Source organism: Alteribacillus iranensis, assembly GCF_900113025.1.
GTDB lineage: Bacteria > Bacillota > Bacilli > Bacillales > Marinococcaceae > Alteribacillus_A > Alteribacillus_A iranensis.
The window spans coordinates 349,223-406,893 of the sequence record NZ_FONT01000003.1 but is presented as its reverse complement, the minus strand read 5'-3'; the positions used below and the strand labels follow the sequence as shown (position 1 = coordinate 406,893).

General features: G+C 43.6%; 57 protein-coding genes and 1 tRNA gene. 27 read left to right on the top strand and 31 right to left on the bottom strand.

Annotation, left to right across the window (positions count from 1 at the left end; translation table 11 throughout):
* The first annotated feature begins 308 nt into the window (after positions 1 to 308).
* The gene (locus BM095_RS09720) at positions 309 to 1,940 is read left to right on the top strand and encodes a catalase (RefSeq protein WP_091661019.1); all 1,632 of its coding nucleotides are present in this window, start codon (positions 309 to 311) and stop codon (positions 1,938 to 1,940) included.
* Between the two features lie 155 nt (positions 1,941 to 2,095).
* Positions 2,096 to 2,539 carry a GNAT family N-acetyltransferase gene (locus tag BM095_RS09715; protein WP_091660892.1) on the top strand — a complete coding sequence of 148 codons (444 nt, stop codon included), beginning with the start codon at positions 2,096 to 2,098 and terminating at the stop codon, positions 2,537 to 2,539.
* 123 nt (positions 2,540 to 2,662) lie between these two features.
* Here the strand turns inward: BM095_RS09715 and BM095_RS09710 are convergent, their stop codons facing one another.
* Positions 2,663 to 2,995 carry a cupin domain-containing protein gene (locus tag BM095_RS09710; RefSeq protein WP_177194774.1) on the bottom strand — a complete coding sequence of 111 codons (333 nt, stop codon included), beginning with the start codon at positions 2,993 to 2,995 and terminating at the stop codon, positions 2,663 to 2,665.
* Positions 2,996 to 3,321: 326 nt separating this feature from the next.
* Between BM095_RS09710 and BM095_RS09705 the strand changes: the two genes are divergently transcribed.
* The 4 genes from BM095_RS09705 (at position 3,322) to BM095_RS09690 (ending at position 6,277) form a co-directional block, all read left to right on the top strand.
* Positions 3,322 to 3,750: a thiol-disulfide oxidoreductase DCC family protein gene (locus BM095_RS09705; protein ID WP_245757864.1), complete on the top strand. Its 429-nt coding sequence runs from the start codon at positions 3,322 to 3,324 to the stop codon at positions 3,748 to 3,750.
* 71 nt (positions 3,751 to 3,821) lie between these two features.
* Entirely contained in the window at positions 3,822 to 4,298 is a 477-nt protein-coding gene (locus BM095_RS09700; RefSeq protein WP_091660887.1) for a hypothetical protein, read from the top strand.
* A 294-nt stretch (positions 4,299 to 4,592) separates the two neighbouring features.
* Positions 4,593 to 5,045, top strand: a complete 453-nt coding sequence (locus BM095_RS09695; protein ID WP_177194773.1) for a hypothetical protein — start codon at positions 4,593 to 4,595, stop codon at positions 5,043 to 5,045.
* Between the two features lie 119 nt (positions 5,046 to 5,164).
* On the top strand, positions 5,165 to 6,277 hold the full coding sequence (locus BM095_RS09690; protein ID WP_245757863.1) for a CAP domain-containing protein: 1,113 nt from the start codon (positions 5,165 to 5,167) through the stop codon (positions 6,275 to 6,277).
* 67 nt (positions 6,278 to 6,344) lie between these two features.
* Here BM095_RS09690 and BM095_RS09685 read toward each other — a convergent pair whose 3' ends face one another.
* The gene (locus BM095_RS09685; RefSeq protein WP_091660882.1) at positions 6,345 to 7,331 is read right to left on the bottom strand and encodes an acrylyl-CoA reductase family protein; all 987 of its coding nucleotides are present in this window, start codon (positions 7,329 to 7,331) and stop codon (positions 6,345 to 6,347) included.
* Between the two features lie 165 nt (positions 7,332 to 7,496).
* Between BM095_RS09685 and BM095_RS09680 the strand changes: the two genes are divergently transcribed.
* The gene (locus BM095_RS09680; protein WP_091660879.1) at positions 7,497 to 8,975 is read left to right on the top strand and encodes an aldehyde dehydrogenase family protein; all 1,479 of its coding nucleotides are present in this window, start codon (positions 7,497 to 7,499) and stop codon (positions 8,973 to 8,975) included.
* 288 nt (positions 8,976 to 9,263) lie between these two features.
* Here BM095_RS09680 and BM095_RS16580 read toward each other — a convergent pair whose 3' ends face one another.
* Positions 9,264 to 9,428, bottom strand: a complete 165-nt coding sequence (locus BM095_RS16580; RefSeq protein WP_177194772.1) for a hypothetical protein — start codon at positions 9,426 to 9,428, stop codon at positions 9,264 to 9,266.
* A gap of 435 nt (positions 9,429 to 9,863) precedes the next feature.
* On the opposite strand from BM095_RS16580, the gene BM095_RS09675 reads away from it, so the two are divergent.
* Positions 9,864 to 10,370, top strand: coding sequence for an RNA polymerase sigma factor (locus BM095_RS09675; RefSeq protein WP_091660877.1), 507 nt, complete (start codon positions 9,864 to 9,866; stop codon positions 10,368 to 10,370).
* The gene (locus BM095_RS09670) at positions 10,355 to 11,266 is read left to right on the top strand and encodes a sigma factor regulator N-terminal domain-containing protein (RefSeq protein WP_091660874.1); all 912 of its coding nucleotides are present in this window, start codon (positions 10,355 to 10,357) and stop codon (positions 11,264 to 11,266) included. The genes BM095_RS09675 and BM095_RS09670 overlap by 16 nt, the downstream gene beginning before the upstream one ends.
* A 71-nt stretch (positions 11,267 to 11,337) precedes the next feature.
* Here BM095_RS09670 and BM095_RS09665 read toward each other — a convergent pair whose 3' ends face one another.
* Positions 11,338 to 11,796 carry a hypothetical protein gene (locus BM095_RS09665; protein ID WP_091660872.1) on the bottom strand — a complete coding sequence of 153 codons (459 nt, stop codon included), beginning with the start codon at positions 11,794 to 11,796 and terminating at the stop codon, positions 11,338 to 11,340.
* Positions 11,797 to 12,031: 235 nt separating this feature from the next.
* Here BM095_RS09665 and BM095_RS09660 point away from each other — a divergent pair, with 235 nt between their 5' ends.
* Positions 12,032 to 12,388, top strand: coding sequence for a hypothetical protein (locus BM095_RS09660; protein ID WP_091660869.1), 357 nt, complete (start codon positions 12,032 to 12,034; stop codon positions 12,386 to 12,388).
* Between the two features lie 36 nt (positions 12,389 to 12,424).
* A complete protein-coding gene (locus tag BM095_RS09655; protein ID WP_091660866.1) occupies positions 12,425 to 12,694 on the top strand; it encodes a DUF3021 domain-containing protein in 270 nt (89 codons plus the stop codon).
* A 49-nt stretch (positions 12,695 to 12,743) separates the two neighbouring features.
* Here the strand turns inward: BM095_RS09655 and BM095_RS09650 are convergent, their stop codons facing one another.
* Both BM095_RS09650 and BM095_RS09645 read right to left on the bottom strand, forming a co-directional pair.
* Positions 12,744 to 13,025, bottom strand: a complete 282-nt coding sequence (locus BM095_RS09650) for a hypothetical protein (protein WP_091660863.1) — start codon at positions 13,023 to 13,025, stop codon at positions 12,744 to 12,746.
* 700 nt (positions 13,026 to 13,725) lie between these two features.
* Positions 13,726 to 15,417 carry an RNA-binding domain-containing protein gene (locus BM095_RS09645; protein ID WP_091660860.1) on the bottom strand — a complete coding sequence of 564 codons (1,692 nt, stop codon included), beginning with the start codon at positions 15,415 to 15,417 and terminating at the stop codon, positions 13,726 to 13,728.
* A gap of 344 nt (positions 15,418 to 15,761) precedes the next feature.
* On the opposite strand from BM095_RS09645, the gene BM095_RS09640 reads away from it, so the two are divergent.
* A complete protein-coding gene (locus BM095_RS09640; protein ID WP_091660856.1) occupies positions 15,762 to 16,490 on the top strand; it encodes a M48 family metallopeptidase in 729 nt (242 codons plus the stop codon).
* A 19-nt stretch (positions 16,491 to 16,509) separates the two neighbouring features.
* On the opposite strand, the gene BM095_RS09635 is transcribed toward BM095_RS09640, so the two are convergent.
* From BM095_RS09635 to BM095_RS09570, 13 genes are all read right to left on the bottom strand, one after another.
* Positions 16,510 to 17,568, bottom strand: coding sequence for a DnaJ domain-containing protein (locus BM095_RS09635; protein ID WP_091660853.1), 1,059 nt, complete (start codon positions 17,566 to 17,568; stop codon positions 16,510 to 16,512).
* A gap of 30 nt (positions 17,569 to 17,598) precedes the next feature.
* Positions 17,599 to 18,279 (bottom strand): hypothetical protein, encoded by a 681-nt coding sequence (locus BM095_RS09630; protein ID WP_091660850.1) that lies wholly within the window; start codon positions 18,277 to 18,279, stop codon positions 17,599 to 17,601.
* A 240-nt stretch (positions 18,280 to 18,519) separates the two neighbouring features.
* Positions 18,520 to 19,125 carry a hypothetical protein gene (locus BM095_RS09625; RefSeq protein WP_091660847.1) on the bottom strand — a complete coding sequence of 202 codons (606 nt, stop codon included), beginning with the start codon at positions 19,123 to 19,125 and terminating at the stop codon, positions 18,520 to 18,522.
* A gap of 24 nt (positions 19,126 to 19,149) precedes the next feature.
* The gene (locus BM095_RS09620; RefSeq protein ID WP_091660845.1) at positions 19,150 to 22,086 is read right to left on the bottom strand and encodes a type I restriction endonuclease subunit R; all 2,937 of its coding nucleotides are present in this window, start codon (positions 22,084 to 22,086) and stop codon (positions 19,150 to 19,152) included.
* Entirely contained in the window at positions 22,083 to 23,375 is a 1,293-nt protein-coding gene (locus tag BM095_RS09615; protein WP_218151625.1) for a restriction endonuclease subunit S, read from the bottom strand. Before BM095_RS09615 ends, BM095_RS09620 begins: the two co-directional genes overlap by 4 nt.
* Positions 23,368 to 24,849, bottom strand: coding sequence for a type I restriction-modification system subunit M (locus tag BM095_RS09610; protein WP_091660839.1), 1,482 nt, complete (start codon positions 24,847 to 24,849; stop codon positions 23,368 to 23,370). The genes BM095_RS09615 and BM095_RS09610 overlap by 8 nt, the downstream gene beginning before the upstream one ends.
* 338 nt (positions 24,850 to 25,187) lie before the next feature.
* Positions 25,188 to 25,263, bottom strand: a tRNA-Val gene (locus BM095_RS09605).
* Between the two features lie 105 nt (positions 25,264 to 25,368).
* Positions 25,369 to 26,193, bottom strand: a complete 825-nt coding sequence (locus BM095_RS09600; RefSeq protein WP_091661009.1) for an STAS domain-containing protein — start codon at positions 26,191 to 26,193, stop codon at positions 25,369 to 25,371.
* A 254-nt stretch (positions 26,194 to 26,447) separates the two neighbouring features.
* Positions 26,448 to 27,467, bottom strand: a complete 1,020-nt coding sequence (locus BM095_RS09595; protein WP_091660837.1) for a DUF3231 family protein — start codon at positions 27,465 to 27,467, stop codon at positions 26,448 to 26,450.
* 135 nt (positions 27,468 to 27,602) lie between these two features.
* Positions 27,603 to 28,751 (bottom strand): D-alanyl-D-alanine carboxypeptidase family protein, encoded by a 1,149-nt coding sequence (locus tag BM095_RS09590; protein WP_091660834.1) that lies wholly within the window; start codon positions 28,749 to 28,751, stop codon positions 27,603 to 27,605.
* Positions 28,752 to 29,243: 492 nt separating this feature from the next.
* Positions 29,244 to 29,690: a universal stress protein gene (locus tag BM095_RS09585; RefSeq protein WP_322787605.1), complete on the bottom strand. Its 447-nt coding sequence runs from the start codon at positions 29,688 to 29,690 to the stop codon at positions 29,244 to 29,246.
* Positions 29,691 to 30,060: 370 nt separating this feature from the next.
* Complete coding sequence (locus tag BM095_RS09575) at positions 30,061 to 30,309, bottom strand: hypothetical protein (RefSeq protein WP_091660825.1); 249 nt, start codon at positions 30,307 to 30,309, stop codon at positions 30,061 to 30,063.
* Positions 30,310 to 30,375: 66 nt separating this feature from the next.
* Entirely contained in the window at positions 30,376 to 31,128 is a 753-nt protein-coding gene (locus BM095_RS09570) for a maleate cis-trans isomerase family protein (protein ID WP_091660823.1), read from the bottom strand.
* Positions 31,129 to 31,260: 132 nt separating this feature from the next.
* Here BM095_RS09570 and BM095_RS09565 point away from each other — a divergent pair, with 132 nt between their 5' ends.
* Complete coding sequence (locus tag BM095_RS09565; RefSeq protein WP_177194771.1) at positions 31,261 to 32,934, top strand: L-aspartate oxidase; 1,674 nt, start codon at positions 31,261 to 31,263, stop codon at positions 32,932 to 32,934.
* Positions 32,931 to 33,230 carry a 2Fe-2S iron-sulfur cluster-binding protein gene (locus BM095_RS09560; RefSeq protein ID WP_091660817.1) on the top strand — a complete coding sequence of 100 codons (300 nt, stop codon included), beginning with the start codon at positions 32,931 to 32,933 and terminating at the stop codon, positions 33,228 to 33,230. The genes BM095_RS09565 and BM095_RS09560 overlap by 4 nt, the downstream gene beginning before the upstream one ends.
* A gap of 128 nt (positions 33,231 to 33,358) precedes the next feature.
* Here the strand turns inward: BM095_RS09560 and BM095_RS09555 are convergent, their stop codons facing one another.
* Entirely contained in the window at positions 33,359 to 34,876 is a 1,518-nt protein-coding gene (locus BM095_RS09555) for an S-layer homology domain-containing protein (protein ID WP_091660814.1), read from the bottom strand.
* Between the two features lie 246 nt (positions 34,877 to 35,122).
* Here BM095_RS09555 and BM095_RS09550 point away from each other — a divergent pair, with 246 nt between their 5' ends.
* Positions 35,123 to 35,320, top strand: a complete 198-nt coding sequence (locus tag BM095_RS09550) for a hypothetical protein (RefSeq protein WP_091660812.1) — start codon at positions 35,123 to 35,125, stop codon at positions 35,318 to 35,320.
* Positions 35,321 to 35,982: 662 nt separating this feature from the next.
* Here BM095_RS09550 and tagH read toward each other — a convergent pair.
* From tagH to tagD, 4 genes are all read right to left on the bottom strand, one after another.
* Positions 35,983 to 36,798 carry a teichoic acids export ABC transporter ATP-binding subunit TagH gene (tagH, locus tag BM095_RS09540; RefSeq protein WP_091660806.1) on the bottom strand — a complete coding sequence of 272 codons (816 nt, stop codon included), beginning with the start codon at positions 36,796 to 36,798 and terminating at the stop codon, positions 35,983 to 35,985.
* Positions 36,799 to 37,068: 270 nt separating this feature from the next.
* A complete protein-coding gene (locus BM095_RS09535; protein ID WP_091660803.1) occupies positions 37,069 to 37,875 on the bottom strand; it encodes an ABC transporter permease in 807 nt (268 codons plus the stop codon).
* Positions 37,876 to 37,908: 33 nt separating this feature from the next.
* Positions 37,909 to 39,201: a CDP-glycerol glycerophosphotransferase family protein gene (locus BM095_RS09530; protein WP_091660801.1), complete on the bottom strand. Its 1,293-nt coding sequence runs from the start codon at positions 39,199 to 39,201 to the stop codon at positions 37,909 to 37,911.
* 135 nt (positions 39,202 to 39,336) lie between these two features.
* Positions 39,337 to 39,735 (bottom strand): glycerol-3-phosphate cytidylyltransferase, encoded by a 399-nt coding sequence (gene tagD / locus BM095_RS09525; protein ID WP_091660798.1) that lies wholly within the window; start codon positions 39,733 to 39,735, stop codon positions 39,337 to 39,339.
* 468 nt (positions 39,736 to 40,203) lie between these two features.
* On the opposite strand from tagD, the gene BM095_RS09520 reads away from it, so the two are divergent.
* The 9 genes from BM095_RS09520 to BM095_RS16575 all read left to right on the top strand — a co-directional run bounded on the left by BM095_RS09520 (position 40,204) and on the right by BM095_RS16575 (position 46,601).
* The gene (locus BM095_RS09520) at positions 40,204 to 40,893 is read left to right on the top strand and encodes a response regulator transcription factor (protein ID WP_091660796.1); all 690 of its coding nucleotides are present in this window, start codon (positions 40,204 to 40,206) and stop codon (positions 40,891 to 40,893) included.
* Positions 40,894 to 40,895: 2 nt separating this feature from the next.
* Positions 40,896 to 42,254 carry a HAMP domain-containing sensor histidine kinase gene (locus tag BM095_RS09515; protein ID WP_091660794.1) on the top strand — a complete coding sequence of 453 codons (1,359 nt, stop codon included), beginning with the start codon at positions 40,896 to 40,898 and terminating at the stop codon, positions 42,252 to 42,254.
* Between the two features lie 104 nt (positions 42,255 to 42,358).
* Positions 42,359 to 42,937 carry a PepSY domain-containing protein gene (locus tag BM095_RS09510; protein ID WP_091660791.1) on the top strand — a complete coding sequence of 193 codons (579 nt, stop codon included), beginning with the start codon at positions 42,359 to 42,361 and terminating at the stop codon, positions 42,935 to 42,937.
* A 152-nt stretch (positions 42,938 to 43,089) separates the two neighbouring features.
* Positions 43,090 to 43,491, top strand: a complete 402-nt coding sequence (locus BM095_RS09505; protein ID WP_245757862.1) for a hypothetical protein — start codon at positions 43,090 to 43,092, stop codon at positions 43,489 to 43,491.
* 81 nt (positions 43,492 to 43,572) lie between these two features.
* Positions 43,573 to 43,728 carry a DUF1540 domain-containing protein gene (locus BM095_RS09500; protein WP_091660788.1) on the top strand — a complete coding sequence of 52 codons (156 nt, stop codon included), beginning with the start codon at positions 43,573 to 43,575 and terminating at the stop codon, positions 43,726 to 43,728.
* Between the two features lie 1,038 nt (positions 43,729 to 44,766).
* Entirely contained in the window at positions 44,767 to 45,597 is an 831-nt protein-coding gene (locus BM095_RS09495) for a YihY/virulence factor BrkB family protein (RefSeq protein ID WP_091660785.1), read from the top strand.
* A gap of 90 nt (positions 45,598 to 45,687) precedes the next feature.
* Entirely contained in the window at positions 45,688 to 45,882 is a 195-nt protein-coding gene (locus BM095_RS09490; RefSeq protein ID WP_091660781.1) for a hypothetical protein, read from the top strand.
* Positions 45,883 to 46,161 carry an OsmC family protein gene (locus tag BM095_RS16905; protein WP_091660777.1) on the top strand — a complete coding sequence of 93 codons (279 nt, stop codon included), beginning with the start codon at positions 45,883 to 45,885 and terminating at the stop codon, positions 46,159 to 46,161.
* 287 nt (positions 46,162 to 46,448) lie between these two features.
* The gene (locus tag BM095_RS16575; protein ID WP_177194770.1) at positions 46,449 to 46,601 is read left to right on the top strand and encodes a hypothetical protein; all 153 of its coding nucleotides are present in this window, start codon (positions 46,449 to 46,451) and stop codon (positions 46,599 to 46,601) included.
* A gap of 162 nt (positions 46,602 to 46,763) precedes the next feature.
* Here BM095_RS16575 and BM095_RS09480 read toward each other — a convergent pair whose 3' ends face one another.
* From BM095_RS09480 to BM095_RS09465, 4 genes are all read right to left on the bottom strand, one after another.
* The gene (locus BM095_RS09480; RefSeq protein WP_091660772.1) at positions 46,764 to 46,964 is read right to left on the bottom strand and encodes a hypothetical protein; all 201 of its coding nucleotides are present in this window, start codon (positions 46,962 to 46,964) and stop codon (positions 46,764 to 46,766) included.
* Positions 46,965 to 47,227: 263 nt separating this feature from the next.
* Entirely contained in the window at positions 47,228 to 47,563 is a 336-nt protein-coding gene (locus BM095_RS09475; RefSeq protein ID WP_091660765.1) for a metal-sulfur cluster assembly factor, read from the bottom strand.
* A gap of 164 nt (positions 47,564 to 47,727) precedes the next feature.
* Positions 47,728 to 48,018 carry a hypothetical protein gene (locus tag BM095_RS09470; RefSeq protein ID WP_091660759.1) on the bottom strand — a complete coding sequence of 97 codons (291 nt, stop codon included), beginning with the start codon at positions 48,016 to 48,018 and terminating at the stop codon, positions 47,728 to 47,730.
* Between the two features lie 67 nt (positions 48,019 to 48,085).
* Positions 48,086 to 48,844 (bottom strand): TatD family hydrolase, encoded by a 759-nt coding sequence (locus BM095_RS09465; RefSeq protein WP_091660755.1) that lies wholly within the window; start codon positions 48,842 to 48,844, stop codon positions 48,086 to 48,088.
* Positions 48,845 to 49,084: 240 nt separating this feature from the next.
* On the opposite strand from BM095_RS09465, the gene BM095_RS09460 reads away from it, so the two are divergent.
* Positions 49,085 to 50,323 carry a DNA polymerase IV gene (locus BM095_RS09460; RefSeq protein WP_091660740.1) on the top strand — a complete coding sequence of 413 codons (1,239 nt, stop codon included), beginning with the start codon at positions 49,085 to 49,087 and terminating at the stop codon, positions 50,321 to 50,323.
* Positions 50,324 to 50,737: 414 nt separating this feature from the next.
* Here BM095_RS09460 and BM095_RS09455 read toward each other — a convergent pair whose 3' ends face one another.
* From BM095_RS09455 to BM095_RS09445, 3 genes are all read right to left on the bottom strand, one after another.
* A complete protein-coding gene (locus tag BM095_RS09455; protein WP_091661004.1) occupies positions 50,738 to 51,712 on the bottom strand; it encodes a 2-hydroxyacid dehydrogenase in 975 nt (324 codons plus the stop codon).
* 138 nt (positions 51,713 to 51,850) lie between these two features.
* Positions 51,851 to 52,927: a hypothetical protein gene (locus BM095_RS09450; RefSeq protein ID WP_091660736.1), complete on the bottom strand. Its 1,077-nt coding sequence runs from the start codon at positions 52,925 to 52,927 to the stop codon at positions 51,851 to 51,853.
* A 13-nt stretch (positions 52,928 to 52,940) separates the two neighbouring features.
* Complete coding sequence (locus BM095_RS09445; protein ID WP_091660729.1) at positions 52,941 to 53,822, bottom strand: hypothetical protein; 882 nt, start codon at positions 53,820 to 53,822, stop codon at positions 52,941 to 52,943.
* A gap of 453 nt (positions 53,823 to 54,275) precedes the next feature.
* Between BM095_RS09445 and BM095_RS09440 the strand changes: the two genes are divergently transcribed.
* Together BM095_RS09440 and fumC are read left to right on the top strand one after the other, a co-directional pair.
* A complete protein-coding gene (locus tag BM095_RS09440) occupies positions 54,276 to 55,922 on the top strand; it encodes a catalase (protein WP_091660726.1) in 1,647 nt (548 codons plus the stop codon).
* Positions 55,923 to 56,112: 190 nt separating this feature from the next.
* Positions 56,113 to 57,501: a class II fumarate hydratase gene (fumC, locus tag BM095_RS09435; RefSeq protein ID WP_091660724.1), complete on the top strand. Its 1,389-nt coding sequence runs from the start codon at positions 56,113 to 56,115 to the stop codon at positions 57,499 to 57,501.
* Positions 57,502 to 57,671 lie beyond the last annotated feature (170 nt).

Here is a 57,671-nt window from a genome sequence, read left to right as displayed (position 1 = left end):
AGCAATGATTGCCGCTAAGAACCGAACGGAAAAAATGCTTAGTCTGACCTCTTTGCGATCCTCACAATGAAAAAAATATTCAATTAGTAAAGGTAACGTGCCGTTACTTGTGTCTTGTTTTGGATGAAAAAGTGTGACGTGAGAATTCACCATTCCACAACGAGGCACTGAATAACATGATGTTGCAATTCAAGGACAGATTTTCCTGATAATTTCCTTTCTTCTTGCTCACAATAAAGGGTGCTTAGAATTTTACAGAAGTGGCAACCGCTTCTTGAGGAGGGAATGTCGTGTCAGACAAGGATAAGATGACAAGCAACAACCAAGATGGGGTCAAACGCGAAAAGCTGACGACACGTCAAGGCCGATTGGTAACGGACAACCAAAATATGCGGACCATTGGGAGACGCGGTCCTGGTACGATGGAGAACTATCATTTCCTTGAGAAAATGTCTCACTTCGACCGGGAAGAAGTGCCGGAACGTGTCGTCCATGCGCGCGGTGCTGGGGCTTATGGCTACTTTGAAACATACGGTAAAGTCGGTGACGAGCCTATTGAAAAGTACACACGGGCGAAAGTCTTCTCTGGGGCCGGAAAAAAGACACCGCTCATTGTTCGTTTCTCCACCGTAGCCGGAGCAAAAGACTCCCCTGAGACAGCGCGGGACCCTCGTGGTTTTGCGATCAAGATGTATACCGAAGACGGAAATTGGGACATGGTTGGCAATAACTTAAAAATATTTTTTATTCGGGATGCGATGAAATTTCCGGATATGATTCATGCGTTTAAACCCGATCCGGCGTCCAACGTGCCGAATCCTGAACGGATGTTTGATTTCGTGTCACGCTCTCCGGAAGCAACCCATATGATAACATTTTTGTTTTCTCCGTGGGGCATTCCGGCAACATACCGTCACATGCAAGGTTCTGGCGTGAATACGTACAAATGGGTAAATGAAGAAGGAAAAGCAGTTCTCGTTAAATACCATTGGGAGCCGAAGCAAGGTATCCGTAACTTAACCCAGGAAGAAGCGGACCAAATTCAAGCAACGAACGTCTCTCATGCGACGCAAGATTTATACGAAGCGATTGAACGCGAAGAATACCCAGAGTGGGAATTGTTTGTCCAGATCATGGAAGACGACTATCACCCGGAGCTTGACTTTGATCCACTCGATGATACGAAACTATGGCCGGAAGATAAATTTCCGTGGCGCCCGGTCGGTCGGATGGTGCTCGACCGGAACCCGGAAGATTACCATGCGGAAATTGAGCAAGCTGCGTTCGGAACCGGCGTCCTCGTCGATGGCATGGATTTTTCAGACGACAAAATGCTGATCGGCCGTACGTTTTCTTATTCGGACACGCAACGTTACCGGGTAGGTGCCAACTATCTTCAGTTACCGGTCAACGCTCCGAAAACGGAAGTACGGACTAATCAGCATCGCGGCCAAATGGACCACCGTCCTGTGAATGACTTTGGAGGCAACCCTCATATTAACTATGAACCCTCCATGCTTGGCGGCTTGGAAGAAACGAGCGAAGAAGAACGGAAGCCGCATCGCCCCGCCTATAATGCGGAAGCGTTAAGTGCCCCGATTGACCGTCCGAATAATTACGGACAAGCGGGAGAAACGTACCGCAGCTTTGAAGAGTGGGAGCGAGAGGAATTAATCAAAAACCTCTCGGAGGCCCTTGCGATATGTGATCAACGCATTCAAGATGCCATGATTGATCACTTCACGAAAGCAGATGAGGAATACGGACGCCGTGTCAAAGAAGGCATTCAAATGAAAATGAAAGAACTAGAAGAAATGAACAAAAATGACAGCCTTCCTGGGCAAGAATCGAAGTGGATTCAATTTACACAAGGGTCCCTTGATGATAAAGAAGCGACACAACAAGCAGTGGATAAAAGCCGCGAGTCGGATCCGTATTAATAGAAATAAGAAAGCCTGGATGCTGGTATCCAGGCTTTCCCATTTTATTCACCCTCTCTCCTTCACTTAATAAAAAGATACAAAGTAGTCAAATTTGACAGTTTATTCTTACTTCACTAAGTTGTATACTATTTTCATAGAGGGAGGGAATACAAATGGAAACATATCAGGCAACAATGGAAGATTTAGAAGGGGTTTCACAATTATTTAATGCCTATCGCGTGTTTTATAAACAAGCTTCAGATGAAGAAGTTGCCAAATCTTACATAAGGCAACGTTTGGAAAACAAAGATTCTGTTATATTTGTGGTGAAAGACAATGATACATATGTAGGGTTTACTCAACTTTATCCTACCTTCTCCTCCGTCGCTATGAAACGAACATGGTTATTAAATGATTTGTATGTAGCGAAAGAGGCTCGAAAACAAGGGGTAGCAGAACTGCTTTTGAACAAAGCGAAAGAGTACGCGATGGAAACGGGTGCCAAAAGCATTACCTTGAAAACCGCACAAGATAATGAACCTGCTCAACAACTATATGATAAACATAACTATGTACGGGATACACGATTTTATCATTATGAATTAAACGTCGAGTAAATCGTGTTCCGATTCACTATAAAAAACAAGGCACTTATCTTTTTTGTCAGATAAGCGCCTGCATTTTGGAAAACGACTGATTTATCTACGTCATTCCCGTATGTTAAAGTTTCACTGTGTGGATTACCCGTGGTCTACAACGACAACCGTTGCGTCGTCATCATACGGATTAAAGACACGGTGAGGAACATCGCCCGGAATAATGAATGCATCTCCCGTTTCCCATTCTGCAACCTCTTCGCCCATTTCTATTTTGATGCTGCCTTCTGTGACAAAAAAGGCGTGTCCCTCATAACAGACGTGATCTGCCTCATAACCAGTTGGGTATTTCACCACCCGTAAACGCTGCTTGTCTGTTTCAAGCCACCTCGAAAACGCACCCGTTGACGCTTTGTCCGCTGTGAATGTTTCGTCTTTTTTAGAAACTTTTACTTTTGATAAGTTCGTATTGCTCATGTCACTCACTCCCCACATTCCCATGTGTCATGTATTTGCGAACAGCAGTGCAAGTTGTTGCAGGATTCATCACCTTATAATTTTTCCATTATTCTAATACTTTTATTTTACCGCACAATAAAAAGGCAATCAACCTCGCTCATAAAATTATCCTATCTGCCCTATACTCGTCGTTTCCGGCCGTGAGAGGTCGTTGTGGAAGCTCTTCCTTTTACAATCTTACAATAATGTAAGATGATCGGCGGAAATGTTAGACGAATCGATAGAAACAGGTGTATTCTTCTTCTATGATAGAAGTACATTCATTCATGAGGAGGGAAATCATTGTGACTATAGATTCGAATCGCTCCGAGCAGCATGCTGTGATTCTCTTTGATGGGGTATGTAATGTCTGTCATTCCTCGGTCCAGTTCATCATTCGTCGTGATCGAGAGGCTTATTTTCGTTTCGCCTCGCTTCAATCAGAGACAGCCGCGTCCCTCCTTTCCTCCGTTGGTCTTTCTTCGTCAGACATGTCATCCATCGTTCTCCTCGAAGGGGATCGATACTTTACGGAATCGACAGCCGTTCTACGTATTTGTAAACGTCTCGATGGGTTATGGAGCATGTTATACGTCTTAAGACTGGTGCCATCCTTTATCCGCGATCCCTTGTACCGCTTGTTTGCGAAGAACCGCTACCGCTTCTTTGGTAAGAAGGATCAATGTATGGTTCCTACTCCAGATATAAAAGAACGCTTCCTGGATGACTCATAACGCATCCAATCGAGACGTCAACAATGCGCTATCTGGACATATTTCTATTTTTAAAAGGCAGGTGTCTATGTATGTTGAATGGCAATCGATGGAAACGCTCCCTTCAGCAGGCGGTTCCTACGACATTTCGTTTGTTTTTAGCTTTTACTTTTCTCGTCTATGGGGGAGCGAAATTAACATTCGGCCAGTTTGGCATTCCTTCTGAAGAAATAGCTGCCGCTAATGGCGAAGGTTTTACGCTCGCCTGGACTTTTTTTGGATATTCCCGTCTGTATGAAATTGTGATCGGTCTAGGAGAAGTTCTTGCAGCCATTCTCCTTCTCTTTCCACGTACCGCTACTTTAGGGGCGATTTGTTTTCTTCCAATTGCAACAAATGTCATGATTATTAATTACGTCTTTGATATTGGCGTCCAAGATTTGAGTACGCTGTTAACAGCCATGTGTCTCTATTTATTATGGATCGATCGGAAGAAATTGTATTTTATTTTTATGCCATCTGATCGCTTGGAACAAATCCGGCAAGCGGAAAGGGGATACACGACATGACTACTACAATGATAGGAATGTTACTTGTTCTATTCGCTGTCACGACGTTATTTTATTATGTCAAAGAAGGGAAAAATGAACGTAAGAGCCCATCGTCCTAATCCCTTCCTGAAGCAACTTTTTCTGTCCCCGCTTCTTTCCCTTTCTGTCTTTCCCCTCTCCTCCCTTTATCTTCAATGTTTTCCCGCCATGGCTCTTCAGGTCCTATTGCTGTACTACGAAGTGATTAATTCTAGATTGGAATATGAGCGAGGAAGTGTCACATACTACGAAAAAGTGCAGGAGGTGATCCTCATGGCAAGCTTTTTTAGGATAGTAAACGCCATCGTTTTATGGGCGATCGTCTTTCGGTTCCTACCTAAACGATCCTTTCAAAAATATGCCCCAGTCACTTTATTTTGTACTTGCATTTTCCTTATACAGTCTCTTCTCAACTTTATTTTTAATTGGTGGGATGTCAAAGGAGGATTAAAGTACAAAGTGTTTGATGATCTTGCTTTTATTTTCGGGCCTTTTTTTACGATTAATTTGTGGGTGTTCCACTTCACCTATGGAAAATTTTCCTTATACGCCGTGAGTAATCTCATCATGGACCTTATTTATGCCTATCTTTTAAACCCGTTATTTCAGAAAATAGGTCATTATAAATTAAAAGGATATAACTCCACCGTCCTCTTTCTCAAAACATATACGCTCGCCATGTTGAACTATGGCTTTCAAATGTTCCGCGATAACACAAAATTTTAAGGTGATTCGCAAGTCTTTCTTCCCTTTTCCGATGAAGATTCTGGTATAATCCTCTCTACACACAAGGTATTATCATTCGTGTAATGATAGTAAACGGATGCATGTGGGGAGAGAGTAATGTGAAAAAAATACTGATTTTTATCTTCATCGGATTCCTCCTCATTGGGTCGAAGCCCTTTTGGGAAGATTCCGTTCAACCAATAGATTCTTCGCCTTCCGCTCTCATGTCCACGATCGATTCATTGAAGGACCGTTCCGACGTTCCTGTAGCTATTAGGACCCTTATAGAACAATTATATTCGCTCCTCCCGTCTTCCTCCTCCACGCCACCTGAACCCGAACAAGAGGTGGAAACACCAGAGTTGCACCCTCCGGAAGAACAACTATTTTCGGTTCACCATATCGAATTAGGAAATACAAGAGCGGAAGTGGAGCAGAACTTGGGGGAGCCTGAACGTCGTACTCTCAATGAATACGGAGTGCACTGGGAGGCTTATCACGATAACTACCAGAATTTCGTCATGGTTGCCTTTGACGATGAAGATATCGTGCGCGGTCTGTATACGAACCAGGATCTGATCTCTTCTTCTACGGATATCGAGTTGGAAACGCCAAAGTCCTTGGTACGAGAGGAGCTTGGCACCCCTGAATCAGCTATACGAAAAGTTCTCGTTCAATACACATTAAACGATAATGATGAATATGACTTATTTCAAGTGGATTCAATGTATGTCACGTTGTTTTATGACAAACATGAAGACAACACCGTAACAGCCATACAAATAATTGATAAACCACTGGAACAAAACAAAAAGGAACTGTACGCTCCAGCGAGCGAACAATTGAAAGAAGGCTTAGAATATCAATTATTTGATATCACTAATGCCGCAAGAGTGGAACACAACTTGTCTCCTTTAACATGGGCGGACCATGCAAAAGAAACGGCACGATCTCACAGTAAAGACATGGCAGAAAATCACTATTTTGACCATATCAACCTCGAAGGTCAATCACCATTTGACCGGATGGCTGAAGATAACATTCGTTTTCTATCGGCCGGGGAAAATTTAGCATACGCCCAGTTTAGCAGCATATATGCCCACGAAGGACTGATGAATTCGGCAGGACACCGGAAAAACATTCTCGGAAATACATTTACTCATCTCGGTGTGGGTGTAGCCTTTAATGAAGAGTCCCATCCTTATTACACGGAACTCTTTTTCACCAAATAAGTAAGGGCACTGGATTGGCACAGACTATCAATGTCTTCGCCTCTTATCCAGCGCCCTTTTGTTTGTCTTATAGAGTTACAAGCGTTCTGCCGCGTACATTCCCTTCCAAAATGGAAGATAGCACTTTTGGTAGTTCATGGAGAGAGACTTCTTGAACGAGCTCATCATGAAGCTGTGTTGGCTTGAGATCGTCACCGAGCCGGCTCCATACTTGTCGGCGCTTTTCCATGGGGCATTCCACAGAATCGATACCTAGCCAGTTGATTCCTCTGGAGATAGCAGGGACGACTGTCGTCTCTACATCGATCCCCCCTATTAATCCGCAAGTTGCGACAGAGCCGCCATATTGCAAAGTTTTAAATAGATATTGAAGCGTCTTTCCACCAACAGGGTCCACAGCCGCTGCCCATCTCTCTTCAAGAACGGGTGCCTCTCCTGTGTCGACGATATCTTGACGAGGGATGACCTCTTTCGCACCTAACGCTTTTAAATAACTTTCTTCTTCCATCTTACCGGTGCTGGCGACGACTTCATACCCGCGTTTTGCGAGCATCGTCACCGCAATACTTCCGACTCCCCCGGTCGCTCCTGCTACTAGGACAGGGCCATTATCTGGTGTAAGCCCATTATCTTCTAAACGCTCTACAGATAATCCCGCTGTAAACCCGGCTGTACCAAGGATCATCGCTTCTTTTAGCGTCAATCCTTCCGGGAGAGGAACCACCCAGTCTGCAGGTACACGAGCCATTTCACTAAACCCGCCGGAGTGGCCCGTTCCTGACTGGTAGCTTGTAACGATAACTTCATCTCCCTCTGAAAAACGGGTATCGGTTGAGTCAGTCACGGTGCCCGCTAAATCGATGCCAGGAATGAGCGGATAAGATTCCACAAACTGCTGCCCGATCGCCACCGCCCCATCTTTAAAATTCACACTCGAATAAGCGACTTGAATCGTGACTTCTCCAGGGGACAAATCATCCAACGTACATTCTTTCACCTGTAAATCCGTTTGATCATCCTTTTTATCTAGCACGAGTGCTTGAAATGTTGACATATTCATACACCGTCCTTTCTTTTTTCTACAATTGTATAGGAGAAATCGTTCATTCACAAAATAACCGTATCCCTCTCCGGGGCGACACAACGATGTTTACTTTTTCCCAAAGAACGGAAATATAAGGAGAGCCACACATTTCCTATCATGAATGGAGGCATAGACATGCAAGAGAATCAAGTTGTGATTGACGCTATCATAAATGGTGATAAAGTAAAAGCTGCAGAACAATCTCCTCGTGAAAATCCGACCCGCCCTGATGAAATAGTCGGTTATGCGCCTGTAAATACCCGGGAAGAAACGGTGCAAGCGATTGATGCCGCGTATGATGCCTTCCCCGACTACAAGAAAATGCCTGTCGATGAGCGAATTGAACGCATGCGAAAAGCGGTTCAGACCATCAAGGATCGTACAAAAGAGATTTCAGAACTCATTTCAAGAGAACACGGAAAACCCTTGTATGATTCCGAGGGTGAAATCGGTGTTTCAATCGCCTGGATGGAATTCGCCTGCGAGAACGCAAAAGAAGTGTTAAAAAACGAGAAGAAAGAACATGAAAGTGGGAAAACGATTATTACGAGAGACCCGATTGGCGTAGTGTCCGCGATCACCCCTTGGAACTATCCACTTTCTCTTTCCACGATAAAAATCGCTCCTGCTTTGCTGGCAGGAAACACGATGGTATTAAAACCAAGTCCCTTGGCCCCTCTCGCGGTAAGTAAAGTCTTAGAAATGATTGCCGACGAGTTTCCAAAAGGAGTCTTAAACCTCGTCCACGGAGATAGTGACGTCGGAGTTGAATTAACGTCCAATCCAAAGGTCGCGAAAATTGCTTTCACCGGCGGAACCGGAACTGCGAAACATATAATGAAGGCAGCTGCCGATACCATTAAAAAAATGACGCTGGAGTTAGGTGGAAACGATGCCTCCATCGTCTTAGATGACTTCGATGTCAACGATGAAAAAGCGATGCGCCGCCTCGTCATCTCTAACTACTTGACGGCCGGACAGATTTGTATGATTGCGAAACGAATTTACGTCCACCGCTCTATTTATGATCAATTCGTTGAAAAATATATAGAAGCCGCCAACAAATGGATCCGTGTCGGCGATCCGTTCAACAAGGATGTCACCATCGGCCCAGTAAACAACAAAAAACAAGTAGACTATGTTCAGAGCCTAGTAGATGACGCAAAAGGAAAAGGTGCCAAGGTCATTAAATTAGGTGAAGTCCTGGATGAAGATGTGTTTGATGAAGGCTATTTCATGCAGCCAACCGTCGTATTAGGCGCAAATTATGACGACCCGATCGTTAGCGAAGAACAGTTTGGCCCAACCGTACCTATTCTTCCATTCGACGATGACGAACATGCAATTGAGTTAGCAAATGACAGCATCTACGGGTTAACGAGCTCCGTGTGGGGTGAAGAAAAACATGCGACAGATGTCGCCCATCATATCCAAGCGGGAACAACGATGATCAATACCGCAGCTGTGCAAGGTCTCGACGTTCGCTTCCCATTCGGAGGGGTCAAACAATCAGGTGTTGGTCGAGAGTACGGCACAGAAGGACTCCTCGCTTATACCGATACTCACGTCATTAACATTCCAAAAAATGGTGATTTACCTTATATTCCTGAATAATAGATGAAAGAATAGAGATAGACACCGGCCTCCGCTCGAGAATAGGCCACACCCTTTTCTCGGGCTAAGCAAGGGGCCGAATTTTTATGTCTATAGACTGTACATATGTACCATCCGTCTATCTGCAGCACTCCTCCTTCCTCCTCTCCCTAAATCAAAAAAAAGAAGAAGGGTTAGTAAGAAATTAGCACGACTATTCCTCGGAATAAGATTAATGAAGTGTGTCGTTGACGTAGACAGACCATGCCTCCTTCTTTCCCTTTCTCCCAACAGCCAGACATTTACTATCTAGTGCTTACGAAAAGCCCGCGGATTCAACCAAATCGTCGGGTTTTCTTTTTGGCATTGTCGCACACACCGTTGTACGCAGTCCGATATATCCCGCAGCCCCTCTTTTTTCGAACGTTCCAGACAAGCATCCAGACATTCTTCGATACATCTATTTTTCTTCATTGTTTCCACTCCTTCGTTGATAGAACCAAGAGACAGTTGAAAACTACCACTTAGCTATTACTAACGTATTAGAGCGGGCAAAAAAGGAGACGGTACCTGTCCTTGGTTTTTAAGAAAAGCGCAAGCGCCCTGCTCAGACGCGATAGGTTCTGGAGGGGCAGCAAAGAAAGGTGCTCTTCCTTTCATTGTCCGCACCTAGTTGGAAGGTCGGCTAAAACCGTCTCGTCCTGAGACAACGCCGACCTGACCCACATCGTGTGGGCCTCCCGAGCGGCTGGGCGCTGGAGCTAGACATCACTCCATGAATGTTATACTTTCTCTTACTTTCAAGAAATGTTATGAACCATACAACCTAACATTTTCGTTAAAATAATGGAGACATGTGTATACCTTTTTCCTTATTCATTCGTTGTATAAGTATAGGGAGGATTTATGATGAGAAAAGACAATGTCCTCGCCTCCTATCTCATCCAGTTAGGAGAGGAGGTGTTCCGGGTCTTACAAAGGAAAGGCGCTAAAAAAGAAGATGCAGAAGATATCATCCAAAACACATATTACAAAGTGTACACTTTATTGGATGACCTGACCGAGCATAATGTACGTCCGTGGTTTTTCCGTGTCGCTTTTAATGAATACATAGACATGAAAAGAAAAAAAGAGAACCAAACCATTTATTTATCCGAAGAACTTGTGTCGAAACTTCAGTACCGCGACTCCGACATTCATGCCATATTAAACAAAGATGAAATCTTCTCTTTGTTAAAAGATGTCAAAAAAGAGCACAAAGAAATTTTCTATTTGAAATATTATTATGACCTTTCCTATGAAGACATTGCCGCTATGCTGGATGTGAAGGTAAGCAGTGTGAAACAAAAATTATACCGCGCTCGCCAATCCATTCACTCAAAAACAGGAGGGACTCAAAAATGGACTCGTCGTTAAAAGAAGCTTTACGAAAAGCGAAACGAAAACAAGTCATCAAAACGGCCATCATTTCGGTGATGGTAGTACTGTTTCTATTGCCTCTCCTCTATCAATCGGGGAATTATTTTGCATCCAAAAGCTCTTCAAAGCTCCATGAACAACTCTTTTTATATCACGACATTGCGCAGCCTAACATCCAAATCGATTCGCAAGTCACACGTGATTCATCTATGTTCGGCGGCTACATTGTGACGAATCGTTCGAAAAATATTAACGGATACATCGTGCCTTGGAGCACGCTCACCAGTTCCTCTGATTGGTTCGGATACAACATTGACTACAACGAACTGATTCCAGGATTTCACTGGACGGACACCGATTTTTATGAGTATGACAAACAAACAAAAAATAAAGTAGCGACGTTTTACCATCCAGCGATCGAGGAGTATTATAACGAGGTGCCTAATGAAATAAGTGACATAGCTAGTATGGAAAATCACGTCGCTGAAGTTGCGCTGTCTTTCGATCAACCTTACACTTGCGAGGAAATAGAGGCGAACATTCCGGATAACCTGAACATCGTTTGGCTGTATATGACGTCTGCCATTAAAGATGAAAGCAAGGGTCCTTCCGGGATGCCGGTTTACGGATTTCACCCATATGGCTCTCCCGATGAGGCCTTTCAAAGCTTTCTAGAGGCGCTTGAAGCATATGACGCAAACAACAGAAACGAAACGATCCAAGACTTTTTAGAAGAGCATGCCAATACACCGTGGGAAGACGTGGAAATCTTAGGAGTCATGGTGACGGGACAAACGCAGCACTTGGAAGCCTTAGAAGATCAGGATTTTATTCGCGGCGCCTCAGTAGGAGCAACGGTTGAAATGGTACCGTACATTACACCGGAAAAGTAACAGGTATATGAAATAAGGACGCATTCCTGCTTGGGGTGGCGTCCTTACTCTGACATGTAAAATGATTATTTCTAATATAACTCTATGTTCTCATGGACGTTTTCTTCTGCTGCCGGATCCCACCACTCGACGATCATGTATATGTCAGCGATGTCCTCGCGGGTAAGGGCCTCCCCATTTTCATCGAGATACGCACCGCTTTCGATTGCGCCGGTCGTTTCTTCCGAGATATCCACGCCAGGCCCGGATACCGATCCCGAATGAACGACGGTGTCTTCCCCATTCATCACTACATGGGTTTCAAAATGAAAAAAGTCGCTGGCCTCATCCGTTTCATTTTTCATATGTAGCGTTCCATTTCCAGCCTTAAATGTCTCTGACGTGATCTCTACTTCATAGCCTGACAGCTCCCAGGAGTCACTTTCTCCCGTTAAAAGCAAGTAATCATTGAAATCTTCTTCGACTTGGCCGCAACCAACTAACACAACTGTACAAAAAACAATAAGCCACCAACATGTGTTTCTCTTCATTACATAAACCATCCTAACTACAAACGTTTTATTTGAATACAAGCGTTGCCTGCCGCGTTTTCTTTTTTTAGTTTATCCCCTTCTGACTATGTTATCGTAATTTGGCAGTTTTGTGGGTGTTTTAACGAATAGAGACTAGCATTTCTCCTTAGGATGATAGTTGCCAACCTATTCCATTTCAAGGATAATATCCCTGAGAAATCTTTTAAACATGTAGTTTGGAGAGGAATGAATAATGAGCAAAATCAAGCGAACCATCGATAAAGAATACTTTCGAAAGGCCTATCTCTTCGGAATTTTTTTAGCTATCGTTGCCCTCCTTATCTTCTATTTGTCGAAAGACACCAACTATGTTCCTCTCATTATTGTGTCGTTTGTCTTGTACCCGTTTGCCAGAATTCCATATGACTTGTTGTTGGGGTTTCGGGTAAGACAGTGGATCGAACAAGAATCCGTGATATCCTTATTTCTCAACCAACTTCACTACATCATTCATTTCGTTATCTTTCTGTTCAGTTTTTTCTTAGCTCCTCTCGGCATTCTTCTTCTCGTGATACGAACGATTTACCGTTGGTTACGAAAGACTACCTAACCCTCCGTATCACTACCAAGAAATTCACTCGGAGCGATGTTTTGCGGCTGGTTTTTCTCCGCGTCTCCTTTATATTTCGAATTGAAAAACCTCCGACTTAGCCAGCAGACCGCTTTGCATTTCATAACGGTTGTCCTCCTGTATTTCCCGTTATCGCTCGGCATCGGATGGATTCCTTTCAACGTGCCAAGCATTCTGATTGCCGTGGTTCTGTTTCTTCTCATTTACGCTGTCATATGGTCGGGGTTCTACCTGTATTTTAAAAACGTCGCCAAACAGTTGAATGATGACTTGCAACACCTGTAACTAAACATCGAACTAGGAAAAAGACCGCTCCTCTGAAAAGAAGGGCGGTCTATTCTATGCCATACACCTCAAAAGATAAATTCTCAGCAGCCTGTGTTACCGCTTTTGCGATCGTATCGTTAAATTCGTCCGGGTCTTCTATGGCTAATCCATCCACACTCACGTCCACCACGATCATGTTTTTCTTTCTAAAACCAACTCTTTCTCTCGTTTGCCAGCTCTCCACGGCTGTCACACGGCGACCGACTTTCTCCAATTCTGATTTCAGCTCTGTTTCAAAGGAATAATTCGTGTAAGACGGGTCCTCAAACAATGTTACTTTTATATTCATTTGTCTCCCCCCTTTACCATCAGCTTATACCAAGTGATACCAACTAGGAAGCTAGAAAGAGGAAATTTCTTCAATCATATGTATTCGCCGTCTCTTCAAAAATGTTATCTTCCATATGATCCCTCCGTGCTTATTTCATTTTCCGTATCATCAAAATTAAACCAAATCCTAAGTGAAAACAAACATATTAAGCCTATTATTGTTATGCCTTCTCGTCTCATTTACTTCAAACAACAAAAAAGCCACCATACCGATGATGACTTTGTAAAATACTAGACGAATATATAAGCAACTTGTTATTATGATGAATCTCTAGATGAATTGCCGCGGCTGTGTCCCAACCTAATTTTATAAAAACCTAAACGACGTATGCCCTACCTCTCATACATCCTTACGGCTCCGAAGCCGTTCCAGTGTGATTAAGTCCTTACTAAAACGTAAGAACGCCAGATAATTTATGTCATTCATGATATTTTCAAGTTGATTCGGTAAGCATCTTGTTTAATTATAACAGGACTGTAGCTAAATAGCAATTTCATGACATGTTACAGAATGAAATCACCTTTAACAACCATGTCCCATTTTGTCCCGATTATGTCCCAATTCTGTCCCGATTTAAGTGTGAACCTTATCTGTTCTGTTATAACAAGGGATGCATTTTCATTATGATTTTACATCTATGTCCCATTTTGTCCCGATTTTAGGATTTATAAATATATTTAGTACCTGCTCCTTTACCTATAACTTGTACTCCATTAGTTTTTAATTCTTGTATCATTCTATGGACTTGTTTTCGATTCATGCCAGTCAATTGTCGTACTTCCTTATTAGTTAAACTTCTACCAGTCTTTAGTATTGATAATACTCGAATTTTTACTGCCTCTTTGTCTAAGCTTTGTTGACGCTCGTATTCCAAATCACCCTTTAATATTTCATATGCATTACGTGACAGGGTGAAATATCGACCTTTTCCACGACCAACAGCCTCTAAGAGATGGAATTCATTCTGCATTTTACTAAGTAGTTCTCTAGCTTGTTCTAAACTTCTCTGTGCAACTTCAGCAGCGATCGTAGTATCAATTTCTTCATGTCTTATTAGGTATTGCAGAACAAGCAGATGATCAACGTCAACGTGGAGATTTTCCTGTGACATATGATTTACTATGTTCTTAAAATTTTTATTTAATGGCGATGATATAAATGTTAATTCAATATTGCTACCAATCTCCCTATAAACCGGTGGTTCTTTACCCTCGATTAAAAGAGACCGAAATATCCTAGAAACTCCAAGATTGGAACGATTGACCAACTTTAGCCTGTCTAACAAATCCATTAAGTGATTATTTCTCGCTACTGGCGGGTGATGTAGAATATTTTGAGGAGTAATACCACCCACAAATTCACCCGGGTTTGTTAAGATAAGTTTATCTTTATACTGCTTTAACATAATTGTTCCCATCATTCGATAATCTCGATGACCGAAAGCATTTAGTAGAGCTTCCCGTAAAGCAATTGTAGGATAAGTACTAAACTCTGGATGTACTAGACCCGCTTCAACTGTTACCATGGGGTTATCCACTGCTATATACCTTTCCAGCTCATATAGTGCTACTGGAATAGCATGTACTCCATCATCCCTTTGAGAATAATCTGTGTCACTGATCATCTTTCTATACGACCACTTGTGCTGTGGAATAAACTTTGAAATAGCTTCAGGTTTCCCGACAAGTAATAGCGATCCTTTAGTTAAATACCGATCCTTCAAGGCTCCAATGGATCTTAACAAATCTTCATCCGACAATGAGAGAAGGGTCTCATCCACCCTTTCCCTAGACATGATTTCACGAACACGTTCCATTGCTGAATGGGAAAAAAGTTCCTTCCAATCTTCTTGTACTACCTCAGCAGTAAAATCCATTTCACTCGAGGTAGACATCATTTGCCGTCTCAAAGTTCCTGTTAGCGGAATACACTCTTTTCCCTGTCGGATGGTCGCTGATCCATCTGTTGTCGTATAAGGTGGACTGCTCGGGAATACATTCATTAACAATAAGCGTGTGGTTCCTTCTTCAACGAAGATGTCTTCAAATTGTGGCGTTAAATGCGGATCTGTCCGTTCATGGACTCTTCTCTGGAGGATAGAAGTATCAACATCTTTTGGTACGCCAAGTATTGCATTCGCTCTGCCTTTTACGTTATCGACCACACCAAAAATCACGCTTCCACCGCCGCCGTTCGCCATACATACGGCCATCTTAATCATCATCTTTATGTTATCGTCACGGCTTCGTTTATTCCACTGTTTAAAATCCAGCAACTGTGATTCCAACTCATCCGCCGTTTTCGTTTCCAACTGATTTAACAAATGGTGAACCCCTTCTTTTGATATCAATGGATTCTCCCCTTCGATAAAACTTATTTGCTTTTCTGATATATTTTAGTTAATACTTCTTTACATTCTTTCAGCAATTATTCCTGCTTTTCAGTCATACTATTTTTCTCTCCGACATTTCTGTTTGATACTAAACAATAGATTCTCCTGCTATAATAAGATAGTGCAGCAGTACATGATTTGAATTACAGTAACTGCTGGGCCAAGTTTAAGAAAACTACTTAAGTCTATGCCCTGAAAGAGGTACAGAAATAATATTAGAAACATCGCTAGCTATAATGTAGTAGATATATCATAAAATTTCCAGCTTTCACCAACCACAGCAAAGAAAGGAGTACGATTCGTTGCCTACATTTCAGTTTGGAACCACTCCCATCGACTATGATTTGAAGATATCTTCTTCTGCCAAGGAAATCAAGATATCCGTTGATTGGCAAGACGGAGTGTGTGTCCTTAAGCCATCGCACATTTCTGATAATCAACTCCAGCATGCTCTACAGAAAAAAGCTCCTTGGATATTGGCAAAGTGGCAAGAAATCAATGAAATAGAAGATCCAGCTCCTCCAAAAGAGTTTGTGAGTGGGGAGAAGTTCCCCTATATTGGTCGGCATTATCGATTAAAAGTAGACACCTTAGACAGCCCTGTGAAAGCTTCTCTACGGCTTTATCGTGGTCGCTTCTATGCTCAAATTCCTACGCTGGAAGAAGATAAGAAACGTCAGACACTTCATCAATTGTTTAAGGATTGGTATGTCCAGCACGGTCAGACAAAGGTGGAAGAAAGGCTTGAATTATACAAGGAGAGAATGGGAGTAAGTCCAAGCCGTCTCTTAGTGAAAGATCAAAAAATGCGTTGGGGAACGTGTACACACGAAGGAGCCATCTACCTTAATTGGCGTATTATGATGGCTCCTATGACGGTGATTGATTATATTCTTGTCCACGAACTTTCTCATTTAATGTACCCTAATCATTCTAAGGAGTTTTGGGCTTGTATTAAAACGTACCTCCCTGATTACGAGGCACATAAAGAATGGTTACGTATTAATGGTCCGAGGTTAACGTTACAATAATAGATGTATAGTAAGTACCTTACTTAAGCTTTAAATTATCACTGACATCCGACCATCCAATTACTTCCCCATTCTCAAATTTAATCGTAGAATAATCATACTCCCACGTATTTGTTTTACTGTCTACCCCAGTCGGTGTTCCCATCACATCAATAACATCTTGTTGGGTGCTCCCTGTTGTAAAGTGATGCACGTCCTCCTTTTCTTGCTTCATCTCCACCTTTAAATTGTCACTAATATCGGTCCATCCCGACACTTTACCATTCTTAAAGCGGACGATGGAGTACTCATATCTCCAATTACCTGTATGATTATTAATCCCACTTGGTGCCCCCATTACCGTTTTTACGTGCTCTTCTGTCGATCCTAAGGTAAAGAAGTCTGTATTTGTTTCATTAGAAACTTCTTCGTCCGCGTGATGCTTAGTAGATGGGGGCTCTGATTCAGGGTTCATGTCATCCTGAGTCTCAGCAGCTGTTGCTGTATTGGTTTCTGTTTTTACAGCTTGATTATATTGCTCCACTAACGTTTCATATTCCGTGTGTAATGCATATAACTCTTCATCTAAGGCAGTATTATGGGCTAATAATTCTTCATTTTCTGATATGACTGATGCTAGCGTTTCTTTTAGTTCCATAGTGGCTGTTTCTTCCTCTGGATCGGTGTATAGTAAACTGAGCACGAGGAGAGCATTAATAAATATGGAGGTCACTGCGACCCCTTTCCACGAAGCAAACTTCTTTACTGACGAGAATTGTTTTGAATGACGGGAGTCAGGTTCATTTTCCCTATTATTCTTCGCTCCACCCTCCTTCTCTTTAACACTTGCGTAGTCACGTCTGTCTTCTTGATAATAATTTTGTCCCATGTATATGTCATATAATGCATTATAATTGCGTCTTTCCCATTCATCATCCAGTGTGTCAAAAGCTCTTTTTATTAAAACAAAGGCTTCCTTGTTACCTCCTGTATCGGGGTGGTGCTGCTTCGCCTTTTCCCTATACGCTTTCTTAATTTCTTGTTTGGTAGCATTCCTTGTTACACCCAGAACTCTGTAATAATCAATAAATGTATCCATGTTCGTTCACCCTATTCAATAATTATCAATTCACATGATATGCGAAATGCTATTAGTTAAGAGCTGTGCAAACTTCCGACTCATAAAGGCATTATCCATGGCATGCTTGGTGATATTAAGCCATTCGCCCTTGCTCATTCCAAAATCCTTTTCAAACTCCTCCAAACCCAGCATCTCATCTTCTTCGTACCTGGATATGACGTAATCACTTACATCCAGGTGAGAATCAAACGCTGAAAAAAGGAAATACTCATATTCTCGCATGGGATGAGCTTTTAATTTCTCCCCTATCTTTTTAAGACCCTCATAACACTCTTCACTGTTTGACTCCCACAAACGGTGAATATCAGCGTAAATGTCCTTAAAAAATGGGATAAATACATCCCCATCTTCAACCTTCGTTTCATCCCATTGATCTAATTCCTGCTTGAAATCTTCACAATGAACATAATCTGCGTCCATCGGTTCTCTTATCAGAAAACCAGCTAGGGCTGTTGGCAAAAAGATGTAAGTAATAAATCCTAAAGCAGCATACACGTTGGGATAAATCACCCACGAACTTTCCAACTGATTACTATATGGATTACAAATAGAAAGTTGTAAGTAAATAGACTCTTCTGTCATCGGCTTACCTAGAAAATTACCTTCCCACATCTCTATATCTTGGTCCATTTGCATTTTCCAATATTCATACATTTGAAATGATGTCACGTTTCCCCTTCTCCCCTCGTTTGTTCCTTTTATATGTAACTCAAAGAGCCAATTAAGTAATAGAAAGGAGATAACCAGACCCTGAGCGTATTTTTATAAGGGCAGGTTAACTCCTATTCCATAATAAAAAAAAAGTCCAGTACGTATCGATTCCCGCGCTTCGCGCAAGTTCTAGGTTCTTGCTTCTGCCAATTTTATAAAGTCTTCGTGACTATGAAGATTGAATTTTTTACATACTAGCTACCAGTCATATCCCGAGTCATAACCCCAGTCTGACTCAAATGTGCTCTCATAGGAATCATCGTGTGAGCCAACGTCAAATTCTGAATCGTATCCCCAATCGGTTTCATTCGACTCCGAGTATCGGTCATTCCAATCGTTATCAAACAAAGAATCATTATTGTCGTACTCCCAATCGGAGCCTTCAGAGTGATACCAATGATAGTCACCACTTGAGCGTATCCCCGCATCCTTGGAATAACCCCAGTCTGTATCTAAGTTAGAATCATAGGAGTCATACCTCCAGTCATTTTCTGAGCCCCACTCCCTGCCGTAATCGGAGCGGGAGGAATCATACGACCAATCGGATCTTGTACTTGATTCGAAGCTTCCATAGTTGTTGTCAAAAGGTAGTTTTGTTCCCCTTTCCCCTGTATAGGGATTTACATTGCCATAACTACTGTAATTGTTCCAAAAATACCCGTCTGGATCACTACGAAAATGGCCTTCCACGTAGGTTCCATCATCACGTGTATAACCATTCACCCAAGTGTCGGCAGTTGCTGTGTTGGTTACTTGAACGTTCAGCAGAACAGTGAAAAATAGCATTACAGTAAATTTTTTCATAAGCTTCCTCCTTCCATCCTTGCTCTATCGTTTGTAATGGACCTGTGCTAAGTCTACTAACTGATGGGCTAGGCTTTCTAATTTTTCGCGTGGGCATTTACTGGCGCGCAGCTGTCGTTTTAATTTCTTTCTCATTTCCCGTTTGACGTCTTCTTTTTTTGTCCATTCGATCACAGCAAGATCCTCAATCTCTTCCGTCAGAATTTCTGTCAGATCAATGAGGGGCTCCTTATCTCCTTCTCCCATCTCTTTTTCCAGTAGTTTATAGAACGGGTATTGCTCTTTTTCTAATCCAAGTTCTTCTCCTTGCTTGGATTGCTTTCTCATATCATTTCTCAGCTCATGCAGGTCATTAGCATAATGAGCAATATCTAGCTGCTTGCTTTTTCTAGCTTCTATTAATTTCTCTAATTTTTCTTTCAGGGATGTATAGTAGACAGGGTTTTCATCCATTTTGACTTTGATCTCATGTCGGATAGCGTGTTCCATTTCGGCTGCTTGTCCTTCTATACTTTTCGTCTCCTCTAACTTCTCCTCAAATCGATCGGAAAGGATGCTAATTGGTTCATGAAGGACTTCAACAGACGTAGCTTGTAAATGTTCGGCAATTAATTGTTTGACTTTCTCCCCGCAGTCCGAAATATCCATACCTTCTTCCTGGTAGCGGGATTTTGCTCGCTGGCGAATCTTTCCCAACATCTTAAGATCATCAATATAGTCTCTTGCTTGTGGATGAGGGAGTACCCTGTCCATGCTTTCAGCGAATTTTTTAAAATCTGTCTCAAATTGGTGACGGACATCTTCTGGTTCCAGCACCTGAATCCAGCCTTCTGGATTACTAGAACTGATGTAATCAAAATATCTCATCGCCGCTCGATGGCGAGTCTGTAGACGTGGGATTTCACTTTCGATCGGTGTCAGCGCGCCTTGGATATCTTGCTTCGAGAAGATGTCTAATGCTTCTTCCAGAAAACGGGATACGCCATAATAATCAACAATTAAACCATACGTCTTTTTGTCATACGTACGATTCGTACGAGCAATCGCTTGCAGAAGGTTATGCTCTTTCAGGGGTTTATCCAAATACATCACTTGTTCTATAGGGGCATCAAAACCCGTTAAAAGCTTGTCACAAACAATAAGAAAAGCTAATTTATCTTCCTCCATCGGTTGTTTAAAACGCTCTATTACGTTTTTTTCTTCTTCAGGAGTCATATGATATTGTTTCAAGTGTTCCTTGTCATTGTGTCCCCCCGAAACAATCACGGCCGAATCATAATCACTCATTTCATCTAATTGTTCTTTATAGAGGGCTGCTGCTTCCCGAGAGACAGCGACAATTTGTGCTTTAAACCCATTCGGTGCGATATGCTCTTCATAATGATTAATGATATCTAATGTGATCTGTTCGATACGCTGAGGAGAAGCAATAATCGCTTGTTCATTCGCGTATTTCTTTTTGATTCTTTCTCTCGTTTCTTCGTCATATTCGCGAAATTTTCGGTCAAATAGCTGATCCAATGTCTCTCCTTGCACATGCAGCTCGGTCATCCGTGCTTCATAAAATATAGGTACGGTCGCTCCGTCTTCCACCGCTTGTTCAATGGTGTACTTATCAATATAAGACCCAAACGTACGTGTCGTACTTTTGTCTTCTTTATCGATCGGCGTTCCTGTAAATCCTAAATAGCAGGCGTTCGGAAGTGCGGTACGCATGTTCATCGCAAGCCCCTTATATTGGCTGCGATGACTTTCATCGACCATGACAAAGACGTTTTCTGACGTGGAAAGCTCAGGGAATCCCCCTCCTTCTTGGTCTTCTTGGAACTTTTGCACAAGTGTCATAATCGTCGAACCTGGTCCTTGAGTTAGGAGTTCTTTTAACTCACGAACACTTTCTGCCTGTCTTGGATTCGGGAATTCACAGCGCCGAAAAGTTTCGGTGATTTGTTTATCCAGGTCTTTACGGTCGGTAATCACTACAATTGTTGGGTTTTGTAAGGAAGCAATACGACGTAGCTTCACCGCTAAAAATAGCATCGTGAGTGACTTTCCAGAGCCCTGGGTATGCCAGACTACCCCGCCTCGTTCTTTGTTCGTCTCCGCGCTTAGAATGCGCTTGATCGCCTTCTGTACTGCACGGTATTGTTGGTAGCGTGCCAACTTCTTAATGGTACGTCCTTCTTCCGTTTCAAAGACGATAAAGTTTAAAATCAAATCCAACAGAGATTCTTTGGTCAACATGCCAGCTGTTAAGATGTCTTGGGGTGTGGGACTGTCATTGATTTCTGGAGTGGTAAGTGGATAAGGATCTTTCCATTCACTGTAATGCTGAGCCTTTGCGTAAATGGTACCCGCCTTGGCACGGTCGTTACTAGTTGCAATCATAAATTGATTGTAGTGAAAAAGCCTCTCCTGTTCGTCCTGGTAACGTCGCAATTGCTTGATCCCCTGTCCCATTTGTTCATCGACAGGAAGCATAGGACTTTTGCATTCAATAACAACAAGAGGCAAGCCATTCACAAACAGGATCAAATCAGGACGAATCGTTCCTTGGGCATCTGAAATACTAAATTGATCAACAACTAAAAACTCATTGTTGGCAGGCTCCTCAAAGTCCACAATTTTGACTGTTTGACTTTTCTTTCCCTTCCCTAAATCCTGTTGGATAGAAAGGTAGTTTACGAGTTTATTATGAAAGGTTTCATTCGCTTCCATGAGATTTGTGGCGTCGATATGGGTAATAGATCGTAAAATCTTGTGGCGGTTATTGTCATCGATCCACGGATTCAGACGTTGTAAAGCGTTAGACAGACGAGAGCGGAGAATAACATCACTCCGCGTCTCCCGCTCAGCATCCAAAGAAGGGCCAGAAACATGCTCATAGCCTATTTCTTTTAACTGCTCAATCAATCGATCCTCCACGAGGTGCTTCTCATTCCAGTCTTTTATATCCATCATGAAGGCACCTCCTGATCCTCATCCACCTTTACACGGACCTTCCCAGTGAGAAGGATTTGCATAAGGCCTTGCTTAAGAACATTCAATTGATGATATCTAGAATTCTCTGTTGATATCTTCTTGTCATGAGTTAAAAGAATTTTGGATATTTCATCTTGTTCCTCTTTAGGAGGTAATGGCATTAATATACTTTCAATTTGTCCAGAACTAATGTTCGGAGGATCAGTCCCAGCAATTCTTAGTGATATTTCATTAGCAAAGTAACGACTTCTTGCGAATTGGTAGAAAAATTCACTATTTAAACTGTCTTTAATTTTGAATCGACATACACGTTGGTTTAATAAAGAGGGAGTATCTTTCTCATCTAATCTAGCAACTTTTGCTTGATTTCTAATAACAGGGCGTGTCATAGCCATAACTAAATCATTTTCATCTAATACGTATTCCGAATACTCATTCAAAAACTCATTAGGCAAAAATGATTGGTCTGACCAAGTAATTTCCCCAATCCCAACATTAGCTATTTTAACCCACTTCGTTCCGACCTGCTTTGCGTCTTTACTTTTAAAGGCGTATCCTCCTTGCACTTTTATCAATTTCCCGAGAGGAACACATTCCCACCCCTCAGGAATCTCACCAATTTCTGTTTTCTTAAACTTCGTGTGCCCAATTCCTTTGGTAAGAAGCTGTTGCATGACCCCTTTTTTCACTTTTTCGGTTTGTTCAATGATCGCTTCTGTTTTTTCAATGGCTTCATCGACAGAAGTGAGGATTGCTGCGATTTTTTGTTGTTCTTTTAGTGGAGGTATTAGTAATTTAAGCTTTTTTAGTGTACTTAAACCTATTCTTAGTCTAGTTGTACCCGTGCTATTACTTATAGCTTGATTTCGAAAGAGTGGTGAGTTGATATAATATAAAACATATTTTTTATCAAATCTATCTTCATCAACTACCAATCTAATGCCGTCTGAAGCCATCACATATCTTTCTTCACTCTCAGGCACTATACATGCCCTAGCTAAAGGCTCTGCCATCTTTGCAATTATTATATCTCCTGGATATATATTGCATTTAATTAGTTCATCAGCCTTTGAAGCAGAAGTGTAAATTTTATATTCTTCATTAAAAAAGCCATCCTTAATATTTTGTAGTTGAATAACCCTTACTCCTAATTCAGTATAATCACTTACTTTCAAGTCAGAACCAAAAGGTCCTCCAACTAGAGAATGTTTCATTCTGTTATCAGTAACTTGCTCTAAATTTTTCGTTTCCCATTTTTTTTCACTCACCATAACCCAACTCCTTCAAGTACCCATACATCTTACCTTCAATTTCTTCTCGTTCATCTTCTAATTTACGGAGTTCGGCTAAGGCTTCTTGAACATCAATTTGTTCTTCTTCTTCTGTTGTGTCTATATAACGGGTAATGTTTAGGTTGTAGTCGTTTTCGTTGATTTCTTCCATAGCCACAGGACGACAATATTTTTCTACTTCTTCCCATTTATCATAAGCAGAAACAATCTTCTCGATATCCTCATCTCTTAGGAAGTTTTGATTCTTTCCTTCTTGATAGTCGTCTGCGCCATGTAGAAAAAAAACATGTCCTTTCTGCCGCTCTTCTTTCTTTCGATTCAATATAAGGATCGATGCTGGAATTCCTGTTCCGTAAAAGAGATTCGGTGGTAAACCGATGACGGCTTCTAACAAGTCTTCCTCTAAGATAGCTTTACGGATCTTTCCTTCTGCTCCTCCGCGGAACAAGATACCGTGGGGCATGACCACTCCTGCTTTCCCCTCATGGTTAAGTGTGGAAATCATGTGTTGTACAAAGGCGAGATCTCCTTTATCTTTTGGCGGGATGCCAAAACGAAAACGACCTAAGTTGTCGGCTTCTGCTTCTTCTTTTCCCCAGTTACTCAAACTAAACGGTGGATTGGCAATGACTCTATCATAAAGAATCAATTCACCGTCTTCTAACAGCTGCGGATCACGAATCGTATCACCTTTTGCGATACGGTGGTCACTTAATCCATGCAGGAGAAGGTTCATTTTACACGTTGCCCACGTATTTAGGTTCCGTTCTTGACCATGCAAGGTAAGGTTTCTCACATCTCCTCCCTGTGACTTGATGTAATCCACCGATTGAATCAGCATCCCTCCTGAGCCAGCAGTTGGGTCACACACACGCATTCCTTCTTCTGGTTTCAACAGGTTCACAAGAAGTTCCACGACTTTGCTTGGCGTATAAAATTCGCCACCCTTTTTCCCTGCATCATCGGCAAACTGCTTGATTAAATACTCATAAGCTCGTCCTAGCATGTCAGGTTCCGAGAGATTACTATTGCTTAAATCAATCGCGGTGAAATGCTGAACGAGTTTTAACAAGAGCTTATCAGGAAGCCTCTCCTTATCGTTAAAATCAATATTGGCAAGCACCCCTTGTAGCGAAGGATTCTCCTCTTCTAAAGCTTCAAATGCCTTATTAATAGCGTCCCCTATATCTTGCGTCAAAGCTTGTATGGTCGTCCATCTCGCCCGCTCAGGAACGAAGAACTGATGCTCGTCACGGTCATACCAACCGAAGTCATCGTTCTCCTCCACCTCTATTTGCTTTGCTGTTTCGACAAAAACATCGCTCAGTCGCTTCAGAAACAACAAGCCGAATATGTAGTTCTTATAGTCAGAGGAATCAATGCTTCCCCGTAAGATATTTGCTGATTCCCATAGATGGGATTCCAATTCTTGCAATGTTAATTGAGACATTACTTTTCTCCCCCATTATTCTTCCGATGATTAGGTTATTGGTCATAGCATATTACCTCTATTTTGCCATGTTTTTGGAAAAAATCCTATCCCCTAAAATTTAGGAAGATCATTTCTTAAAGGTTCAGGGTTCAATAATAGCTTGCTTCCGCCGTTCGGAACTCCCGACTCTTTCTTCACATTACAGAGATTTTTATTTAATAGAAAGGAAATTGAGCTGCGAAGCGCGCTCATGAAGGAGGGCAATATCTATAGAAACCAAGGGAGTGATAAAGAGAACAGAAAAATTAACGCTAAAAAAACCCCTTGTCTTCCAAGGGGTTCGGCATTCCTATGTATGGTGTCCCGTACTGGGCTCGAACCAGTGACCTCCACCCTGTCAAGGTGGCGCTCTCCCAACTGAGCTAACGGAACAGATATGTATGTAATTCATTTCGTAACGACATTATTTATTATAACGGGTGAGCCGTGTTTCTGCAAGACCTTTTTTTGAAGGGGTTGCGAAAGCACGGCTCCTTTTTATTTTTGATCCTCGTAGACGTAGTCTCTTAATGCTTGCTGCAAGGTTCCTTTGGTTTCCGCTTTCTGTTCGAAAGAGTGTCCAGATTCCATCATTTTTTGAATAATTTCCGGGCGAAGTCCTGTGATGACGGTGCTGCATCCCATCATGTTCACCCCGTCCATAACACGGAAGACACGGTCCACTGCTTCATCTTCCATCCGTGCGACTCCTGAGAGGTCGAGAATCAAGCGGGAAATCCGAAGTCTTCGAATCTCTGTTAGTATCTTTTCTTCAATAATCATAATGCGCTCTGAGTCGATGGCACCGATTAATGGTAAAACACAAATGCTTTCTGTAATCGGAATTACGGGAACCGATAGATGCTCTACAAGCTGCTTTTGTGATTCAATCAGTTCGTCTTTGTACTGAGAGTAACGAATAAAAAAGGAACTTAGAAATGTATCGACTTGATCATTAATCGTACGTTCCGTCTCAAAAAAGTCTTGTTCCTTCATTCCGATATTATGTACTTCAAAATACTCTTGGATAAACCACCACAATGTTCTACGGATCGCTTGCACCCACTCGAGTTTAAAATCGACGGTCAGTGAGTACTTTGCCCAGAGCTCTCCTTCCTGGCGGGCAAACGCAGTAAGAAGGTTCGTTTGTTCTTCCACCACATAGCCCACTAACTGATGGGCATTATCTACCAAGTTAATATTCCCCCTCAGCCGTATCTCTTCTATTTTGTCTCTTACATTAATCGCTTCGCTTAATAATGATTCCTCGAAACGCTCTCGATTCTCCTGGATAAATACTTTAATACTTTGTCCATTTTTCATCGGCACGGGACATCACTCCACCTTATTTTAGATACGTCACTTCTTACTTCTTACCATAACAAACTCTTCAATGTTCGTAAACGACACAACCACGGAATAGAGGGAAGAAGACATCTAAGTCACCTTTCCCTTTTTCCTCCACACCCAAACATGACATATATAGATTTTTTTTATTCGCTTCATAAAAAAGCCGAATTTCAGCTGTGAAATTCGACTGTTTCGTCCGTTTGCCTCGTTTCGTTCTACCCGTGTCTTTATCCCTTTCCTCCCCACTCATTGGTGGACAGGTTTTTTCGATCTACGACTAATGGCAGCTGTTCCATCCACCCGTTATTTATCATGAGGTTCGCCCCATCTTCTACATACAACGCGACATCCAATTGTTGTTTTGCAAACAGCATTCCGACATCACTTCTCCCATTGAGAGAAGCACCATTTGCATATTCTCTTATTTTCATCGAGAACATGTCGATTTTATGATACATTATCAGTTTATTGGAAAACGTCGGAGTCGTTGACGTGGTGACCAAGTGATCTAAGAGCGAAGGCGCCGGTACATGACTGCCGTTTAATTTCTTTGACATAAGTTCAATATGTTTTTGATTCAGATTTTCCCCTCGTTCTAAATATTTTCTTACTTTTTCATTCTTTGCTCCTTGACTCAATCCTATGATGAGTGCCTTACTTGTAATATCATTGTTGATACACCCATTCAAATGAGCGACTTCTAGCCCATGAAGCGGCCGTTCCTTTCCGAGAAATCCATGTAAAAAAGTTTGATGGTCCACAAAGTCTACTTGTTCCGGAATGGGCATCGAAGGAGGATTGGTTAATTTTCCTTTCGACCGTAACAAATCATTCACATTCGACATCAAATCCGCCGTTTTCTGAAGGGCGTTCATGAAAAACGTTCGTATGTCTTTTCTCGTCACTAACGGGATAGCCACGCTATAGACGCTCAATCCTGCTTTCCCCATATATTGTAAATAATAAAGATAAAACTCATCCTGAAATAAGCGCGGTGCTTCTAAATTTACATCGTCTTTTGTAAATCCAACGGGGACTGGGAAGTTTTCTTGCGTAAAGACTTGTTTGGTTTCCTGGATGAATTCCTTGCTTAACGCGATTGCTTGTTCGAGAACTTTTTTGATGTCCTTGTCTTCCACGTGCTGATAAAAAAAGCTTAAGGTACAGACCCCCAGCGTATTGCCAACATACATAGCCCAGAGTTTTCCCATTTCAGGGGGTGTGAGATTGGATTGTTTAGGTTTCATTGTAGACGCATCTCCCATCCTCATATACAATTTATCTTACTCTGTATGTTGGACTTTTCCTGTACATATTATGTATAAAATAAAAGAGAGCGCAGGAGAAATCTTTGTGACTTCTCATGTGCTCTCACGTCCGTATTAGGTTCGCAGGATAAGATCGGTTTGTTTCTTTGTCGTTTCTATGGCTCCATCCAGCAAAGCGTAAAGTACTTTTTCTACCCAATGTATTCGTTGTTTCTCTTTTCCCTCGTTCGTGGAAGCGGCTTCGGATTTGATTTCTTCTTCCATCGGTGTCACTTTTGCTTCTAATAACAAATTGCCTTCGCCGTCTTTTACTAACAAGGAATGACCGATGATATCTTTCGTTATGTTTCCGTCTGTCGGCACGGTCACGCAGTAGTCGGATGCTGTGGCATACTGGTTGCCTTTCTCATCTGTAAATGTGTCATCTTTTTCTATTTTTTCGTTCGTGAACGCTTCAAATCCGAAATCCAATAACTGTGTCGCATCTTCATACGCTTCTTGAGAAGTAGAGGCGTTTAACGTGACAACGATCAGCTCTCTGTTCTCACGCTCCGCAGAAGTGGCTAATGTGAAACCAGATTGTTGAACGAACCCATTTTTAATCCCTGTCGCACCGTCATATTCTCGCAAAAGCTTGTGATGGTTGTGAAGGGTTGTGTCCCACCCTTCTCCTTTCCATTCAAGCTCACGGGTGCTTGCGATCGTTTGAAACGTGTTATTTTCCATCGCATATTGAGCAATTTTCGCCATATCATAAGCGGTCGTATAGTTGTTTTCATCGAACAGACCATGAGGATTTGTAAAATGAGAGCTTCGGACGCCTATCTTTTTTTCGGCAAACTCGTTCATCTCTTCTGCAAACGCAGCTTCTGAACCTGCTAAATGTTCCGCAATAACAACGCCCGCATCGTTTCCAGAATTAATGAGCAGGCCTTCAATTAAACGCTTCCACTTTATTTCTTCCCCTTCTACTAAGTAGACACTCGTTCCGTCCACGTTTGTTGCATTTTCACTGACGGTCACTACTTTCGACAAGTTCTCTTCTTCCAGGGCAATGATTCCTGTCAGTATTTTCGTGAGACTCGCCGGATACATTCTCTTCCCGGCCTCTTTCTCAAAAAGAATTTGTCCCGTCTCTGCATCGATGAGGATGGCCGTTTCACTCTTCACTTTCGGCTCTCTTTCGGTTGGTGCCGCTAACCCATAACTAGAAGGCAAAGAAAGCAGGTAGAGAAAAAGGAAAATAGAAAAAGCTTTTCTCATTACAGATAGTCACCTTTCTATACAAATCCATGCTTTTGTTTATATTCTAGCGTCACCCTTCATCTTACATAATATAGCGACAAAAATCATTCCAACAAACTGTCCAATTTGTGGAAGCCTGTCTATTTGTCCATCTCTCTGTCGATGTGTGACACATGACAAAAAGCCTGGTAAGAGAATGCTCCCTTTCCAGGCTTTACATGACATATCGATTACCGGCTCGTATACCCGGCATCTGCGTGTATGGTTGTCCCGGTGACGTAAGACATTGGTCAGACGCTAACCAGAGACTCGCTTCCGCTATTTCTTCCGCTTTTCCGAAACGATTAGCAGACTGAACTGCGGCGCGTATTCTTCCAGAGTAAAACCAAGCTGTTCTAACGCCCGTGGAGCATGGGAGTATCGATGGCCCCTGGAGCGACAGAGTTGCCGCCGCAATAATTACAATGTTCCCTATAATATTGAATATGCCCTTTGTCTCATCCCTTCTTTTTAGTAGGATTGCTGATTTCTTACAAGGACGACATCACAAGGGGCATAGCGGGCAATGGCGGAAGACACACTACCGATGAGCAGTCGTTCCACTGCATTTAAACCGGTAGCTCCGACTACAATCACGTCGGCATCAAATTTCACTGCTAGTTCTTTAGGAATCACGTGTTTCGGCGAACCGTGTTCCACCAGCGTAGTTACCTGTTTAATTCCTGCTTTTTCTGCTTCTTCTTTGTAGGTGTCAAGTAAAACGTTCGCATGTTTCCCAGCTCGTTCTACAATTGTGCGGTCATATTGAGCAATGGTGGCATACGTTCTTGTGTCAATCACATGAGCGATAATGAGATGAGCCTGATCATCGACCGCTAAGTCGACGGCTTTTTGAAAAGCATGTTTCGCTTCGTCTGACCCATCAATTCCAACGAGAATGTTTTTATAATGTGGCATAATATTCCCTCCTGACCATTCTCATTGTAGTGAAAGGGAAAAGCTTCAGGTATCAGGAGTTTCCCCTATTTTGCCAAGCGGCGACCATTCCTTACTCCCGTTGCGGAGAAAAAACGGAGTAGAGAGAAACTTCCGAGGCCTTCGTATCCAGATGAAAAACAGTGTCGAGGCAATGGCGCTAGAAGTTTCGTCTTGTCTCTCAGACATCATGATATTCCTTTTATCAACCTCTTCCTTCCATTGATTAATCATAAACATGGGATTCGATCCAGGTGTGGGGGAACAAGGGGAAAATGCGTTTGAGACCATATATCACTCCACGAATGCTTTCTTATCTTTGAACAGAAAAAAGCACCCGATGATTGGGTGCTTAACGGTAAAGGTTATATCGGCTTATTTGAGATTCAGCTTTCGCGTAGATCTGCGCAGCTTCCTCAGTCGAAATGTCAAATTGTTCACTGGCTTTTTTTTCAGCGAATGTATCATTTTTCGCTTCATCATATTTCTCGCCCGCCGCCTCTAAATCTGCGTATACCTTTTTCATGTAAACGTATACATCTACTTCCTTCTCTGGCATTTTCTCGGCGAGTTGGCCGGCGTCCAAGTGTACATCACTCATTTGTATGTAGCCCCCTTTGGTATAATGATAATACATATTTTTTACAATACAAGTGTTTTTTAATATTTACGTTAATTCTACATTTCCATTCGTTATTCCTTGTTTGAATAACGTACCCATCCCATATTGTTCTTCTAAAAGACCGGCGATGCGCAATGTTTCCCAAAAACTGACTTGGTTTGCTGTGAGGACTGGCTTTCCCACTGTTTCCTCGAGTGCTTCTATCCATTCAGCCGTATGCAATGCTGTGTCTGGGATGAGCAATGCTTCTGCCTGTGGATGATCGCTGTCAGCCGCAAATTGAAGGATTTCGTTTTTTGTTAGTGTGCCCACTTCTGCAGCTGTAATAATCCCTTTTGCTTCACAATCCAGGATATCGATATCAAAAGCTCCAAGAAATTGTGTAAACAAGGAAGCGATGTCTTCCGGATAAGGAGCTGCGACCGCTGCCCGCTTAATATCTAATGTTCTGGCGGCACGTGCAAACGCGAGAGCCGTGGTAGAAGCAGGTACGTTCAGCTCCTTCTCAAGAGCTTCGATTTGTTGTTCTACGCCTTCTCGCCCTAAGACGAAGCTCGCGCTTGTAGACGTCCATAGGACCGCATCTATGTCCTTGTTTTTGAGATGCTGTGCACCTTCAAGAAGTCGAGGAAGGCTCCCCATTTCTGACAAAGCCTCGACGGTGTGTGCATCTTTTTCAAAGGAAGTATGTATAACCTCAACATCTACTTGTGGATTCACCAACTGCCCCATACGTGGATAATCATCTTCAGCAGCATAGCCCGGGTACAAAAAAGCGATCCTCTTCTTACCGCTCATCCCTTGTTCCCACCCCTTTCTGCCATTTCTTTATCCCTTCTTCTATAAATGAAGGCTTACATGTTTTATAATAGATGTAAGCGCAATCATTGTTTTATAGATCTATTATACAACAAAGTGAGTGTTCCGAACATGAAAATGAGAAAATATGATATTTTAATTATTGGATCAGGTGCAGCCGGCCTCACTGCGGCTGTGTATGCCGCACGTTCCGGCTTGGATGTGCTCGTTTTGGATAAAGGAGCTTTCGGAAAATCCGGTTCTACAGTCGGTGCTGTCCAAGTAGCTGGTCTCGGTCCTTGGTCGCACCCGGAAGACAGCCCGGATGCTTATGGACAGGATATTAACGAAAGCGGAAGAGGATTAAGCGAGACACCATTAATTGACACATTGACGTCTCATATCGAACCTCGGTTAAAAGAAATAGTAGACATGGGATTAAAGCTTGATACAAACGACTCCAAAGAAGTAGATGTTACGCTGACATCGGGACATACGATCCCCCGTTCTATTAGTGCCAAAAAAGGAAAATCCGGTCTCAGCCTGATACAAGTTTTAACAAAAACAGCCCGCAAACTAGAAAATATTACACGCTGGAGCGATGTAATGACGCTTGAGATTTCTACGGTAGACGGACGTGCGAACGGGGCGGTCGTTTATGACTTGCGAAAGAATGAACCGTATTTTATTCAAAGCAAAGCTACTATCCTCGCAACTGGCGGTCTCGGTCAGCTTTTCTCGGTCACAAGTAATCCGGTTCAGTCAACAGGTGACGGCTTTTCTCTCGGTCTGCACGCCGGCGCTCCTCTCGTGGATATGGAGCAGCTTCAGTTTTATCCAGTCAGCGTCATTCAGCCGCGATCTTTAGCTGGCCTGTGTCTCAGTTTCTACCACTTGGGTAAGCTGTATAACACTTACGGGAATCGCTTTATGGAAACATACGAACCAGAGACACTAGAAGACACCACACGGGACAAGCTATCCCTAGCCATCAGTAAAGAAGTATCTGCTGGCCGAGCCACAAGAAGAAATGGAGTATGGCTTGATGCCTCGGATGAAATCGATGCGGTGAAACAATATTTCGATCATGAATACAAACTATTAAAAGATCGCGGAGCCGACCCGGAAACCGAAAAAATTGAAACCGGTCCGGCCGCTCACTTTCAAATGGGAGGCATTCGAATTAATACATATGGTGCTACCGCAATCGAAGGGTTGTTTGCTGCCGGTGAATCATCCGGGGGGCTCCACGGCGGCAATCGACTTGGAAACAATGCTCTCTCCGAATGTATTGTTTTTGGGGCACAAGCAGGGAAGGCTGCTTCGCAATACGTTCAAGAAACACCTGGCAGCCAAATAAGCGAATCACCACATTCCGACCAGGCTGACGCTTGGCTTACACAACTCTCCATGCCTGCTTCGACGTCTTCGAAAAGGCCGTGGGAGTGGAAACAAAAGATACGTCATGTGATGGATAGTCACCTCGGTGTAATACGTTCAGAGAAGGGGCTGAAACAAGCAGAGGCTGCATTCATGGAAATCGAAGAACAAATCAGCCGACTGCCCGTGAGCGTCTCTTCTAGAGAATATTCGCGAGAAATTGTTGACTTCTTTGAAGTGCATCATATGATACAAACTGCTCAAATCATCACGGCTGCTGCGTTGACACGGAAAGAAAGCCGAGGCGCACACTACCGCTCCGATTATCCGACGCGCGCGAATGAAGTCTATCATACAATAACGTTTCTTCAAGACGGCCGCCTCCAATCAGTACATGTCCCTGTGAAGAAGGAGACGGTAACATGAAAACGATACAAGTAGAGATTGAACGTTCTCATGATCGATGTGACCACTATCACGTGGAAATAGAAGAAGGAATGACCGTATTAGACGTCATGGAACACATTTATACTCATCATGATCCGACGCTCGCATACCGTTATTCTTGCAGAACCGGGCTTTGTGCTACTTGCAATGTCATGATAAATGGCAAACCAGGTTTAAGCTGTACGGTTCTCGCGACTCCTGGAAAAAATGGGGTATTGTCACTCGCTCCCTTTCCGCGTGGAGAAACAGTAAAAGACCTCGTGAAAGATATGTAATGGACAGGGGCAAGCCCGATTGGACTTGCCCCTTGTATCAGCCAGTATTAGGAGTGCTCCCTCTCTGCGGCTATCCGGAGCATCTCCCTTGTTTTTACCGACAAGCGAATGCTTTACGCATTTTACGATTAAATCGTCCACTCATCGTGAATGATGCCAACCACATACCAGCTGCCACTGTCTTCTTCCATCGCGAGACGAAGCGAAGACCAATCCATAAAGTTGCCGCTATGGGTGAAATGGTACTCGACAATCACAGCGTCGTTATAGACGTCCTGGCTGTTATCTATCGTGTTCCCTTCTCCTAGTCGCTCATTGATGGAAGTCTCATCTGCAAAAATATAATCCCGATCATAAATGAACTCGTCATAATACTCCTCAAATGTCAGCTCAATCGGAAAACCAGAGCCGTCATATTGTCCCCATACATACTCGGTGCTATCGGACCAGAGATCTTCCATTTCCGAAGCACTAAACTGTAAGTCATTGGTTGTATCGACGTAAGCATAGGGAGAGAATCGAACTCCCTTATTCGGATGAACATAAGAAGCAAAGCGCTCTTCATCTTTCGCGTTCAAGGTAGATAACACGGAGTCTGCCGCTAATTTTGCTTCTTCTTCTTCCGTATTATCTGATTCTGTTTGTAAACTTTTCATTACGTTGAGGATGTCCTCTTCATTTTCTGCAAAGAAATCCGGATGCACTTCTCCGCTAATATTATACACTAACCCATCATGGGTCAGGACCATGCTGAACTCAGCGATTCCTTCTTTCTGTGCCGTATAATACTGAGCCTCTTTTCCGTCTTGTAACTCTATCGTTTTGATCTCGACATCAGGCGGGAAAAATTCGTCACTTGTGTGAGGTACCGCATATACTCGAATCATTCCACTTTCTTTATCATACAGATATTTTCCCCGTTCGTCGGGATCATTCGGAAAATATTCGCCATCCCCCCAAGTGGCAGGGAAAGTAACGGTATACCCATACTGCTCGTTATAGTATGTTTGGTACTCGTCAGCAGGGCTTTCTTCCTCTTCAATAAAACGCTCTGGAGCTACCGAACGGGATAGAAAAGCTGTAAATTGGGATCTTGTCATCTCTTCATAAGGGCGGAAGGTTTCTCCCGAAGCTACTGTTGTAATTTTTGCTTTTGCAATGGCTTCTACCGCATCATAAAAGGTATCCCCCGGATCCATATCTGCGATGGCAATGTCTGCAGCCGTTCGTTCTGGAAGATCAAACGCACGATGTAAGACAGCTGCCATCTGTCCTCTCGTCATTGCGTCGTTGGGAGCAAAACGGCCATCTTTTTTCCCGCCGAAAATGCCTTCATCCGCTGTCGCAGCGATATACTCATAGCCCGTAAAATCTTCGTCCACATCTGAAAAACCAGGATTCGGCCTGTTCTCCAATTCAAGATCCAGTCCTTCCGCCAGCATTTTCGCAACCTGACTTCTCTTCACTTCTGCGTTCGGACGAAACGTACCATCGGAATAACCAGAAATAATTCCCTCTTGCTTTAAGTATTGAATGTTTTCGTATGCCCAAAAATCATCCCCCACATCTGGAAACCCTTCCTCTGCCATCGCGGCCGGAGCAAGAAATAGAAACACAATCGCCCCCATCAAACTTTTTTTCAGCATGAATACACTCCTTTCAAAAATATGTTCCAATTTATTATAACATTTACCTCATTTTAATATATTGAATTTTCATTTTTTTCAATAAAGAATATAATATAACATGATTTCCCATGCATATCGTATAAAACAAGTCTTCCTGCTGCATACTAGAAAAAAACACAAGCCACTCATCTGTTGACTTTCTGGCGATGTGCGAGGGAATGTCTCGTTGGTTCAAAGTAAAAAAGTAAAGTATGGGTGATTTCGATGAATATTTGGCAGTCGTTCAAAGCTTGGCGCCAAGGAAGATATGAACAAAGAATTGCAAAAATGAGAGACGCAGGCAAATGTCCCGACTGCGATGGTAAAGGGTTTACCATTATGGCTGGGGACTATTTAAGTGCTGCCCCTCTCGACTGTGCTGGCTGTAATGGCAGCGGCAGCTTTTCCGATTGGGAAAAATAAGCTGGAGATCGATGGACTTCCTGAATAATAAGGAAGCTCCATCTTTTTTTGTCCTAGTTCATCTCTCTCGCAAGACTTTCTGCTGAGGATGAGTTTCGCTTTGGGCAGCTTCCCGTTCCTTGCATTCCCTCATACCTTGAGGCGCTTCTGCCACGGGCAGCTTCTCGCTTCTTGCATTCCCTCATACCTTGATGTTCAGCCGATACGGGCACCTTTCCATGCCTTGCATTCCCTCTCCCCTTGATGCACTCCCATCCAGGGCATCTTTCCGTGCCTTGCGTTCCCTCGCTCCTTGACGCACTCCCATCCAGGGCATCTTTCCATGCCTTGCGTTCCCTCGTTCCTTGACGCACTCCCATCCAGGGCATCTTTCCATGCCTTGCGTTCCCTCTCCCCTTGATGAGCTTCTACCACGGGCACCTTCTCGCTTCTTGCGTTCCCTCATAACTTGATGCACTCCCATCCAGGGCACCTTTCCGTCCCTTGCGTTCCCTCTCCCCTGGACGCGCTTCTGCCGCGGGCACCTTCCTTACCGAGAACTGTATTGCCTTCGTAGTATGCTTCCATTCCCTTTTCCCAGAGTGCTCCGTCCATAGAAAAAAGACCGTTTCAAGGGCTTCCTCTTATCTCCTCAAACGGTCTCTGAATCCGTGTTCTTCATCCTAAGACATAGTAACGAGCTCTTTCTCCGGGAGACTTTGCCGTTTAAATCCTTCTTCTCGAAAGGCAGCTCGCTTCTTTTTGGACCACTTATTGTATTTCTTCAAAAAGGCGTCGTATTCTTTCATGACATCTTCCATATCCCCATAAGCTTTCGTCTCTCCAAACTCCAGCCACAAGGCTTTATTGCAAAACTCCTTAATTTGAGAAGACGAGTGGCTGACGAAAAACATGGTCTTCCCGCTATCCCGGAATTCCTTCATTTTGTCGAGGCTTTTTTTCGCAAAAGCTTTGTCTCCGACGGACAATGCTTCATCGACAATCAGAATATCTGGGTTAATACTAATATTAATAGAGAAACCGAGTCTCGACTTCATTCCTTTGGAGTATGATTTTACCGGTTGATCAATAAATGTTTCTAATTCAGCAAATTCAATGATTTCTGGTTCCATTTTTTTGATTTCTTTATTTGTAAAGCCGAGCATCAAGCACTTTAATTTAATATTTTCCCGTCCGGTCAGTTTATTGTTCAAACCGGCGGACACATCAATGATGGCGGTCTCTCCATTAATCTCTATGCTGCCGCTCGTCTGCGGAACAATGCCGGCAATAATATTCGAGAGTGTGGATTTGCCTGATCCGTTCACTCCGACTAATCCGATAATGTCTCCTTGTTTGGCTTCAAACGAGACATTTCGAAGAGCGTAGAACTCTTTCCCGAAATTTCCCGGTAACACTAAGTCCTTCAAGCGATCGGTTTGGCCGGCATACAGTTTAAATTTCTTCGTTACATTCTTGGCGACAACTGCTTTTGTCATCCTATCACTTCCTTCTATTCTTCGCAGTCAGGAATGTGTGTCATGGTTGGGCTAAAGGGGATCCAGCTTCGGACACCTTACGCTTTTCTTTTGATTCAGCTTCAGGCCCAGCGGATCGATATCGCTTCAACCTGCTTTGCGGTGGCTAAGCCTCCTCGGCGGGTCTCCAGCGCTTGTCGCCGATAGGGGTTCTTCTGCTAAGAGCGCAAACGTCCTGTTTGCAACGCAGAAGTCAGCACGTCCTGTGCAAGTGGGCGCCTTTCGCTTTTCTTATAAAAAGTCGATAAAGTGCCGGCGGAATCGCATATGGAGAATGGCTCCGATACTGAACAGGACGAGGACGACCGCCCAAAAATAAAGCGTGTATTGCCAGTTTTCTATGAGATACCAGGATTCCCCGAATATTGAAGCCCGAAACCCTTCTACTAAATAATAGAGCGGATTTATTTTCATAAACGATTGGACAAATTCAGGCAATGTTTCGGTCACCCACAAGAAAGGGGTGATGTAAAGAAACACGCGTATCGTCGATTGAATGAACAGCTGTACATCGCGAAACACTGTCGTAATCGTCGAGGACAGAAGAACAAATGAAATAACTAATAAAAGCATCCCCGCCAAGTAATACGGGAGCTGAATGTAATAGAGATTGATCGGATATCCTGTAAATTGCATATACAAAAGTATTATCATCAACAGCACGAGATGCGGATACAGTCTGGAGACGACCACATAGACCGGAATCACGCTCGTAGGGAAGTTCATTTTTGATACCATTCGCACCTTTGTGTAGATAGCTTTGGACCCTTGCGTGACGGCCGGCTGTACGAAAAACCAAATCGTGATAGCCGCCAGCATCCAGTTTAAAAAGGGAATTCCATCCACATCTTCATTGCTTCGAATCCCATAGCCGAATACAAACCAATAAATGGCAATAAAAAATAAAGGAGTGAAAATTTCCCAAGCTTCCCCAAAATAGTTGTTTTTGTTTTTAATTTTAATCTCATACAAAGCCAGGCGATTAATTAAATACATATTGTGCCATAGCTCTTTCATCACCGAGACTACTGCCTTCATTCTATTCCCTCATTTTCTCTTTCCCGCTCATGATCAGTCAAACACTTGCTGAATAACGCGGTCTGAGGCATATCCGTCTTCGAGAGAATGAAACGTTTCCTCAAACCATTCAACTTGTTCCTGGTGCTCGGTCCGGATGGTGTCTGCTCGCTTCACATAATAGATCATGTCTTCTGTCGTTTTTACAAGCGGCCCGGGAGCATCTTTTTCAAAATCAAAATAAAACCCTCTTAGCTGATCACGATAACTCTCAATGTCATATACATAAAAAATCATTGGCCGTTTTAACACGCCATAGTCAAACATCACAGAAGAATAGTCAGTAATGAGTAAATCACTGATGATATAGAGATCCCGAATATCAGGGTAGTTCGACCCGTCCACCGCAAAGTCTTCATACCCTGTAAGGTCCAGCTTATCGGACACTAAGTAATGAAGACGCATGACAATGACATAGTCGTCCCCCAATTCTTCTCTCATCCGGTCCAAATCCATTTGAATCGCGAATTTATATTTGCCAATGAAGTGGTACTCATTATCCCGCCAGGTTGGCGCATATAAGATCACTTTTTTATCCTCGGGAAGCTGCAGCCGTTCTTTGATCGCCCGCACGTCTTCCTCGGTATAGTGGAACAAATAATCGTTTCGCGGATAACCGGTTTCCAGCATCGTTTGCGTCGTTTCATCAAAATCAAACGCACGCTTAAAAATGTCTGTTGAATAGCTGTTAGGTGAGACGAGGTAATTCCAGCGGCTTGCTTCTGCGACGAAATTCCGTTTATACATTTCTGTCGTGGTCCCCGGCATCAATACCTCATCCATATCCAACGCTAGCTTTTTCAAAGGAGTCCCGTGCCACGTTTGCAAATACACGGTGTCTGCCGGCTTTGGTATCCATTTTGGCAGCCTGCTGTTGAATACCCAATATTTTGCTCGCATCATCACGACAAACCATTTCACCGTAAAACGTTGAATCGTTTGGACACCATGTTCCTCAAAACGTGATTTAAAACGATGATCAATGCTCCAGTAATACGTGTATTCTCTATCTTGTTTTTGGAGTAATTCATATATCGCCCGTGGGTTACAACTGTATTGTTTTCCCAAGAAGCTTTCAAAGACAATGATTTCTTTTTTAGGCAATTTCCCCACCAAACCAAATATCCCCCGGTATCCTAGACGAACCGGCTTGGATTTCTTTATTTTATTGATTCTTTTGTTTATTCTTTTCTTATATTTTTTCTTAACTTTTTTATTCCAATTCTTTTTCCAATTCTTTTTCCACTTGTTAAGTTTCTTTCTCAGTCGTTTCATTTCCTGCTTCATACCCTTCTTGCAGAATATGATTTGTTAATCACTTGGTCTATTATATACTTGTACGTCACAGAAAACAAAAAAAGAGAGAGAATGTCCTTCTCTCTTTTTTATTGGCTACTCTTTTTATTATGATCGTATCGCTAATTAATACGCATTGGCAAGAAGCAATTCTTCTTTAATTTTCGTCGTCGAGATATTCGCTGTTCTAGGAAGATAAACGACATCGCAATATTTGCTGAGATAATCAAACTTCCCTTTCCAGTCATCACCCATGACGAAAATATCGATATCATGTTTCTTTACGTCCTCTGCCTTCTGCTCCCATTTTTCCTCAGGGATGACTTCATCGACATAACGAATCGCTTCGAGAATGATTTTTCTTTGCTCATATGAATAATACGCTTTTTTATTTTTTAAGGCGTTGAATTCATCCGTAGAAATAGCAACGGTCAAATGATCGCCAAGTGCTTTCGCACGCTTCAGCAAGTTGATATGCCCGAAATGGAGCAAGTCAAACGTTCCGTACGTGATCACTTTTTTCATAATATGCCTCCTAGCTGTTCAAAACCAGACCTTTAATTTTATTGATCGATTCATATATTAACGATTTCTTTAAAGAAAAAAAACATTATTGCTCTTGACTTTCAGCATTATATCACAAAGATTTCTATTTCACTATAAACCTTTCGTGAAATATACCCTCAATAATATAAAAAATTGTGTGAAAGTGTCCATTTCTCTCCATTTGGTTTGAGGATCCTTCTATCTGGGTAAAGGTTATGTTTATTGCTTTCGGGCGCAGAACTACTTATCATGATCTTCCTCCATCAACGCTCCCCATACCCTTTTCTTTTCCATGTTATTCACATATGTAAGAAAAAAGTTGCTGTTTTTTCTTTATGCAGGCATGCTCCCTTCTTTTACCCTTTCTTCCTTTTCCATGGCTCGTCTTTCGCCTTTTTGCGGTATGATAATACATAGAAGAGTTACGTAAGAAAGGTGTGAATCCATGTGTCACTTGGATCTGTTTTAATCGTAGAAGACGAAGAAAAATTAGCACGCGTGCTTGCGTTAGAGCTGGAATATGAAGGTTATGACGTATGTACGGTTCATCATGGACGGGATGGGTATCATGAGGCGTTATCCGGAGAGCATGATCTTGTATTGCTTGATGTGATGTTGCCTGAGATGAGCGGCTTGGAGATTTTGCGCCGTTTGCGAAAAGAAGATGAGAGCACCCCGGTCATCTTACTTACGGCGCGTGGTGAGGTGCCGGATAAAGTGAGCGGCCTTGACCTGGGCGCGAATGATTATGTTACCAAACCGTTTGAAATTGAAGAACTTCTTGCCCGCATTCGTGCTCATTTACGAAGTAAGAAAACTACGGGAGAGGAAAAACAGGAGACCATTCAAGTAGGAGACTTGCAAGTCACCCCAGCTACGAGAGAAATTTACCGAGGTCAGCTTGCAATTGAGATGACGCCGCGTGAATTTGACCTGCTCCTCTATCTCATGAAAAACAAAAATCTTGTTTTAACGAGAGAACAAATTCTGGAAGACGTTTGGGGATTTGATTATATGGGAGATACCAATGTGGTGGATGTTTACATTCGGTACGTACGAAAAAAAATTGATAAACCTTTCTCCACTCCCCTCATTCATACTGTCCGCGGAGTGGGATACTCCATGAAAGGGTCGTAACAATGAAGCTCAAATCCAAACTCCAGCTGTATTCTACATTATGGATGATATTGCTTTTGATCGGGGCCAATACAGCGGCATATTTGCTATTTCATCAATTTGCATCCCAGTCAGAAATCGAACGGGTTCAATCACAAGCTGAATCAGCGGCAGAGACCATTCAAACCGCAGAAGGGATGGAACCAATTATCTCGGACGTGTTACGTGCGTTTGTACCCGCAAACGGGATGATCCGAGTGATTGACAGAGATGATTCTATCCTTCATACGGTAACAAAAGAAACACGTTTTTCCGACCTCCCTTTTCGATATCACGCCGGAGAGGAAGCCGAATTATTTCAGAGTGAAGCTGGAGAAACATACGCCATTATTCACCGGCCGGTCATTTGGGATAACGGAGCCGTCGTTACTCTTCAAGTGACGGAACACTTAGATGCTTTTGAAACGAATATGGATCGTTTAATGCTCGTCTTGTTTGCTTCGTCTCTTATTATTTTGCTTCCGACGTTGATTGGCGGGCGCCTGCTCGGCGAAGTATTTTTACGTCCCATCCGGGCTCTGGTCCGCACAATGAATGAAGTACAAACAACGGGCGAATGGAAAAAGATCGATTTGCATCGAAAATCCAAGGATGAAATTTATGAAATGGGAGCAGCCTTTAATCATATGATTCGGCGCCTCTCCGATAACTTTGAAAAACAAAAACACTTTGTCTCTGACGCCTCTCACGAACTTCGAACTCCTTTGTCTATTATTGACAGTTATGCTCGTCTGTTAAAGCGCTGGGGAGCAAAGAAACCGGATGTGCTGGAAGAATCATTGGAGGCGATTGTTACGGAAACTGACCGAATGAAAAAAATCAGCGACCAGCTTCTCACCTTAGCCCGATCAGAAGAAGCCGAAGCATTGGAAATAACTTCCTTTGACATCGCTTCCGTGTGTAAACAAACGGTCCACTCTTTTTCGACATCCTTCCAGCGTACGATCACTTTGGACGCACCAGAGAAGGAAGTAATAATCGAAGGGGATGAGTCAAAAGTAAAGCAAGCTCTTTACATTCTTCTTGATAACGCTGTGAAATATACCGAGCAAGACATCCACGTTCGTTTGAAAGAAGAGGGACATCACATTCTTCTTTCTGTCCAAGATGAAGGAGAAGGTATCCCGGACTCAGACCAAAAGCATATTTTCGATCGCTTTTACCGTGTCGACAAAGCGCGCTCTCGGTCTACCGGGGGCTCGGGGCTCGGACTTCCGATCGCAAAACAGCTCATCCGCCTCCACAACGGTGACGTAACGCTCGACAGTAAACCCGGACAAGGCTCCACATTCACCATCCGATTGCCGGTTGTCCAATCTTAGTACGCTTTCTCCTGTTTCTCATCATTTTCTAATGTTTGTTTAAGGGTACGTTCAGATTGCCCCTTTATGATGAAGATAGTTCAAAATACAAGGAGGACGTCACCATGAAAAAATTTGTTATTGCTACCGCTTGTGTTCTATCTCTAGGACTTGTCGCGATTGGAGTTCAGCAGTTCACTGCCTCTGCAGGCGATACAGAATTATCACTCGATGAAGCTAAATCCATTGCATCCGAACAATATCCCGGAAAAGTTACCGAAGTCGAATTAGAAACAAAAAACGGAAAGAAAATCTATGAAGTAGAAATCACCGGAGACACATACAAATATGAATTAAAACTTGATGCAACTACCGGAGAAATTATCAGGCTCGATGAAAAAGAGAAAATAGAAAAAGAACCAAACACGAACCCTTCCTCAAATGACACAACGAAACAACAGGAGAACAAAGACGGGGATGACAACGGAAAAGCCGAACCTCAAGCTAATAACGTAGCCATTGATATGAAAAAAGCTCAAGACATTGCTCTTTCCGAAACAGGTGGAACCATTATGGAAGCCGAGCTTGATGAAGATGACGGCCGGACGTACTATGAATTTGAAATCAACACTGACAAAGGAGAAGCAGAAGTAGAAGTCGACGCATTCACCGGAGAAATTATTCTCATTTCTTATGACGACTAACGATCCTCAGAAAGAAAAAAGCTGAAACAAATCATATTACCCTGTTAACAAAAACATCAAACGTAATTTTGTGCAAAAATCTTTTCCCCACTTCCGTAATATGGTAATATATCTCTAACATTTTAAAATTATAAAGAAAAGGAAGAGGACGTGTGAAAAAGGTATTACGGAGTGGGGACTTCACCTTAGAAGAACTATACGACCATGCGAACGATATGTCTTGGAAGCATTGGGGTGTTCCGTTTCATGACACCATTGAACTCGTAAACGAAGACTGGAGCGTCCAAAATGCTGTATTTATATATGACCGAAAAACTGGAGAACGAACGATCCAAATGAGCACGGAACGAAATGCGATTCGTTCAGAAGAAGGGGTATTAAAGTCCCTTCTGCATGAGCTGGTACACTGGAGATTACATTCACTCGGCTTGCCATGCCGGGATGAGGATCCAGAGTTTATCGAAGAATGCCTTCGAGTTGGCGCCAATATCAGCCTTGCTAAAAAAGCGCAGCTCGCATATCAGCAATTTCTCATGAAAGAAAAAGTGACATAATCTTCTCCTTTCCTTTCATGATATTTCTGCCAGTATTCTCTCGCGCTCCTTGGTGCATTCTAAGCCCGAGGGGGTGAGGAGATGGCACAAGACGTATTGTGTGAAGTGAATAACTGTATGTATTGGGCGGATGGCAACCGCTGTGCAGCGGAAGCTATCTATGTAGTCAGCCACACAGGCGAAGAAGCAGCCACCTCTCATGAGACCGACTGTAAAACGTTTGTAAAAGAAGAATAAGAAACGCTTAGCTGCGACGGGATCCTCCGAGTCACGGATTCATGAATCTCTGAGCAGCTAGCCGCTGAAGATATTCGATGCCAGGGCCGCTCTCTTTCGGAGAGCCGGCTCTTTTTTTGATGGTCGCTTAGTCTTGCGGCGGTTTCAAGATAAGCCAAATTGTCCGGCTTGTACAGGGTAAGGTCCTATGCCATTTTGCCTTCCCTCACGCTTAGACTGTGACTGATTTTGTCACCTTTCCATGCTCAGCCTGCCTTCACGCTTAGGTCGTGGCCGGTTTTGGGCATCTTCCCTTCCTTTGCCTGCCCCCACGATAATGTCGCGTTGGCTTTAGGGTATCTTTCCACGCTCTGCCTGACCTCACGCTATTGCCGATCCTCGGTTTGGGCACCTTTCAATCCCTTCCCTGCCCTTACACGTGTGACATGCTGACTTTGGGTAACCTTCCTTTCCCCTGCCTTCCCTCACGCTTAGGCCGTAGCTGGTTTTGGGCATCTTTGCTTCCTCTGCCTGCCCCCACGATTATCACGCATTGGCTTTTGGGCATCTTCTCATCTCCTCCATGACCTCGCGCCAATGCCGATCCTCGGTTTGGGCACCTTTCATCGCCTTCCCTGCCCTCACACGTGTGATTTGCTGTTTTTTGGCCACCTTATCTTCCCCTGCCTCTATTCCTCCAAAACACCATAAAAAAGCAAGCCACTATGATGGCCGTAACGATACCATCTCTAGTGACTTGCTCTCCATGTCACTGGATGTTTCATTTTGCAAGAACTTCTTAAATGAAAGATAAAATAATACTTATAACTACAATCAATCCTATTATCATTAAAATGGTTCTTAGCATGAAGGACATCCTTTCTTTGTTTCGTCTTACCTAACACCTACCCATCAATCTTACTGAGATAAACCTTGAAAAAATTTCCTCAGGCCTGGTAGACAATCACACTGGAACGGGTATGATGATCGTAGGTACAAAAGCTTACAACAAAGAGTCGTCGTCTTGATTCTTATCTATGTAACAAAGGGGCGAACGGTATGACGTTTCAATCTATAAAAAGTCTAAGCAAAAAATTTATCTCTGATTTAACAGATGACCGTACTGTTGGTTTAGCAGCAGAACAGGCTTTTTTTTACATGCTTGCTTTGTTTCCAATGATGATATTGTTTTTATCCATTCTTCCTTACTTTTCCATAAATAATGATCGCTTACTCGCTCTCCTTCATACGATGCTGCCCCAAGACACGGCCCGCATGGTAGAAAGCGCCCTCCTTCAGATTACGGTTGATTCCAACAATGGCCTGTTAACACTAGGGATCATTGGAACTATTTGGTCTGCTTCCGCCGGAGTGAATGCATTTTTGCGTGCCATTAATCATTCTTTCGACGTCACCGAACAGCGCCCGTTTTGGAAAGCGCGGCTTCTTTCCATCGTGTTGACGTTCGGCTTACTTATCTCGTTTCTACTCATTTTTGTCCTTCATATTTTCGGTGAATTGATTGTTCATACTCTCTCTCGATACCTTTTTTATGAAAGCCAGACCGAGTCTATGTTAGATATCCTTCGTTGGGTTTTCACGGTCCTTGTTATGATCTCTGTATTGTCTGTTTTGTATTTTCTTGCTCCCTATAAACAAATTTCGTTTCGGGAAGTGCTTCCAGGTGCTATTGCGGCAACGTGTATGTGGCTGCTTATTTCTTTTGGCTTTTCTTTTTATGTTACTCATTTCGGAAACTATTCGGCAACCTATGGAAGTCTCGGAGGTGCCATCGTGTTGATGCTGTGGTTATTTTTAACCGGACTCGCTCTTGTTGTCGGGGGAGAACTGAATGCGTTTGTTCACCGGCACAAGCACTCCTCGACGTAACGGTTGTGAGCGTATAAGGAATTCCTTATACTTAACATAGATGAAGATCAGCTAAGATGGGCATCTACTATGTATATTTGGAGGTATCGTATGGGACAACCAATTGCTCTTACGAAAATTACGATAGAGCAAAACAAACCGCCTCACCGGCAGGCGTTTGTGGATGGATTTGAAGAGCCTTTCGATTTCGGCACACATGGGGGAGTGAAAGAATTTTACGGCCACGACCCCGACGTCGAGTATCCTTCGACGCTCGATCATATTGTGGCAGCAGCAGGCGGCTGACTGACCGGCACATTAGCCGGCGCGCTGGATGCGCGTGGAATCCCACCTTATCCCAACAAGCTGAAATCCACGGTACAAGGAACCATTGAAGCTCCAGAAAACGTATTAAAAATTACTACCATCACCACTCACTTTGAGGTAAAAGTACCGGCCGGAAAAAAAGAAGCGGCCGAACGGGCGTTGCATGTTTTCGACAGAGGATGCCCCGTCGCACAGACTTTAAAAGGCTGTGTCACTTTTAATCACACTTGGGACATAGAAGAGTACGATCCTTCCTAACCTTTTCGGTGAGGCTGGGACAAAACTAGAATAGTCAACTCTAAAGACGAACGATCACATGTTGAAGGAGTCACCCGTTTCATAAACGCAGTGTATCAGCGTAGTCAAAATACGTAGACTCCAGCGGGAACAGCACGAGCTGAAGCCGTGCCCGCGGAAAGCGAAGTATTTTGACAAAGCGACTTTTTTAATGATTGTGGGCTTATCTCTACCGTTGTATAATATAGGTATGGAAACAATGGTTCTTGTTTTGAACAATCCTCGCAGGAAGGAAGGGGATGATACCAATGAGTCTGAATAAGATACGAAGAACTTTTTATTTCATTTCCCGAATATTAGGAGATATTAACGCCGTAAAACGCGGCACCATCGGTAAAAGAATCGTACGGCGCGCTGCCGGGAAACAAACTGGGAAAATGATGCGTAAATTATTTAAATAAACAATACACAATGACACCCGCCGTGACGTAATCACAACGGGTGTTTTTTCGATTCCATTATCTTCGCAATCGTCCCATAAGCCAACGCTTTCCTCTTTTTAACACAAAGCCAACAATGGCCGTTTTAATGGCTCGTTTAATCATTGGCGGCCTCCTCGGCTTTTATTTTCTTAATTGGTTGTTTATCTCTGCTTGAAGCTGTTTATTCTTTTCATGATCTTTTTCTCGTTTTTTCTCTACTTCGACTTTCTTCTCTATCTGTTCTTCATATTCTTCCTGGGTCATTCCATGCTCGCGTTGCATGCTTTTCTCTAACAATTCTGGTGTAGGTCGTGATGAGTCATGTTTTTCCTTATTGGTCATGGTTGTGTATGCCCCCTTCCTTCTTATTATTCCTGCTTGAAGGAAGCTTCAAACTTTTTTCTGGGACACTTTTATCGACAAACCCGCCTTTTGGGGAGCTCTTCGTTCATATGACCTGGACATCGCTCATCGCTTGTACTTCTGTTATTGTTTACCACATTCTTCTGCTCGACTTACGGAAATAGGATCCACTTCCACGTCATGCCCCTTCTTCACAACCAAAAAAAAGCTGCCTGCGATAAGGATCGCGAGACAGCTATTTCTTAATCTGGTACCCCTAGCGCAATTTTAGCGTAACGGGACATTTTGTCTTTATCCCATGGCGGGTTCCACACGATATCGACATCCACTTCATTAATCTCTTTAAATTCTTGCAGATCCTTTAGGGCCGTTTTGATGTCACTCACAATCGTTCCTGCGAGCGGACATCCCATGGAAGTAAGAGTCATGGTGATTTTGACATTTTTGTCATCATCTACGTCAATTCCATATACCAAGCCGAGGTTGACGATATCAACACCTAATTCCGGGTCAATGACATCATTTTCTAATTCAGCTTCAATACGTTCAATTAATTCTTGCTTCTCTTCCGTGGACATCCCAACACCTCCTTCATATTCCTACTCTTACTGTACCAAAATTGCACTGTTTTTAAAAATAATATGGAAGGCCGTCTGATCCTGCTCCCGAGCGAGAGGAAAAACCCCGCTCTTGACACGGGGTTGAGCTTCTTTGATTTCTTCTTTTAGACATCTTGTCTCGGTTAGCTGTGATACCCGTTTAACATTTCTGTTCCTTTCAGGGTGACGACATTTTCGTCCGTGGCTGAATCGAATGTGTCGACTTCAGCTACACCATACATGGTTCCTTCATTGGTTTCAAACGTGAGATGCTCTCTCGTATTATTTCTCATAGCGTCTGTAAAAAAACGTTGATTTTCCACGCCGTAAATCTTAGCTTCCCAATGCTCTGGGTCATTGTTTATCACGTGCACTTCTCCCGTGTCGAAAAAGATTTCATCTTTGTTTTCTGTAAAAAGTTGGTCCAGCTTCATAGTCAATTACCTCCTCTGTAAATCTCATGCTTGTGGGATGGTAACCTTTTCCCGTGCCTGTTGTGGCTCAAACATACAGACGGAGTGCATTTTTTGCGAGCTGGGCCCGAAGTGAGTCGCGCTCTTCCTTTCTTTGACCAGCGAGAAATGAAATCACTTTTTTCAAAAGAAGCGGAGTAGTCAGCTCTCCTGAGAAAGGACCGCGAAACGGCCACGGACCATCTGTTTCAATCAACAATTGATCGTCTGGTATTAATGCGGCCAAGCGTTGGTCTCTTTCCCGGTAACAGACTTCTGGCGTGACGGAGATAAAATAACCTGCCCGCGCCATTTTTTTCACGACGTCTGTAGGTGCTTTTAACCAGTGAAAGTGAGCTGGCAGCCGAGGCGCTTCTTCTTGTAAAATGTCATAAGCGACAGCTGCCTTGTCATGGACGGCATGAAGGGCGACAGGAAGTCGGTATGTACGGGCGGCTGCAATATACTCTTTAAATACTTCCGCATGATGGGCAAGCGTTTCAGGAAGAGTTCCCAATTCATAATGAGGAAGACCGATTTCCCCCACACAGGAAATATTGTCGCGTTCCACATGAAGCAGACATTTCCATTCTTCAATGTCAGCTCGGGGAGGAATAGGTTTTTCTGGATGAAAGCCGACCCCAGCTAAAATAAAATCCGGAAATCTTTCTTTTAGCTCCAAGGTGCGGTAAGAAGAGGCCAAGTCACTAGACACAGCAACTACTTTTTCTACCCCATACTCTCGCCACTTCTCAATTCTGGCTTCCACTTCATCATACAAATGCAAATGAATATGAGAATCGATCATTCCTCTACCCCTTCCTTTATTCGTTATCGTAATTTGTCGTAAAAAGAAGAAAGAATATTTAGAATTATTTACCCCTCTCATATTCTAGTACGAATGCCTAGAAATCACAATAGGTTTCTTCTCTCTTTCAAAAAATTGGTTGCTTCTTGTAGTTGATATACGAACAAAAGTTTGCATATAATAAAGAGAAACCGTCGTATTGGATCGAGAATCTAAGAAACAGAAACACGTTGTGAGGCGATGTACATGGAGCGAACCGTTTTTCTAGTAGATATGCAGTCTTTTTACGCCAGCCTGGAAAAAGTATATCATCCTGCGCTGGAGGATAAACCGGTCGTCGTCGCGGGGGACCCTTCTATTCGAAGCGGTGTCATTCTCGCTGCTTGTCCCATTGCCAAAAAATGGGGAGTGCAAACGGCAGAAGCGCTGTGGGAAGCAGAAAACAAATGTCCTGACCTTGTCGTCATCCCACCGCGCATGCAGTCTTATATCGACGCTTCTATTGAAATAGGGGCTGTGTTGGAATCATTCAGCGATGAAGTAGAACCTTACAGCATTGATGAGATTTTTGTAGAAATGACGCACTCGCTCGATTTGTTTCAAGAAAGCGCCGAAGAGGCAGCCTTGCGGATGATCCGTCAAATCAAACGAATGCTCGGAGTCAACGCGCGTGTCGGCATTGGCACGACAAAAGTACTTGCCAAAATGGCTTGCGATCATTTCGCGAAAAAAACGCCAAAAGGGATATTTACCTTGACCGAAACCAATCTGGAATCTGATTTATGGCCGCTGCCGATTGGCAATATGTTCGGCGTCGGAAAACGGATGGAGCGTCACTTAAAAGGGATGGGCATTCGCACCATCGGTCATCTCGCCCGCTTTCCGTTAGACCCGCTGAAAAAACGCTGGGGTATTAATGGAGAGTTACTTTGGCGGACCGCTTGGGGATGGGACCCTTCTCCTGTCACGACGGATACGCATATTCGTCAAAAAGCGATTGGCCATCATATGACACTGCCTCGCGACTACTACACTTGGAAAGAAATCAAAGTCGTACTTCGGGAATTGAGCGAAGAAGTGGCTCGCCGTGCGCGCGCCAACCGGTATATGGGGATCACGGTATCCACCGGGGCGGGCGGCCATGACTTTGACCTTCCTTCTGGATTTCACCGCCAGCAGAAATTAGAGGATTATACAAACGATGGCGTCGTCATTTATGAGGCCGCTGCCCGGTTGTTTCAAGAGCATTGGGATGGCTATCCTGTGAGGAGCATCGGAGTGACCCTCGACGGTTTGACGCCAGACAGCTACCGGCAATTAAATCTTTTTCACCCGATTCAAGACCGGGAAGCCTTAAACCAAACCGTCGATGCTTTAAAATCCCGCTATGGAAGCGACGCCATCATGCATGCTTCCTCCTTAACAGAAGCCGGCCAAGCCCAGCTCCGCGCAAAAAAAATCGGCGGCCATTATAAATAGAAAAGCGAAAGCATGTAAGGATGTTCGACTAAGAACGTCACGTCCTGTGACAACGTCGAACTGACCCACGTCGTGTGGGCCCGCGACAGGTTCTGGAGGGGCAGCAAAGAAAGGCGCTCTTTCCTTTCATTGTCTGCACCGAGTTGGAAGATCGGCTAAAACCGTCTCGTCCTGAGACAACGCCGACCCGACCCACATCGTGTGGGCCTCCAGAGCGGCTAGGCGCTGGAGCTAGACAATAGAAAAGCGAAAGGCGCCTGCTCACGAGTGACAAGTGCTGGAAGGCAACTGGCAGCAGCCGTTTTTTGGCTTCTGCCAGCTGCCTGAAGCAACCTCAAGCGAGTGGGCGCTGCAGCCAGACAATCAGAAAAGCGCAAGCGCCCGCACTTGCACAGGATGTGAACGGTGATTCTTTCATGATGAAGGCTTTACTACAACGTGATCCGGCTCTTCTCCTCGAAAGGCTTGAAGCAGATGATCCGCAGCCATGTGGGCCATTTTCCACCTCGTCTTTTCACTGGCACTGCCAATATGAGGAAGGGCCGTCACATTAGGCAGGGACAAAAGAGGATGGTCGGAACGAATCGGTTCGTTTTCAAAGACGTCCAGCCCTGCTCCGCGGATGCTGCCATGTTTCAAGGCATCATACAGCGCATCTTCATCTACTGTTCCACCTCGTGAACTGTTCACCAGAATAGCGGATTCTTTCATTTTATGTAACGCATCCTTGTCAATGATATGATGGGTTTCTTTCGTATACGGGGCTGTCACACAAACAAAGTCAGAGGTTTCTAATAATTCATCGAGCTCGACATAACGCGCTCCTATGTCTCGTTCTGCCTCCGGTTTCCGGCTGCGGTTGTGATACACAATATCCATCCGAAAGCCGGTTCCCCGCCGTGCTACGGCTTCCCCGATCCGTCCCATCCCGATAATGCCGAGTCGGGAGTGATGAATGTCCTGTCCGGTGAGGAAAAACGGGACCCATGCTCCCCACTCGTCATTCCGGATGGTATCGATTCCTTCCGGGAGCCTTCTTGCGGCTGCCATTAAAAGAGCAAATGTTAAATCAGCCGTCGTTTCCGTCAACACACCTGGCGTATGCGCGACGAGAATGTTTTTTTCTGCAGCTGCGTCGACATCAATGTTATTGTAGCCGACTGCCATCGTGGAAATGATTTTCAAGCGTGCTGCTTTTTCAATGAGCTCTCTTGGAATCGGATCTGATACCGTGCAATAAATCCCGTCTGCTTTTTCTATTTCACGTGCAAGCACTTCCGCGGGAACCGGCTCTTCTTCCTTTTCCCACATGGATACGCGGCACTCTCTTTCCAGCTTTTCGACAATCGCTGGAGGCATTTTTCGAGTTAGATACACATAAGGTTTCACTAGCATTCCTCCTCCACTTCTCTCACTTCCTATCACAAGTTTATCAGAAAAAGCACTTCCTGCCATGTCTAGAGAGCTTCTTTTGCGCTCGATTCCCCTATGACCGTTAAGCATGAGGTTCATGTGGTGCCTGCGCTGTTACGAAGAGGCTTCTCCTTCTTGAATCCTCTCTTCTATGTTCAGTTTTTCTTCCTTTTTCTCCCCGGTTACATCAAAGCGGTAGAGACCGTACTGTCTCGTTTGGTCTGCTTTTTGACTCATTTTCACGTAATACAGCCATGACCCTTCTTCATTCAGTTTGGCGTTCATGACCGCCTCATTGATGTGAAGCCGCTTTCCCTCTTTCTTTGTCGAACGGTCGAACCACACGGTGTCATACAGATATGTCCCGCCCTCTCCCCAATTCATAATGGTTTGATACAGCATCTGGGTGCCATCTCCCACTAAAACGAATTCACTAATCGGAATGTCACTGTCTTCCTTGGAAACGACTTGGAGAGCCGACAGGTCATCTATCTTCATTTCATATATTCTTTCAGTCGCTTCAAACATGGATTCAGGAGTGACCTCTTCAAAGTCATCCGGCAGGATCATGAATAGATGTTCACCCTCTTTCGTGATTTGTAATGATCCTGGAGAGTAAGCATCAAAAGAACGAATTTTTTCCACATCACCGTCCCGGCTCAATATATACAGGGCGGACTCATACGGGATAAATCCTACTTCTGGTTTCTTTTCTGTGCTCATATGGACCCCGTTGACGATCAAACGATCCTTTGCGTCGTCATAAAGAAGTTCGGTAATGTATCCTCGCGCGTCAAGAACTGTCGTTGTTTCTCCGTTTTCGACCGTTGCTGTCTTTACGTCACTATGTACGAGTTGAAACTCCTGTTTCCCTGGTGGTTCCTTTGGCTCTCCTGTAGTTTCAACGAATGTGATTTCTGTCTCCCCCGTAAATACAGGAGCATGGATTTCCCACTCCTCCTCCGCTTGATATACTGGCGCGGGGTGACCGTCTCCCATTTGCGCGAAAAGAGTGTGAACTCCTTTTCTCTCTATTACATAAGCAAGCTCATCGTTTGGACCGAGACTGTATTCTCCGGTGAAAACAGGGCGCGCCTCTTCCTCGGATGTTACGATGAGTCCTGCCGTCACTAGTCCTCCTGTTACCAACGCAATCATACTAAATAAAAGGATTAACGCTTTTTTGTTCACCGTCTCCCTCCTCTCACTCATGAAATGGGCCAAACCCTATCTCTAATTGAAAATAACCGGCCAGCCACGGCCACCAAAGAAGCCCAAGCATGATGACCGTTAAGGCGAGACTACTTACCGCTGCTTTCGGGTAACGGCGTGCGAGCAGTACTTGTGCGATATACAAAAGAATCCAGCCAATCAATGGAACAAAAAAATAAAATAAAATCTGTGCAGGCATACCAAATGCTATCATGAACCAATAAACGAACACAGCCGGTATTCCTGTAATCAAACCTAAAGTAATATTAACAAGATGAAGAATGCGCCGATGAGTTTTCGTTCGACTGTCCTTGGGATATGCCAATACAGTTCGATAAAGAAGAATCACATTGAAGAGAACCATCCCTCCAAAACCAATGAACCACAAAGGGTGGTCTCCCCTAGCCGCCGGGTGAACAGCCGCATTTCCGATAAGTAGCAGGACATGGAAAAGAAGAGCCAGACTGAGCCATATTTTCCGCTGGCGAAGAAAGGGGCGATAGAGGGCGAGGAATAGCACCACTGAATGCCCAACGATATTACTCAGCAAATGAAAAAGCGCCACTTTTTCCCCGATTAACACATAGAGATACTGTCCGATGGTAAAGAGAAATCCTACCCCCGCAAGAAGTACCAACCATTCTTTCCGAACAGGAATCGCCTGCGCCAGCCGTTCCCTTCTCTTCCCTTCTTTTTCAAACGTCTCCATCGCGTCATGTGTAGCGTCTTCCAGCGATTTCCCTTGTTTCAGGTACTCGTCGCGGATCCTATACACCTGATTCAGCCACTTGTTATATAACCCATCCCGTTCCTCCTTCTGCACGTCCGTCTCATCCACTAGTTTCTTCACAAACTCCTCTACTTTATGATCCATAAGAAACACCCTCATCTGTTCACTAACATTTCGTTGGCTTTTGCTTTCCTATTCTATGGGAAAACATCCATTCCTTTCACCATTTCGTTGTCCATCTATGTTTTTCCTTTCCTGTCAGTTGTCTTCCTATGGAATGAACCTACACCACAAGCAATGAATTCTAAACAGGTGACTGGGACGTTGCAAATCAACTTTGCACATTTCCTCTTCACCCATTTCTACGTCCCCAAAATATTCGCCCAAAAATATTCGTATGTTTTTGACCTCTACCGAATAAGCATATCACTGATGGATGAAAAATGTTCATCGTTTGTTAATGTTTGGTAAGCAGTTAGTCGGGGTACTGTGTCTCTAGGTGTGTTCCTATTGGAGCCACGCCACGCCCACACGTTTCTCCCTAACATTAGAAGCAATAGCTGCCAACGTAAAAAATAGTTCAAGGAGGTTTTTTGTTTGGCTGACAACAAAAACAATGGATCGAACAAAAAAGACGACGTAAAACGCGAACAGTTGACGACACGTCAAGGCCGCCCCGTTACAGACAACCAAAATTTGCGCACGATTGGAAATCGCGGCCCAGCCACAATGGAAAATTATCATTTTCTTGAAAAAATGTCTCACTTCGACCGTGAAGAAGTACCGGAACGAGTCGTACATGCTCGTGGAAGCGGGGCATTTGGTTATTTTGAAACATATGGAACAGTCGGAGATGAACCGATAGAAAAGTATACCCGTGCCAAAGTCTTTTCCGGCAAAGGAAAAAAGACTCCCCTCATGGTTCGTTTCTCTACAGTAGCGGGAGCAAAAGATTCTCCGGAAACAGCACGGGATCCACGAGGCTTTGCCGTAAAAATGTACACGGAGGACGGAAACTGGGATATTGTTGGAAATAACTTAAAAATATTTTTTGTTCGCGATGCGATGAAATTCCCCGATATGATTCATGCCTTCAAACCGGATCCGGCGTCGAACGTACCGAATCCAGAGCGAATGTTTGATTTCGTGTCTCGTTCCCCTGAAGCGACACATATGATCACTTTCTTGTTTTCCCCGTGGGGCATCCCCGCTACGTACCGTCATATGCAAGGTTCCGGTGTAAATACGTACAAATGGGTGAACGAAGAAGGGAAAGCAGTACTTGTGAAGTACCACTGGGAGCCGAAACAGGGAATCCGCAACTTAACACAAGAAGAAGCGAATCGCATTCAAGCTAAAAATGTGTCTCATGCGACACAAGATTTATATGAAGCGATTGAACGTGGAGAGTATCCAGAGTGGGAATTGTACGTGCAAATCATGGAAGATGGCTATCATCCGGAGCTTGACTTTGATCCTCTGGACGACACAAAACTGTGGCCGGAAGATAAATTTCCATGGCTCCCGGTCGGACGCATGGTACTCGATCAGAATCCGAAAGATTTCCATGCAGAAATCGAACAAGCGTCGTTTGGAACCGGCGTCCTTGTCGATGGAATGGACTTCTCCGATGATAAAATGCTTATCGGGCGTACATTTTCCTATTCGGACACCCAGCGTTACCGTGTAGGCTCGAACTATCTCCAACTGCCGGTCAATGCACCAAAAACAAAAGTGCGTACCAATCAGCACCGCGGCCAGCTCGATCACCGGGATCCAAATGAGTCCGGAGGCAATCCGCATATCAACTATGAACCATCCATGATAGGCGGTTTAGAAGAAGCAAGCGAAAAAGACCGGAAGCCCCATCGCCCAACGTATAATGCGGAGGCTTTGACAGCGCCGATTGATCGTCCAAACAACTACGGACAAGCCGGCGAAACGTACCGAAACTTTGAAGAATGGGAGCGCGAAGAACTCATTAAAAATCTTTCAGACGCCTTGGCCATTTGCGATAAGCGAATCCAGGATGCGATGATCGATCACTTCACCAAGGCCGATAAAGATTATGGCCGCCGTGTAAAAGAAGGCATGGAGAAAAAAATGAAAGAGTTGGAGGAAATGAAAGACGACCAACTACCTGGGCGTGAATCCAAGTGGGTTGGCTTTACCCAAGGTTCGATCGATGACAAAGAAGCGGCCGAGGATGCGGTAGATAAAAGTCACAAATCTGACCCTTATTAATAGGCAAGAGAGTGTGAGCTGTTCGGTATGTGCCGGACAGCTTTTTTGTAGAAACAGTCGCTACACAGTTTAAGAAAAGCTCCCTTTGGATTCATAGCAGGTTTGAGATATAATGAAGAGGGATTTTATCTTCCTTCTTCTTCGCGAAGGAAAAGCACTAGTAAAAATAATAGCAGGAGGAATAGTGGAGATGGACTACAGAATTGAAAAAGACACACTCGGAGAAATGAAAGTACCCGCAGATAAACATTGGGGAGCCCAAACGCAACGCAGTTTGGAAAACTTTAAAATCGGCAAAGAGAAAATGCCTTTGGAAGTCGTGCATGCCTTTGCTATCTTGAAAAGATCCACCGCACTTGCGAACAAGCGTCTCGACAACATCGAACAAGAAAAAGCAGACGCGATCGTAAAAGCGGCAGATGAAGTTCTAGCTGGTGAACTCGACGACCATTTCCCTCTCGTTGTATGGCAGACAGGAAGCGGTACGCAATCCAATATGAACATGAACGAAGTCCTGGCCCGCCGTGCGACAGAAATTTTAAAACAAGAAGGTTCGGATCTTACCGTTCACCCAAACGATGATGTCAACCGTTCACAAAGTTCCAATGACACGTTCCCTACAGCCATGCACATCGCAGCGGTGGAAAAAGTAGAAAACGATGTCCTGCCTGCCATTGACATCTTGAAAAAGACTTTTGCAGAAAAACAGGAACAATTTGATGATATTATTAAAATTGGACGTACTCACTTGCAAGATGCGACTCCTCTGACACTCGGACAAGAAATCAGCGGATGGCATCGTATGCTTGAAAAGAGTGAAGAAATGATCAAACAAAGCATTGATCATGTAAAAGATTTGGCGATTGGCGGTACTGCCGTAGGTACCGGAATCAATGCCCATCCGAAATTCGGTGACTATGTAGCAGAAGAAATCAGCAAGGTTACTCAAAAAACTTTCCGTTCTGCTCCGAATAAGTTCCATGCGCTCACAAGTCATGACGAAATCAACTATGCCCATGGTGCTTTAAAAGGACTTGCGGCTGACTTGATGAAAATTGCCAATGATGTTCGCTGGCTTTCGAGCGGTCCGCGTTCTGGTTTAAGCGAGATCATTATTCCAGCGAATGAGCCAGGCAGCTCCATTATGCCAGGTAAAGTGAACCCTACTCAGTCCGAAGCGCTCACTATGGTTACTTCCCAAGTGATGGGAAATGACGCCACGATCGGGTTTGCTGCAAGCCAAGGGAATTTTGAATTAAACGTATTTAAACCAGTGATCATTTATAACTTCCTGCAATCCTCTTATCTTCTTGCAGAAGCGATGATTTCGTTTAATGACAAATGTGCGGTTGGCCTTGAACCGAACAAAGAAAAGATTTCAGAGCATCTGAACAATTCTCTTATGCTCGTTACAGCTCTTAACCCGCATATCGGCTATGAAAATGCTGCAAAAATCGCAAAAACAGCTCACGAAAAAGGCCAGACCCTCAAGGAAGCAGCCTTGGAGAGCGGCCTCTTGACCGAAGAACAGTTTAATGAAATCGTAGATCCAGCCAAAATGGTAAAACCACAGGAATAATTGGTTTTTCACTCACCCTCGGAACATTTCTTCCGGGGGTGTTTTAAGTTACAAGACTTCGCAGCGCTTTCACAAGAGGCTTCCATTCTTTCAAAAAAGACCTCCTCACATAAAATGCACCCTTTATAAAAGGGAGATTTCAACAGAGGCAGGTCTTGTTATTGGTCATG

What these genes read in the sequence shown, in the direction of transcription:
- BM095_RS09720 (WP_091661019.1), top strand. Translation starts at nt 309, where the DNA reads ATGACAAGCAACAACCAAGATGGGGTCAAACGCGAAAAGCTGACGACA.
- BM095_RS09715 (WP_091660892.1), top strand. Translation starts at nt 2,096, where the DNA reads ATGGAAACATATCAGGCAACAATGGAAGATTTAGAAGGGGTTTCACAA.
- BM095_RS09710 (WP_177194774.1), bottom strand. Translation starts at nt 2,995, where the DNA reads ATGAGCAATACGAACTTATCAAAAGTAAAAGTTTCTAAAAAAGACGAA.
- BM095_RS09700 (WP_091660887.1), top strand. Translation starts at nt 3,822, where the DNA reads ATGTTGAATGGCAATCGATGGAAACGCTCCCTTCAGCAGGCGGTTCCT.
- BM095_RS09695 (WP_177194773.1), top strand. Translation starts at nt 4,593, where the DNA reads ATGGCAAGCTTTTTTAGGATAGTAAACGCCATCGTTTTATGGGCGATC.
- BM095_RS09685 (WP_091660882.1), bottom strand. Translation starts at nt 7,331, where the DNA reads ATGTCAACATTTCAAGCACTCGTGCTAGATAAAAAGGATGATCAAACG.
- BM095_RS09680 (WP_091660879.1), top strand. Translation starts at nt 7,497, where the DNA reads ATGCAAGAGAATCAAGTTGTGATTGACGCTATCATAAATGGTGATAAA.
- BM095_RS16580 (WP_177194772.1), bottom strand. Translation starts at nt 9,428, where the DNA reads ATGAAGAAAAATAGATGTATCGAAGAATGTCTGGATGCTTGTCTGGAA.
- BM095_RS09675 (WP_091660877.1), top strand. Translation starts at nt 9,864, where the DNA reads ATGAGAAAAGACAATGTCCTCGCCTCCTATCTCATCCAGTTAGGAGAG.
- BM095_RS09670 (WP_091660874.1), top strand. Translation starts at nt 10,355, where the DNA reads ATGGACTCGTCGTTAAAAGAAGCTTTACGAAAAGCGAAACGAAAACAA.
- BM095_RS09665 (WP_091660872.1), bottom strand. Translation starts at nt 11,796, where the DNA reads ATGAAGAGAAACACATGTTGGTGGCTTATTGTTTTTTGTACAGTTGTG.
- BM095_RS09660 (WP_091660869.1), top strand. Translation starts at nt 12,032, where the DNA reads ATGAGCAAAATCAAGCGAACCATCGATAAAGAATACTTTCGAAAGGCC.
- BM095_RS09655 (WP_091660866.1), top strand. Translation starts at nt 12,425, where the DNA reads ATGTTTTGCGGCTGGTTTTTCTCCGCGTCTCCTTTATATTTCGAATTG.
- BM095_RS09650 (WP_091660863.1), bottom strand. Translation starts at nt 13,025, where the DNA reads ATGAATATAAAAGTAACATTGTTTGAGGACCCGTCTTACACGAATTAT.
- BM095_RS09635 (WP_091660853.1), bottom strand. Translation starts at nt 17,568, where the DNA reads ATGGATACATTTATTGATTATTACAGAGTTCTGGGTGTAACAAGGAAT.
- BM095_RS09625 (WP_091660847.1), bottom strand. Translation starts at nt 19,125, where the DNA reads ATGAAAAAATTTACTGTAATGCTATTTTTCACTGTTCTGCTGAACGTT.
- BM095_RS09620 (WP_091660845.1), bottom strand. Translation starts at nt 22,086, where the DNA reads ATGATGGATATAAAAGACTGGAATGAGAAGCACCTCGTGGAGGATCGA.
- BM095_RS09610 (WP_091660839.1), bottom strand. Translation starts at nt 24,849, where the DNA reads ATGTCTCAATTAACATTGCAAGAATTGGAATCCCATCTATGGGAATCA.
- BM095_RS09600 (WP_091661009.1), bottom strand. Translation starts at nt 26,193, where the DNA reads ATGAAAAATGGACAAAGTATTAAAGTATTTATCCAGGAGAATCGAGAG.
- BM095_RS09595 (WP_091660837.1), bottom strand. Translation starts at nt 27,467, where the DNA reads ATGAAACCTAAACAATCCAATCTCACACCCCCTGAAATGGGAAAACTC.
- BM095_RS09590 (WP_091660834.1), bottom strand. Translation starts at nt 28,751, where the DNA reads ATGAGAAAAGCTTTTTCTATTTTCCTTTTTCTCTACCTGCTTTCTTTG.
- BM095_RS09585 (WP_322787605.1), bottom strand. Translation starts at nt 29,690, where the DNA reads ATGCCACATTATAAAAACATTCTCGTTGGAATTGATGGGTCAGACGAA.
- BM095_RS09575 (WP_091660825.1), bottom strand. Translation starts at nt 30,309, where the DNA reads ATGAGTGATGTACACTTGGACGCCGGCCAACTCGCCGAGAAAATGCCA.
- BM095_RS09570 (WP_091660823.1), bottom strand. Translation starts at nt 31,128, where the DNA reads ATGAGCGGTAAGAAGAGGATCGCTTTTTTGTACCCGGGCTATGCTGCT.
- BM095_RS09565 (WP_177194771.1), top strand. Translation starts at nt 31,261, where the DNA reads ATGAAAATGAGAAAATATGATATTTTAATTATTGGATCAGGTGCAGCC.
- BM095_RS09560 (WP_091660817.1), top strand. Translation starts at nt 32,931, where the DNA reads ATGAAAACGATACAAGTAGAGATTGAACGTTCTCATGATCGATGTGAC.
- BM095_RS09555 (WP_091660814.1), bottom strand. Translation starts at nt 34,876, where the DNA reads ATGCTGAAAAAAAGTTTGATGGGGGCGATTGTGTTTCTATTTCTTGCT.
- BM095_RS09550 (WP_091660812.1), top strand. Translation starts at nt 35,123, where the DNA reads ATGAATATTTGGCAGTCGTTCAAAGCTTGGCGCCAAGGAAGATATGAA.
- tagH (WP_091660806.1), bottom strand. Translation starts at nt 36,798, where the DNA reads ATGACAAAAGCAGTTGTCGCCAAGAATGTAACGAAGAAATTTAAACTG.
- BM095_RS09535 (WP_091660803.1), bottom strand. Translation starts at nt 37,875, where the DNA reads ATGAAGGCAGTAGTCTCGGTGATGAAAGAGCTATGGCACAATATGTAT.
- BM095_RS09530 (WP_091660801.1), bottom strand. Translation starts at nt 39,201, where the DNA reads ATGAAGCAGGAAATGAAACGACTGAGAAAGAAACTTAACAAGTGGAAA.
- tagD (WP_091660798.1), bottom strand. Translation starts at nt 39,735, where the DNA reads ATGAAAAAAGTGATCACGTACGGAACGTTTGACTTGCTCCATTTCGGG.
- BM095_RS09515 (WP_091660794.1), top strand. Translation starts at nt 40,896, where the DNA reads ATGAAGCTCAAATCCAAACTCCAGCTGTATTCTACATTATGGATGATA.
- BM095_RS09510 (WP_091660791.1), top strand. Translation starts at nt 42,359, where the DNA reads ATGAAAAAATTTGTTATTGCTACCGCTTGTGTTCTATCTCTAGGACTT.
- BM095_RS09500 (WP_091660788.1), top strand. Translation starts at nt 43,573, where the DNA reads ATGGCACAAGACGTATTGTGTGAAGTGAATAACTGTATGTATTGGGCG.
- BM095_RS09495 (WP_091660785.1), top strand. Translation starts at nt 44,767, where the DNA reads ATGACGTTTCAATCTATAAAAAGTCTAAGCAAAAAATTTATCTCTGAT.
- BM095_RS09490 (WP_091660781.1), top strand. Translation starts at nt 45,688, where the DNA reads ATGGGACAACCAATTGCTCTTACGAAAATTACGATAGAGCAAAACAAA.
- BM095_RS16575 (WP_177194770.1), top strand. Translation starts at nt 46,449, where the DNA reads ATGAGTCTGAATAAGATACGAAGAACTTTTTATTTCATTTCCCGAATA.
- BM095_RS09480 (WP_091660772.1), bottom strand. Translation starts at nt 46,964, where the DNA reads ATGACCAATAAGGAAAAACATGACTCATCACGACCTACACCAGAATTG.
- BM095_RS09475 (WP_091660765.1), bottom strand. Translation starts at nt 47,563, where the DNA reads ATGTCCACGGAAGAGAAGCAAGAATTAATTGAACGTATTGAAGCTGAA.
- BM095_RS09470 (WP_091660759.1), bottom strand. Translation starts at nt 48,018, where the DNA reads ATGAAGCTGGACCAACTTTTTACAGAAAACAAAGATGAAATCTTTTTC.
- BM095_RS09465 (WP_091660755.1), bottom strand. Translation starts at nt 48,844, where the DNA reads ATGATCGATTCTCATATTCATTTGCATTTGTATGATGAAGTGGAAGCC.
- BM095_RS09460 (WP_091660740.1), top strand. Translation starts at nt 49,085, where the DNA reads ATGTACATGGAGCGAACCGTTTTTCTAGTAGATATGCAGTCTTTTTAC.
- BM095_RS09445 (WP_091660729.1), bottom strand. Translation starts at nt 53,822, where the DNA reads ATGGATCATAAAGTAGAGGAGTTTGTGAAGAAACTAGTGGATGAGACG.
- fumC (WP_091660724.1), top strand. Translation starts at nt 56,113, where the DNA reads ATGGACTACAGAATTGAAAAAGACACACTCGGAGAAATGAAAGTACCC.